The following is a 57,671-nucleotide window of genomic DNA, read 5'->3' on the forward strand; positions in this document are numbered from 1 at the left end:
GGATTTACACACGGCATGACGCCTCTTGAGATGACAAAGGCGTATACAACATTCGGCAACAGCGGAAGCTACTCGCCGAGCCACGCGATTACAAAAGTGACGGATTTAAAAGGAAAAACGATTTATAAATGGAATGACAAAGCGACACAGATATTCAGCGTCCGCACAAACATGCAGCTGAAAAAACTGATGTCTTCCGTTGTCAAAAGCGGGACAGGGAAAAAAGCATATTTCAAAGCGCCTTATATCGGCGGTAAAACGGGAACCTCAAATGATTATCATGATATGTGGTTCGTCGGCCTGACAGATACGTACACAATGGGTGTCTGGGTCGGAAAAGATACACCGAGCAGCGTTGAATACCTTCACAGTATCAGCCCTCAGCTTTCCATCTGGAAAGGAACGCTGCAGGCAGCTTATTAAAGAATCGGAGGGGATCTGCAGTGACATCAAAACAAATTCCAAATCGCGTATTGCTGTTTGACGGTGTGTGCAACTTATGCAACGGTGCCGTTCAATTTATCATAAAGCGTGATCCAAACGGTTTGATTTCATTTGCATCGCTTCAATCGGAAACAGGACAGAGCCTGCTGAAAAAAAGCGTGCTTCCGACTGAGCATTTTGACAGCTTTGTCTTTATTGAAGACGGCCAGGTTTACACTAAGTCAACTGCAGCCATAAAGGTTTTCAAGCATCTGCGGGGCCCATGGCGGCTCTTCGTCTTGTTTTTTGCAGTGCCGAAACCTGTCAGGGATATGCTCTATTCTTTCATTGCCAAAAACCGCTATAAGTGGTTCGGCAAAAAAAATGAATGTATGCTCCCCTCCCCTTCTATAAAAAATAGATTTTTACCATAAACGAAAAAATGGCTAGCTTACACAGGTAAGCTAGCCATTATGCTATTATAAAGCTTGATAAATATGAACAGAATACCGATAACAAATGTAAACCAAAACAGCAGTTCCAACAGAATGAATCCGACCAATGACATGATAGAAAGTGTTGAATAAATCCGGTAAACAACGAACACAAAGTAAGCAAGTGTAACAACTGCAAACCAGATCACAATCCAGATGACATTTTGCAATAGCACAAAGGATAAGATCCCGCCGCCTAAATATATGATAGAGCCCATTCTGACTGTTTTCAGGTTGTTTCCTTCCGGATCATTTGCGAAAAACAGCAGTGACAGCTCAGTCACGGTATTTGCAATTAATTTCAGAGCGGACAGAACCATAAAATATAAAAGTGCAAAGGCCGCAAATAACGCAAGTCTGATTCCTTTCTCTGAGAAGTAATCAAGCATCCCATCGTACATTCCAAATGAAGACAGCATCTTCAATGCATAGAGTGAAGTTGAAATGGATAAAGACGAACTAAAAAGCAGGATCGCAATCAGCGGAAAGTATCCTGTCAAATAAGTATTTTTCATATAAAAAAGTCCCTTTCTGTAATCTACCTCATTTATTATGGAGGACTTAAAACACATTGACAAGATAAATTATTCCATTTTTTCTCCTTTTTACGAATTACGGTCCCAAATCTTCACAAAGCGGCATTTTGAGAGTAAAGTAGTACGCAGGAATCATAAAACGTAAGGAAGTTTTATATGAAAAAAACATTAAAACTGCAAACCAGACTCACCATATTTGTCTGTATCGTCGTGTTAATCGCACTGCTCATCACCTTTTTTACCGTCGGTGCCCAAACCTCTAAAAGGATACGAGATCAGGAAAGAGACACAGCGCTGCAAACGGCTGAAATGGTTGCCGACGCACCGATTACTGCCTCCGCTTTGGAGAGCGAAAAAAACCAGAAGGAACTGCTCAGCTACACACTGGACGTCCAGAAAATTACCGGCACAGAATTTGTCGTTGTCATGGATATGAACGGCATTCGCAGAACCCATCCGGACCACAGCAAAATCGGAAAAAAATTCAGGGGCGGAGATGAAGCCGAAGTATTAAAAGGACATGTCCATATCAGCACCGCCTCAGGCACGCTTGGGAAATCGCAGAGAGCGTTCGTGCCTGTCTACGCCAAGAATGGAAAACAAGTCGGAGCCGTTGCGGTCGGCATCACAGTGAATGAAATTGACGAAGTCATCAGCCACAGCTTACGGCCGCTCTATTTTATTATTTGCGTCAGTATATTCGTCGGCGTCATCGGAGCTGTTATCGTTGCACGTACGGTGAAAAATATCATGTACGGACTTGAACCATATGAAATCGCGACACTTCTTCAAGAACGGAGTGCGATGCTTGAATCAACGAAAGAAGGCATACTCGCTGTCGACGAACACGGCAAAATCAAGCTTGCCAATGCGGAAGCAAAGCGCCTTTTCATTAAAATGGGCATAGAAACAAATCCCGTCGATCAGGATGTCAATGACATCCTGCCGAAGAGCCGTCTGAAAAATGTCATTGAGACCCGAAAGCCTCTTCAAGACAGAGATGTGCGCATTAACGGATTAGAGCTTGTGTTTAATGAAGTGCCCATCCAGCTGAAAGGACAAACCGTCGGAGCGATTGCGACATTCCGGGACAAAACCGAGGTAAAACATTTAGCTGAACAGCTTTCCGGTGTTAAAATGTATGCAAACGCACTGAGAGCGCAGTCTCATGAATTTATGAACAAACTGCATGTGATATTAGGTCTCGTCCAGCTGAAAGAGTATGACGATCTTGGAGATTATATTAAAGATATTGCCATTCAGCAAAAATCAGAAACGAGTGAAATCATAAATGATGTCAAAAGCTCCGTGCTGGCCGGATTTCTGTTGGGAAAACAGAGCTACATACGAGAGCAGGGCGCAAATCTCGATATTGAATGCAGCGGGGTTATTCCAAACGCAGCAGATCCTTCAGTCATTCATGAACTGATTACGATTATCGGAAATCTCATCAACAACGCCTTGGACGCTGTTGCCAATATGCCGAAAAAACAAATCACGATGTCCATGCGTTTTCATGACAAGATATTGGACATCGAAATTACCGATACAGGAGCCGGCATGTCCGAAGAAGACCAAGCCAAGGTATTCGAACAAGGCTATTCAACAAAGGGCAAAAACCGGGGATTCGGCCTTTATTTCACCCAGCAGAGCATGGAGAATTTAAAGGGCCAAATGATTATCACCAGCGAAAAAAATGAAGGAACCACATTCAGTCTTCGCATCCCGTACGAACCGAAGGAGGAAAACCATGATTAATGTACTAATAGTTGAAGATGACCCCATGGTGGGTGAATTAAATAAACGATATTTAAGCCAAATAGAAGGCTTTCAGCTGAAAGGAATCGCCTCTTCCTTTCAAAGCGCTCTGCATATTTTAGGAGAGCATCACATCGATCTCATTTTGCTTGATATTTATATGCCGGGCAAAAACGGGCTTGAGCTGCTGACGGAATTGAGAGCCCAAAATGAAGCGGTTGACGTGATTGTCATCTCTGCGGCAAGCGAGCTGGACGTCATCAAAAAAACACTTCGTTACGGAGCTGTGGATTACTTAATCAAACCGTTTGAATTTGAACGTTTTCAGACTGCCCTTTCTGATTACAGACGAAAACAAAAAGTGTATTCCACCCATCGAAACATGAGCCAAAAAGAATTGGACGCGGAACTGTTTCATAAGAAGGAAGCGACAGAAAAAGTGCACCTGCCAAAAGGGCTGACAAAAAGCACGCTGAAGCTGATTTGGTCCAGCATTCAATCCTTTGAAAACGAGTCCTTTACGACAGAAGACCTGGCAAATCATACTGAAATATCTCAAGTATCCATCCGAAAATACTTAAAATTCCTTGAAGATATACAGGTTCTGAATGTCGAAATGGCGTACGGAACGATCGGAAGACCGGTGTTTCAGTACAATGTCAATACAGGCAACCTTAACGGAATTAAGCAATATTTATAAAAAAACGCACTGTTCATGTCGAGCAGTGCGTTTTTTTCTGTCACATCTCTTGCCAAGGTGCTTGAACCTTTCGCCAATAAGCTATACAAGAATAATAAAGGACTTTTTTGCCTATTTGAGTATATAATTCTAAAAATACTTATTTTTTAAAAAATAATGCGCAATTCTATTTATTTATTTTAAGTAAAATGATAAATTATGAGTGGTTAGTTGATCCCTAGACTAAGTCATAAGTCACACTTCAGAAAGAGATGTCACGGTTTTCCGCCCGGAACACCTTCAACATCCTTCTCTTCCCCGCCTTTCGAAGGAAACACTCACGCCACACTTACTAAGGGAAGATCAGAACTGTCTCAGCTCATTCTAATTGTTATTATCTGAAAATTTTATCGATTCTAATAATTGAGTGAGGCATCCCATCTCATGACTGACCGGATCAGCTCAGGCCAAATTTTACTGGGGGGTTATATTTTGAATAAACGCAAAATCGGATTGGCGATGTCACTTGTAATCGCAGCGGGCACCATTTTAGGAGCATGCGGAAACAGCGAAAAAAGCAGCGGAAACAGTGAGGGCAAAAACAAATTCAGTGTGGCGATGGTCACCGACATTGGCGGGGTGGATGACAAATCCTTTAACCAATCAGCATGGGAAGGCATCCAAGCCTTCGGTAAAGATAATGGTCTGGAAAAAGGAAAAAACGGATACGACTACCTGCAATCTAAATCAGATGCAGATTATACAACAAACTTAAATAAATTAGCGCGTGAGAATTTCAACTTGATCTATGGCGTTGGTTATTTGATGGAAGATTCAATCAGTGAAATCGCCGATCAGCGCAAAAATACAAACTTTGCGATTATTGACGCAGTCGTCGATAAAGACAACGTCGCAAGCATTACGTTTAAAGAGCAGGAAGGCTCATTTCTCGTCGGAGTGGCCGCAGCCTTAACAAGCAAATCAGGAAAAATCGGATTTGTGGGCGGCATGGAATCCGAGTTAATCAAAAAATTCGAAGTCGGCTTCCGTGCAGGGGTTCAGGCCGTAAAACCTGACGCAACTGTCCAGGTGAAGTATGCGGGCGGATTCGATAAAGCGGACGTTGGAAAAGCAACTGCCGAGAGCATGTATAAATCAGGCGTTGATGTAATTTACCACTCCGCAGGCGCCACCGGCACAGGTGTCTTTACAGAAGCCAAGAACCTGAAAAAAGAAGATCCAAAGCGTGATGTTTGGGTGATCGGAGTCGATAAAGATCAATACGCAGAAGGCCAAGTAGAAGGAACAGACGATAATGTCACCCTTACTTCCATGGTCAAAAAGGTTGATACAGCAGTTAAAGATTTAACGAAGAAAGCAAGCGAAGGCAAATTCCCCGGCGGAGAAACGCTGACATACGGACTTGATCAAGACGGAGTCGGCATTTCTTCCTCTAAACAAAACCTATCGGATGATGTAATCAAAGCAGTTGATGAGTGGAAGAAAAAAATCATCGACGGATTAGAAGTGCCGGGAACAGAGAAAGAGCTGAAAAATTTCAAAGCTGAATAAGAATCGCGGGGATAAGGAGAAGAGCCCTTATCCCTTGTTTTTCTTTCAGAGCAAAGCTGCACATGTCCTTGCGGCTTTTCTATTGCCAGTCTCTTATTTAAAAGCATCTTGAAAAAAGGAGCGGTCAATTCTGTGGAATATGTCATTGAAATGCTCAATATACGCAAGGAGTTTCCCGGTATCGTCGCAAATGACAACATTAATCTTCAGGTCAAAAAAGGCGAAATCCACGCGCTGCTCGGTGAAAACGGAGCGGGAAAATCAACTTTGATGAACGTCCTTTTCGGGCTTTATCAGCCAGAAAAGGGAGAAATTCGGGTCCGCGGTGAGAAGGTGCACATCAACAGCCCGAACAAAGCGAATGATCTCGGAATCGGCATGGTGCATCAGCATTTTATGCTTGTCGATACATTTACAGTTGCTGAAAACATTATTCTCGGGAAGGAGCCGAAAAAGCTCGGGCGGATTGACCGAAAACGGGCTGTCCGAGAGGTTCAGGACATTTCCGACCGATACGGACTTCAAATTAATCCCGAGGCAAAAGTAGCTGACATATCCGTCGGCATGCAGCAGCGTGCAGAAATTTTAAAAACCCTCTACCGCGGGGCTGACATTCTGATTTTTGATGAACCGACAGCTGTGCTGACGCCTCATGAAATCAAAGAGCTCATTCAAATCATGAAGAACCTCGTCAATGAGGGAAAATCAATTATTTTAATTACCCATAAACTGAAAGAAATCATGGCGGTTTGTGACCACGTTACCATTATCCGCAAAGGAAAAGGCATCAAATCACTGGATGTCCGGGATACAAATCAAGACGAGCTCGCCAGTCTGATGGTAGGACGCGAGGTATCGTTCAAAACAGAAAAAAAAGCGGCTCAGCCGGGATCTGAAGTGCTGGCGATTGACAGAATCACTGTAAAAGATACTCGCGGAGTAGAAGCTGTAAGGAATTTATCGCTTTCTGTCAATGCCGGAGAAATTGTCGGCATAGCCGGCGTTGACGGAAACGGACAGTCAGAGCTGATTGAAGCGATTACAGGACTCCGAAAAACGGAGTCTGGAACTATTTCCTTAAACGGAAAACAGATACAAAACCTGACGCCGAGAAAAGTAACGGAATCCGGAATCGGGCATATTCCACAGGACCGCCATAAACACGGCCTCGTTTTGGATTTTCCGATCGGTGAGAATATCGTGCTCCAAAGCTATTACAAAAAGCCTTATTCAGCATTCGGTGTTTTACATAAAGGCGAAATGTATAAGAAAGCACGCAGCCTGATCAGCGAGTACGATGTCAGAACCCCCGATGAATATACACACGCGCGGGCATTGTCAGGCGGAAACCAGCAAAAAGCAATTATCGGAAGGGAAATTGACCGAAATCCTGACTTGTTAATCGCCGCCCAGCCGACTCGCGGTCTTGATGTCGGAGCGATTGAATTTGTCCATAAAAAACTCATTGAACAGCGTGATGCCGGAAAAGCCGTTCTTCTTCTATCGTTTGAGCTGGATGAAATCATGAATCTCAGTGACAGAATCGCCGTCATTTTTGAAGGCAGCATCATATCCAGCGTCAATCCGCTGGATACGACTGAGCAAGAGCTCGGCCTCTTGATGGCGGGAAGCACGCAAAAGGAAGCGGGGAAAGCAAATGGTTAAACGACTCTCTCATTTACTCGTGCCGCTCATTGCAATCATGCTCGGCTTGCTGGCTGGCGCACTTATTATGCTTGCGAGCGGATACAGTGTGATCAGCGGCTATTCCGCTTTATGGAATGGAATATTTGGAGAAATTTATTACATCGGGGAAACCGTCCGGCAGATTACACCTTATATTTTATCCGGATTAGCTGTTGCTTTCGCGTTCCGAACCGGGCTTTTCAATATCGGGGTAGAGGGACAGCTTCTAGTGGGCTGGACAGCTGCCGTTTGGGTCGGAACGGTGTTTGACGGACCGGCATATATTCATATGCCGCTTGCACTGATCACAGCGGCTGCAGCAGGCGGTTTATGGGGATTTATTCCCGGCTTTTTAAAAGCACGGTTCTATGTTCATGAGGTCATTGTCACCATTATGATGAATTATATCGCGCTGCATATGACCAATTATTTGATTTCAAAAGTCATGACAGACAATCAGGATAAGACGGAAAAAATTCACGAATCGGCCTCACTGCGCTCGCCGTTTCTTGAGCAGCTTACGGATTATTCAAGGCTTCACTGGGGGATCGTCATCGCCCTTCTCGCAGCTGTTGTTATGTGGTTTATGATTAACAAAACAACGAAAGGCTTTGAGCTTCGGGCAGTCGGATTCAACCAGCACGCGTCCCAGTACGCCGGTATGAGTGTGCGGAAGAATATTATGACCTCCATGCTCATTTCAGGAGCTTTTGCAGGCCTTGCAGGTGCCATGGAAGGTCTGGGAACGTTTGAATACGCAGCTGTCAAAGGCGCATTTACCGGCGTCGGCTTTGACGGTATTGCCGTCGCTCTTCTGGGCGGGAACACTGCGGTCGGTGTTGTGCTTGCGGCAGCTTTGCTTGGCGGCCTCAAAATCGGGGCATTAAATATGCCAATTGAATCAGGCGTACCTTCTGAGGTTGTCGATATTGTGATTGCCATTATCATTCTGTTTGTTGCTTCAAGCTATGCCATTCGTTTTGTCGCGGATAAATTGAAGAAAAAGGGGGCGAACTAAGTGGACTTTCTGCAGATTGTATCAATCATTGTCCCTGCCACACTCGTATACGCAGCCCCGCTTATTTTAACCGCTCTCGGCGGCGTATTTTCCGAGAGATCAGGCGTCGTCAATATCGGCCTTGAAGGCCTCATGATTATCGGAGCATTCACCAGTGTTTTATTCAATTTATTTTTAGGCCCTGAATTGGGAGCCGCAGCACCTTGGCTTTCGCTCATTGCCGCTATGACAGCCGGCGCGCTGTTTTCACTGATTCATGCGGCAGCGGCGATATCGTTTCGCGCTGATCAGACAGTCAGCGGCGTCGCCATTAATATGCTGGCGCTTGGGGCTACTTTATTTATCGTAAAGCTGATTTACGGAAAAGCGCAAACTGACAAAATTCCCGAGCCTTTTTATAAAACAAGTATTCCCGGCTTGAGCGACATCCCCGTATTGGGAAAAATCTTCTTTTCAGATGTCTATTATACGTCTATTCTCGCAATTGTCCTGGCCTTTATTTCGTGGTTTATCTTGTTTAAAACCCCGTTCGGCCTCCGTATTCGTTCCGTCGGAGAACATCCGATGGCGGCCGATACTATGGGGATCAATGTTTACAAAATGCGCTATATCGGCGTGATGATCAGCGGATTGTTCGGCGGCCTCGGGGGCGGCGTATATGCGTCAACGATTGCCCTCGACTTTACGCACTCTACCATTTCCGGGCAAGGCTTTATCGCACTCGCCGCCCTTGTATTCGGAAAATGGCATCCGATTGGCGCACTCGGCGCTGCCCTGTTTTTCGGATTCGCGCAAAGCCTAAGCATTATCGGCTCACTGCTCCCTCTTTTTAAGGACATACCGAATGTATATATGCTGATTGCCCCTTACGTATTAACCATTCTCGCCTTAACCGGCTTTATCGGGCGCGCAGATGCGCCAAAAGCAAATGGTGTGCCTTATATCAAAGGAAAACGGTAACCATATCTCCCTGGGAAGCGGCTTCTCAGGGATTTTTCCTGCTCCAAAATACCCAATTATTTTAGTTGTTTATTAATTATTTAACTTAAAAAAATATTCTTTGTTAGCGCTTTCTTGTAGACTGTAACAAACAATACATGGGGGTGTATGACAATGGGAGCAATTCACAAAACAGAGGAAGTTTTACCTGAGCACAAAGACACACAGGAGAAAAGCCTGTTTAAGAAAATATGGACTTGGGAAATCGGCGTGATTCCTCTCCCATTATATACAGCATTAGCTGTCATTATTATTCTTGCGGCCTATTACAACGAGCTGCCTGCAAACATGCTGGGCGGTTTTGCCATCATTATGATTTTAGGTGTCTTTCTTGGCGATATCGGCCAGCGGATTCCGATTTTAAAGGATATTGGCGGTCCTGCTATTTTATCTTTGTTTGTGCCATCTTTTTTAGTTTTTTATAATGTGTTGAATCCATCATCATTAGATGCTGTAACCAATTTAATGAAAACGTCTAACTTTCTTTATTTCTATATCGCTTGTCTTGTTGTAGGAAGCATTCTTGGAATGAACAGAACTGTTTTAATACAGGGATTCATCAGAATGTTCGTTCCTTTAGTAGCGGGCACAATTGCGGCGGTTGCGGCCGGCGTGCTCGTCGGATTCATCTTCGGCTACAGTGCCTATGATTCCTTTTTCTTTGTCGTTGTGCCGATTATTGCCGGGGGAATAGGGGAAGGAATTTTGCCGCTCTCGATTGCTTATTCGCAAATATTGGGGTCTTCCGCTGATGTGTATGTGTCGCAGCTGGTTCCTGCCGCTATCATTGGAAACGTTTTTGCTATTATCTGTGCTGCTTTAATGAAAAAACTGGGCGAAAAACGTCCTGACCTAAACGGCAATGGGCGTCTCGTCAAATCTAAGAAAGCGAACGATATTTTCAATCAAAAAGAGGCTGAAGCTAAAATTGACTTTAAACTGATGGGAGCCGGAGTCCTGCTCGCTTGTACGTTTTTTATTTTCGGCGGTTTACTGGAGAAATTTATCTTCATACCGGGCGCTATTTTAATGATTATTTCAGCAGCTGCAATCAAATATGCAAATATCCTTCCGAAAAAAATGGAGGATGGCGCATACCAGCTTTATAAGTTTATTTCATCAAGCTTTACATGGCCGCTTATGGTAGGCCTCGGGATTCTCTTTATCCCTTTAGATGACGTGGCGTCTGTGATATCTATTCCGTTTGTCATCATTTGTATTTCAGTTGTCGTTGCCATGATTTCTTCCGGATATTTTGTAGGCAAGCTGATGAACATGTACCCTGTTGAATCCGCAATCGTTACCTGCTGTCACAGCGGTCTCGGCGGAACGGGAGATGTCGCCATTTTGTCCGCTTCAGGAAGAATGGGCCTTATGCCATTCGCCCAAATTTCTACCCGCCTCGGCGGAGCTGGAACTGTCATTTGCGCGACGATTTTACTTCGCTTTTTCACTTCATAATCATAAAAAGAGTTCCGTCTTTGACGGAACTCTTTTTTATTTGTTCACAATCCGCATATACTCCCTGGGCCCAAACGGCCTGTCCTTAGATTCCGCCTCACTCATTTTAGTTGACAGGTGGTGCTCCAATAAATACAGTTCCCAATCATCATTGTCTGCCACACGGGCACGGCCGTCATATTGATTCAGCATGAATGCCCCTGCACATATCGAGCAGAATAAACCTGAGCACATAAGGACCTTTCTCTTCACCATGATCAGCTCCTTACATACAGCTTGATCAGGAGCGATTTTAAATATACAAATGACCTGATTTTTGTTAAACTTATTTTAAGGTCAAAAGAACTTGTAAAATTCATTCGCGGCAGGTTGAAGCATGGCGGCTTCCAAAAAAGTGCGATATAATTTGGACTGGGTCGTTTGACCGTATATTCTAATGATTTATACATAGAACAGGTTTCAATTAAAGAAAAGGAGGTCTTGTCTTTGCAGCTCTTACATTTTGCTATTTTATCGCCTTTTGTATTTGCTTTTATCATTCCCTTTCTGGCAAAATACGCAAAAAGAGTGCATACGGGCTGGTTTGTTCTGATCCTGCCCGTCTTGCTGTTTATATACTTTCTTCCAATGATCAGAATGACTCAGTCGGGAGAAACATTACGATCGGTATTGGAGTGGATTCCTTCATTAGGCATTAACTTTACCGTTTATGTAGACGGTCTCGGACTGCTATTCGCCTTACTGATAACGGGGATCGGCTCGTTGGTCACTCTTTACAGTATTTTTTATTTATCGAAAGAAAAAGAACAGCTTGGGCCTTTTTATGTCTATTTATTAATGTTCATGGGGGCTATGCTCGGTGTTGTTCTTGTTGACAACGTCATGGTCCTCTACATGTTTTGGGAGCTTACCAGCCTTTCGTCCTTTTTGCTGATCGGATATTGGTACAAGCGTGAAAAATCTCGCTACGGCGCCGCAAAATCGCTCTTGATTACGGTAAGCGGCGGACTGTGTATGCTGGGAGGATTCATTCTCCTTTATCTGATCACAGATTCATTCAGTATCAGAGAAATGATCAATCAGGTTCAGTTGATTGCCGGCCATGATCTATTTATTCCGGCGATGATTTTGATTTTACTAGGCGCATTTACAAAGTCCGCCCAGTTTCCTTTTTACATTTGGCTGCCTGACGCCATGGAAGCGCCGACGCCTGTCAGCGCGTATCTCCATTCAGCCACGATGGTCAAAGCGGGAATTTATGTGATTGCAAGATTCAGCCCTATTTTCGCCTTTTCAGCTCAGTGGTTTTGGATTGTTTCTCTCGTCGGGATTTTCACCATGGTTTGGGGTTCATTCCATGCCGTCAAACAAACCGACTTAAAATCCATTTTGGCGTTTTCAACCGTCAGCCAGCTCGGCATGATCATCTCGATGCTTGGTGTCAGCGCTGCAGCCCTGCATTACGGCCATACAGAATATTACACAGTTGCCGCCATGGCTGCCATTTTCCATCTCATCAACCATGCTACCTTTAAAGGAAGCTTGTTTATGGCAGTCGGCATCATTGATCATGAAACAGGCACGCGGGACGTCAGAAAGCTCGGCGGACTGATGGCGATCATGCCGATTACATTTACGATTTCCTTGATTGGCACATTTTCAATGGCTGGTCTCCCGCCGTTTAACGGATTTTTGAGTAAAGAAATGTTTTTCACCAGCATGCTTCGTGTGACACATGTCGATTTGTTCAACGTCCAGACGTGGGGAGCGCTGTTCCCTGTCCTCGCTTGGGCAGGAAGTGTGTTTACATTTATCTACAGCATGAAACTGCTGTTTAAAACATTTAAAGGCAATTATCAGCCTGAAAAACTCGAAAAACAGGCTCATGAAGCGCCGATTGGAATGCTCGTATCACCTGTCATTCTTATTGCGCTCGCTGTCAGTCTCTTCTTTTTCCCGAATATATTGTCCTACAGCTTGATAGAGCCTGCGATGAATTCAATCTATCCGACACTGCTGGACAGCCATGAGAAGTTTCATGTTCATATTTCGCAGTGGCACGGGTTTACAGCCGAAGTTCTGATGACACTGGGCATTATCGCTGTCGGTACGATCGGATACTTGACGATAAACAAGTGGAAAGGGATCTATAAGCTGTTTCCATCGAAACTCACGCTCAATCGGTTATACGAGAAGCTCCTGACCATCATGGAAAAAGGCTCTTATCGAGTGACAAAACAATATATGACCGGATTTTTGCGGGATTATCTTCTGTATATCTTCGCTGGATTTATCATTCTGATGAGCGGGGCTCTCGTTTTGAAAGGCGGATTTTCCTTTACAACTGAGGGTATGGCGAAAATCGGCATATACGAAATGATTCTGACACTTGTCATGATCAGCGCGACAGCGGCGACTGTATTCGCCCGATCCAGACTGACGGCAATTATTTCACTTGGTGTTGTCGGTTATACGCTTGCATTGTTTTTTGTTATTTTCAGAGCGCCCGATTTGGCTTTGACCCAGCTGGTCATTGAGACGATTTCCGTCGCCCTGTTTCTGCTTTGTTTTTATCATTTGCCGAAACTGCGGCTGAAAAAGAAAACGAGAACATTCCGAATGACAAACTTTATCATTGCTTTAGGAGTCGGCATTATTGTCACCCTGCTCGGTATTGCATCCTCAAGCCAGCGGACAAAAGACAGTATCGCCTCCTTCTTTACAAAGCACAGCCACGATCTTGGCGGAGGAGATAATGTCGTCAATGTCATTCTCGTTGATTTCAGGGGCTTTGATACAATGTTTGAAATTACGGTATTAACGATTGCCGCTCTCGGCATTTACAGCATGATTAAAACAAAAGTAAAAGAGGAGGGGAAAAGCGGTGAATGAACAAAAAACAAATGACTTGATTCTTCAAACCGTGACAAAGCTTGTATCATTTATCATTTTGCTTTTCTCTTTCTATTTATTTTTATCGGGGCATAACGCCCCTGGAGGAGGCTTTGTCGGCGGACTGATCACGTCCTCTTCCATCGTTCTATTGCTCTTGGCTTATGATTTAAAAACCGTGCGTTCCATTTTGCCGGTTAATTTCATTTACGTCGCGGGAGCCGGTCTTCTGCTCGCTGTCTTAACAGGAGTTGGCTCCTTTGTCTTCGGGGCGCCCTTCTTAACCCACACATTCGGTTACTTTCATCTGCCGATTTTAGGGAAAACGGAGCTTGCCACGGCGACGCTTTTTGATTTAGGTGTTTATCTTGTTGTCGTAGGCATTACGATGACCATTATTCAAACGATTGGAGAGGAAGAATAATGGAAATCTTAATGGCTGTTACAGCCGGTATTATTTTTATGGCTGCTACGTATTTGCTGCTGTCTAAAAGCCTGCTTCGGGTCATTATCGGAACAGCGCTTTTGAGCCACGGCGTTCATTTAATGCTTTTAACTATGGGAGGATTAAAAGAAGGCGCCGCTCCGATTTTGAGCGAGCATGCCAAGTCATTTGTCGATCCGCTTCCGCAAGCCCTGATTTTGACGGCTATTGTCATTTCATTTGGAGTTACATCCTTCATCCTCGTCATGGCGTTTCGGGCCTATCAGGAATTGAAATCGGACGATATGGATCAAATGAGGGGAAATGATCAACATGAATAATTTTGTTATATTGCCAATTCTGATCCCGCTCCTGTCCGCCATTCTGCTGATTTTCATGAACAAACACATCATGCTCATGCGGATCTTCAGCACTGCGGCATCCGTACTCGGGATTGTGATCAGCGTTTTACTCGTACAGACTGTTTTTACAAACGGCATTCAGACACTGAGTTTGGGCGGCTGGAGAGCCCCCTACGGAATTGTGCTTGTTGCAGATCAATTTGCCAGCCTGCTTGTTCTCACCACAGCAGTCATCGGCTTATTGGTTGTGCTTTATTCTTTCCGTTCTATCGGTGAAAAACGGGAACGTGCCTTTTATTACTCCGGCGTGCAGTTTTTGCTGGCTGGTGTAAGCGGAGCGTTTTTAACAGGCGATTTATTTAATATGTACGTATTTTTCGAGCTTCTGCTTATTGCTTCTTATATGCTGATTGTATTAGGCGGCACAAAAATTCAGCTGCGGGAGTCGCTTAAATACATTGTGTTTAATATCGTGTCATCAGCATTGTTTGTCATCGGCGTCGGCTTTTTATACGCGGTGACCGGCACATTAAACATGGCGGATTTAAGTGTGAGAATCAGCGAATCCGGACAAACTGGGCTGATTACTGTAATCGGTGTCCTGTTACTCATCGTGTTTGGTATGAAGGGCGGGATCTTCCCCCTCTACTTTTGGCTTCCCGGCTCTTATTACGCGCCGCCGGCAGCCATCTCCGCATTGTTCGGCGCATTGCTGACCAAGGTCGGATTATATGCGATCACAAGAGTGTTCACACTGATTTTCATTCATGATACAGCGTTTACCCACCAGCTGATGATATGGCTCGCGGCTCTCACTGTCATCTTCGGTGTCATCGGTTCACTTGCCTATCAGAATGTCATGAAAATCGTGATCTATAATATTATTACCGCTGTCGGCGTTATTTTGTTCGGTGTTGCAGTTCAAACGCCCGCATCCATTCAAGGTGCGATTTACTACCTGATTCACGACATGCTGATTAAAGGCGCATTATTTATGCTAGCAGGCACGCTGATCGCTTTGACAGGCACAGCAAGCCTGCAACGAATGGGCGGGCTGATCAAGCGATACCCCGTTCTTGGATGGATGTTCTTCATGTCGGCTGTATCTCTTGCCGGCATCCCGCCTCTCAGCGGATTTGTAGGCAAATTTAAAATTGCAGAAGGCGGCTTCGCTGAAGGTGAATTTACGATTTCCATGCTGATCCTGCTTTCAAGCCTGCTCGTCCTGTATTCCGTGTTAAGAATCTTTATCCATGCGTTTTGGGGCGAAGAAAAAGAAACACCAAAGCAAAATCTTAGAACAGCTAAAGGGCTTCTATATCCGGCAGCTATTTTTCTCTTCCTGTCTCTTCTCTTCGGATTAGGTACAGAATGGGTGTCACCGTACGTTGATCAAGCGGCCGAGACTTTGCTGAATCCGGAAAAATATATTGAAGCTGTTTTGAAGGAGTAGATCGCATGGCATTTCAAATTTTATTAAATGTGTTTCTCGCTTTTTGCTGGATGTTCCTGAGCAATGACGCAAGCGCTGCCGGATTCATCACAGGCTTTATCCTGGGAATGATCTCTCTCTTCTTCTTCCGGCGCTTCCTTGCTCATCCGTTTTATCTATGGAAAATGTTTTCGATTATCAAACTTTTTTTGATCTTTATAAGGGAATTATACCTTGCCAACGTCAGTGTGCTGAAAACAGTCCTGTCACCAAAACTGGATATCAAACCAGGCATATTCGCATTTAAAACAGAGCTGACAAAGGATTGGGAAATCACCCTGCTTTCACTGCTTATTACATTAACGCCGGGAACATTGGTCATGGATATTTCCGATGACCGGACCATTCTCTATATTCACGCGATGGATATTGAGGATGCGGAAAAAGCGATTTTTGATATTCGTGAGTCATTTGAAAAAGCCATACAGGAGGTGAGCCGCTGATGTTTACGTTAATCCTTCAAATCGCGCTCGGCATTATGGCGGTGTCCACCCTGTTGTATGTCGTTCGTGTCATCAAAGGGCCGACTGTTCCTGACCGGGTTGTGGCTCTGGATGCAATCGGCATTAATCTGATAGCGATGACAGCGCTTGTCTCCATCCTGCTGAATACGAGTATTTTTCTTGATATCATATTATTGCTGGGTATTTTGTCTTTTATCGGAACCATTGCGTTTTCTAAGTTCTTAGAGAAAGGAGAGATTATCGAAAATGATCGTGATCGCTAAAATAGCAGTGGCGATATTTATCCTAATGGGGGCGCTAATCTGTCTTGCGGCTTCCTTCGGGACGCTTCGCCTTCCCGATATGTACACACGCTCTCACGCTGCTTCTAAAGGCTCAACGTTAGGGGTAAATATGATTTTGCTCGGTGTCTTCTTCTTTTTGTGGTTTATAACAGGAGAGATATCAGCAAAAATTCTGCTCGGGATTTTCTTTATCTTTATTACGACGCCGGTCGGGGGACACTTGATCTGCCGAGCTGCGTACAACTCTGGCGTCAAGCTGGATGAAAGAAGTGTACAGGATGACTATAACGGCATCAGAAACTTTGTGATTAAACGAAAAGAGGATTCTTACCTATAAAAATGAGCAGCCGGACAGGCAGAGTTCCGGCTGTTTTTTTATTTTGTGATGACAGCCAGCGTGCATCTGGATATACAGATCAGCCTCTCTTGCTCGTCATAAATGTGAATCTGATACACAATGGTCGTTCTGCCTTTATGAACGGGCTCGGCTACCGCCTTTACCGTTCCTTCCTTGACAGATTTCAGATGATTGGCGTTAATCTCCAAACCGACACAAGCTTGTGTACGAGAATCGATTAGATGCTGGGCACCCACGCTCGCCGCAGTTTCCGCAAGAGCGACTGAAGCGCCTCCATGCAAATAACCAAAGGGCTGGACGGTCCGGTGATCCACCGGCATCACTGCCACGCAGCGTTCCGCTGTGCTTTCTACTATTTCAATTCCCAGCGCGCCAAGCAATGTATGTTTCATATCCATAGTTTTAACTCCCTTATTTAAAGCACACCGTCTGATTTTGCAATCAACACCGCTTCCGTCCTGGAACCGACATTAAGCTTGTTGAAAATCGACGTCAGGCTGTATTCGATGGACCGCTTGCTTAAATGAAGCGCATCTGCAATTTCTTGGTTGGTAAAACCTTTTTCAACTTCTTGAAGAATCAGGCATTCTCTTGGTGTGAGCACATCTTGTTCTTTTTGAGAGGAAGGGGCCGGCTTTGTTTTTTGCTGAGTCATCAGCTGTTTAAAGTAAGCGAAATCGACTAAAATGTCTCCGTTGAGCACGTGATATATGTATTGGGTGATCTTTTCCTTTGATTCGGTTTTGCTGATGGCGCCGTGCAGACCCGCACGAATTGCTTCCTCAAAATAATCCTCGACCTCATAACCGGTATATACGATAATTTTACAATGAGGATTCTCTTGTAAAATCTGTTTAGAAAGCTCCATCCCATTGACATCGCCGCCTAAGTTCAAATCCATTAAGATGAGATCATATGATGAGAAATCATGCTGGTGTATGAACTGTTCGCTGGGTTCAGGACTGAGACAATCAACAGACAAATTCGAATCCGTTTCCAAAATTGTCTTGGTGCCTTCCATGACAGCCGGATGGTCATCAATCACTAGTATCTTTTTCATGTTTTCCTCCCTTTTACTCACTCATTTCCATTTTATAAAAAAGACTTGGCTTCTGCCAAGTCGTTTACGTTATAAAACCATTACAATTCCATTTCAATATCGGCCTTAAAGCCCTTTCCTTCACTTGTTTCGATTCGGAGGCGTCCATCTAAAGCCCTGACTCGCTCCTTAATGCCAGAAAGACCCATACTCATGGAATGTTCGTTATTTTTCTCCAGATCAAATCCGACACCATCATCCTCATAATGAAGAACAATTTTGTTCTGAATACTGATCAGCATGATAAGCACTTCCGTCGCCTGAGAATGTTTCACTGCATTTGATAAAAACTCTTGAATGATCCGGTACAAATTCAGCTGCGAATCCAAATCAAGCGACGCCGTAAATCTGCCGGTATTTAAACGGATATGAAACGGAACCCGCTCCTGCTGCTGCGCTACCAGCTTGGACAGCGCCTTCACCAGTCCCAAATCATACAAAAGCTGCGGCCGCAATTCATGACACGTCTCCCTCGTCATCGAAATCACATCAGACATCTGCTCATTCATCTGTACGAGCTTGTCCTGCACCTCTTCACGGCATGGATCATCATCCTTCTTAAACTCAGCCAAAAACAGCTCACACTGCCGTTTTAATGATATCAAATCCTGAAGAACCGAATCGTGGAGATCGCGGGCGAGATCAGAACGTTGTTTTTCTTCGATGGTGTACATGAGTTTTTTGAGCCAGACGGGGTTAGCATCTTCCCTTTTTAAAGCTTGTAAATGATCCATAAGTTCTTCAATTTGTACAACGTTTTCCATGGATACACTAGTATAAAACGATAATGTTTTCAGCCATGAAACTTCATCTCTTGTCAACCTCGGTGTGTTGATACTAGATAAACAAAGCAATACATAAGAACTTGTACCTTTTTCCCCTACCTTGATCAAAAACCCTTGATTAACCTCAACAATTTTCCCTATTTCTTTAGTGACGTTTTCAAATTCTGTTTTATATAGCTTCCAATTGGGTTCAACACTCTGTTTGTCAAAGTATATAATTTCTCTATCAGAACCAACTTCAAAGGTGTATGCTTTACTTACGGGTAGAACTTCTAGTATTGTTGTTTTTAAGTTCTTAAATACTTGATCTAAAGCTGATACACCTTTAATTAATTGCGTATATTTAAAAATACTGTCTTGATAATTATATTTTTCCGAAAATCGTTTTAACCGAAATTTATAGTCTAATAATTCTTTAATATAAAAGACCGACAGAAAAATTATGAACGTACATAACGTAATTAAGATGACATTAAAATCCGCTCTTTTACTATCGAATACAATTGACAACCAAACTATACCAATTGTCGGAATGATGGACAAGAAACTATAATATCTAATTCTTCCTAAGATAAAGTCAATATCATAAATTTTATTTACAACGAATTGATAAACCAATGCTAATGGGATAATAATTAAGAACGGCGCAGTCACTATTGCTGAATAAATATATTGCCCAAATAAAACTTCCGGCAAGATATATAAGACCGAAAAAGGAAAAAAAGCAACAGTATTCGAAATCAATAATACCTTCAATAAATAGTAATGATCCTTTTTTCTATAAATTATCCCATAATAGATTATACAAAAATAAACAACTGTAATCTCTATTAAGAATGTTACTAAGTTTATATTACTAATATTCGTAGTAATCCCCGATGGAAGATATTTCTCAGTGAACTCTATTATTACATTAATGATTGGTAGCATGTATAACATGTTCACGGTATAACGTGATGAAAATTTGATGCTTAATTCTTTGAAATATTGATATAGAAAATGCAAATACAAGACAGGTACATTTAAAAAGGTAAAAAGATTAATATATCTATTTATTTCATATCCTCTAGTAACGCCTCCAGCACTTAAATATGCTATCGATATAAACAGCAAAAAATTAATCAAAATATAAGCCGAGTACGTATTTTTCACTCGATTGACCCTATAAATATAAAAAGCACATAACAGACTCAAAGCAAAAAATATACAAGGGATAATATAAATGAAAAAGCTATAAGAATTATTTAAAGAGATATACTCCATATTATGTAATTGAATTTCATGATTATCCCTTTTAACTTTTAAATGTTCAGCTTTTGCTAAATAATTTCTTTTAATATTTTCGCTTGTAGGTTTCTTCCCACTTACTTCGAGTATTAAGTCGCCTTCTTTTAATCCCATATATTTTCCATATGTGGATTTTGTCATTTTTTCAACTTTTAACTCATGATTGGCTGTTTCAGAAACATAAGTACCAACTAAAATACCATTCTGAGTGAAATAAACAATATAAGCAAAATATAAGAGACTAAATAATACTAGCACTATAGAAAAATTTCTTTTAAAGTTTTTCAATAGACCACTTCTCTCTGAATTATTGCTCCCAGAAAATACCCTTGCATTTCTTTGAGAGAGTCATTTTTTTATTGAAAATATCTACAATTGAAGGGATTAGTTTATCTGGAATTCCTATTAAGCTTGCCTCTCCATTTTCTAATTTAGTTAAAACTTGAGGATTCTTCATTAAGTAATCAATCATATCTTGTTTCATAGGTATACCTCTCTTTATAACTTTATATTTATGTTTAATTGATTCATGCTTGCTGTGATTTCTTCCTCATAAAACTTAATCAACATAGATACATATTGATTAAGCCCCGCTTCAAATAATAATTCATCAAATTTAGAGCGATCAGCTATAAGACTATGATAACTTGGTTGGGAATTTATTAATTTTAATATCTTTTCAGAAGCCTCATTAAATTTGCGGTTTAAAAATAAATAAATTAAAGTCTTTCTTTTCTTTCTTATGTCGCTACGCTGATCATTAACTAAACCATAATAGTCATTTTCCAATTGCTTTATTATTCCTATTTTATAAGCATAATCCTCAATAGTTTGATTAAACTCTCCATTTGCAAGCATGGCAGCTAAAACGGCAGACATAGCTGTAAGAGAACCTGATTTTTGTTTCATCATTTGAATGCATTCTTCTTCTGTCTCTGGAAAGTTAATTAAATCGTCATGTTGCCCCTGCATAGCATTTAAAGCATATTTTAAAGTGAGCCGCTGATATTCAGCCTTATCGCTAATAGAACAAATGGTTTCTAACCCTAAGGTATAAAGGGTAGTTGCAGCATTTAGAGAGAGAGAAGAATCTATTTCCATCCATTTTTTTTCAAAGTTGTCCTCATCCTCTAAATCATCAAATATATCGAAGGATATGATTAAAAGCTCAATTCCTCCAGCCAACGTTAAAATATGCAAATAACTGTTACCTCTTAATGCTACGTAATGCTTATAAGCCAGGATACCAAAAGAAAAGTGGTTTTTCTCATCGATAAAGTTGATTAAATACTTTTTCAAATCCAAATTTCGAATTTTTTCGTGTACAATCTCCTTCATCTTTTTTTTAATCGAAATTTCATCTAAACACATTTCCTTACTAATATTCTTCACCCTCCCATTCCATTTTACTAAATGGGACATTTAAAGGACAGCAGGTTTTTCGTTTTTTAACAATCATATAATACTTTATCCATTTATTGTACGGGAAGAACGAAAAAAAAGACTTGTTTCCAAGTCTTTTTTACGAAATTTTCATTGCGTATGTGTATTTATCGAGCTGATCAATGCTTTTGTTAATGTTTCGTAATGAATCTGTCGTTTCTTTAATATCAAGTTCGAGTCGGAATAATAATTGTTTTACTTCTTCAAGTTTCTTTTCCATCGTTTCCACACTCCTTTTTTTGAAAGATCAATGAATTGTGTATGGTGAACGAGTCCTAGGTATTTGATCTGTTACTAATAGTGTATCTGGTTTCGGCTTATTTTTCACCGAAAAGTATACAAAAAGATCCTGCGTGACACCGCAAATATCAATAGGTCCTTATACTCAAAGGAATCACAATAAGAACGGGACTATTTTTCTATGGGGAAAAACGGTGATTTCGGATGAAATTGAGAAAGATTCTTAATTTCCTTGATTTTATTGTGTTTATCTGTTTCACAATGTAAGACTATAGTCCCCCTTGCCGCTTTTTCAAAATTCAATATGCGATTCTTGGCGTATCGTGACCGACAAACACCGAAAAGACCGCAACGCAAAGTTGTGGCCTTTTCGCTTAGTCATATCCGGCACCTGAGTGATCTATATATATAGACATATCCCCTTTTTGCGAGGTGCTTCCATGAGATACCCTTATCCTTGGTTTTACATCTATCCGTACGCCATACGCCGTCCGCCCGCTCCTGCCGCCAATACAGAGATCTTTATCCGTTCCGCAAAGGATGCCGCTGGGCTGCTCGCTGATGCTCAGCTTGTGCTTAGGCGCATTGCGGGGTCACAGGAGCTTTCGCGCCGCCTCATGACCGCAGCGGAACAGTCAGATAAACAAACAGTAAAGCGCCTGATCAAACAGACTGGCGTCCGGCATGATGTTGATTCGGTCTTTAATCCCGATGGCATATACATCAGCCTGATCAGCATGCAAAGCCGAATCATCCTGGCGTTGCGGTGGTCAGAAGACCGCAATTACTTTTCGCCCATGAGCTTATGACACCACTCCAAGGCTTCCAAATAACAGTCGTACGCTTCTTCCTTGTCCAATTCTTTTGCTAATTCTCCGCAAGAGTCCCAATTGTTGGTTTCGATTAACTTCACAAGCTCAAGCATTTGGTAATAGTCATTTTGATGACCTAATAACGCTTGACCGACTTCATCTATTAAAGGCAATTCTTGAATAATCTCTTCTATTTCTCTGTGCAAAAGGGTGTCTATGAGAGAAAACATCCCGATCAGCATATACGAGGCCGGCTGCGGGCGCGCTGTTTTTCTTGCCAACAGTTCACATAGCTTTGCTCTCATTAAAGAAATTTTTATGATTTCGTGTTTGCTCGAATTCCCTTTTCTGCTTAAATCCTTAAAGGAAAGAATGTATATCCACCGTTTGATTTCGTTAAACCCAAGAAGCATGATAGCCTGCTTAATGCTGTCGATCTTTTGGGTTAAACGGCTATGAGAAGAGTTTAAGAATTTTAAAATTTGATATGACAGCGATAAATCACGTTCTATGTACTCAGTTACACGCTGGATGTTAGGCTGCTCTTTGCTTAATTCGTTGAGCAATTCATAGTAAGAATAAAAATGGGTCGACAGATCATGGCCGCTGATGATGCGCGGTTCGCTGAAAAAGTAGCCTTGGAATAACTGAAAGCCATCTTGCGCCGCTTGTTCATATTCTTTGCGTGTTTCTACTTTCTCAGCTAAAAAAATCAGGCCGCAATAGCTGTAGGTTTGCAAAATGTTTCGGCGTTCCATTCGGGTGGTTTTAAGAAAATCAACTTTCAATATATCAATATAGCTCATGAGCTTTTCCAATAATTTTTCATTTTTCGGGTTAATCGCGTAAAAATCATCGAGTGCCAGCGTATACCCCATTTTTTTCAGCTCTCTGCACCTTGAGACGAGAGCCGGAGTGATCGGTATATCTTCAAGGATTTCAATCACTAGCTGTTTTGGATTGAAGGAGGTGGGGAGATCCGAAAACATCAGGCTTTCAGTGAAATTGACAAAACAGCGTTTTCCTTCCGTCAGCTTCTCGATTCCGATGTTTAAAAAGCTGTTAATCACCAAATCTGTTGTAGCCTGATCGCCGTCTGCAGCGGAATACACATTCTCTTCGCTCTCTCTATATAAAAGTTCATAAGCGACAACCTGTTCTTTTCTGTTAAATATAGGCTGTCTTGCAACAAACACCCTCATTGACTTATCCTCCTTACAAAACACGCGGCTTTCCACCCTAAGTATATCAAAAAATTTGACGAAATTTGTCTAAACATGAAAAATATTATTCCCACAAAAAAACTGGCCTCTTCGCGAACGAAAGGCCAGTTTGCTTTATTCTTCGAGCTCTTCTTCAAGTCTGCTTTTCACTTCATGGATCCGCTGCATTTTGTTGCTCCAGCAGTCCTCGCTTAAATCAACCGGGTATTCTTCAGGTTTGCTGATTCTCTTATATTCCTCCCACAGAAGGCTGAGGTTGTCTTGTACATATTGCTGAATGTCAGAAATCTCAGGGTTCTGGTAGCATAGGATGCCTTTTTCAAAAATCAGTTCGTGAAGATCCTTCGCATAGAAATTCGTGACGAATTTGCTGATGAAGGTATGAACCGGGTGAAACATTCTCAGCCGCTTCTGGTCATTCACCTGCTCGTCATAAAGCGCAATGTAATCTCCTTCAGAATGATGATTTAACTGATTAATAATCCGGTACACTTTCTTTCTGCCAGGTGTCGTCACTTTGTCAGGGTTGGATGAAATTTTGATCGTGTCGACCATTTCTCCGTTTTCTTCGATGGAGACGAGCTTATAAACCGCGCCGAGAGCCGGCTGGTCATAGGCTGTAATCAACTTCGTGCCGACACCCCAGACATCTATGCGGGCTCCCTGAGCCTTTAAATTCATAATGGTATGCTCATCCAGGTCGCTTGACGCAATGACTTTCGCGTCTGTAAACCCTGCTTCATCAAGCATTTTCCGGGCTTTTTTTGACAGGTAAGCCAAATCGCCGCTATCCAGGCGGATGCCAATGAAGTTGATGCGGTCTCCGAATTCCTTGGCAACTTTAATCGCATTCGGCATGCCTGAACGAAGCGTATCATACGTGTCGACTAAGAAGACGCAATCCTTATGCGTTTCCGCGTATTTTTTGAACGCTGTATATTCATCGCGGTAGGCCTGCACAAGGGCATGGGCATGTGTGCCTGATACCGGGATATTAAAGCGCTTTCCAGCTCTTACATTGCTTGTCGCGCTGAAGCCGCCGATTAACGCTGCTCTCGCTCCCCACATAGCCGCATCCATTTCATGCGCCCGTCTTGTTCCGAATTCAAGTGCAATTTCATCGCCAATGACGCCCTTGATGCGCGCTGCTTTTGTCGCGATTAATGTTTGGTAATTCACAATGTTAAGCAAAGCTGTTTCAATAAGCTGCGCTTCTACAAGGGGAGCTTCCACCCTCATAATCGGCTCATTGTTAAAAACCAGCTCTCCTTCTTTCATGGAATAAAGAGAACCTGTAAAAGATAAACCGCTCAAATAATCAATAAAATCTTCATGGTAGCCAAGCTCATCTCGTAAATAAGTCAGGTCACTATCGGTAAACTTGAAGTTTTCCAGATATTCAATGGCTTTTTCCAAGCCCGCAAAAACCGCATAGCCATTCTCAAACGGAAGCTTTCTGAAAAAAAGCTCAAAAATCGCTTTCTTTTCATGAATGCCGTCTCTCCAGTAAGTTTCCGCCATATTGATTTGATAAAGGTCTGTATGTAATGACAGGCTGTCATCTTTAAAACCGTACTCTAACACTGTTTTTCCCCTTCCTTACTCTGCCACTTGCGCTCCGATGCTATTTGCAAAATGGGAAAGAGCCCACGTATGACCCTCCTGATTAAAGCTGGCAACAGCCTGTTTATGCACAACAATCCGGAAACCTTTGTTGTATGCATCAACCGCTGTATGCAAGACACAGATATCTGTGCAGACGCCGGCTAAATGCAGCTCGTCAATCTGCCGCTCTCTGAGTTTCAGTTCTAAATCAGTACCCGCAAAAGCAGAATATCTCGTTTTTTCCATGTAATATACATTATGATCATGTGCATGTTTCTGATATAGAGGCAAAAGCTTTCCGTACAGGTCTTTTCCTTCCGTACCCTTAATATTATGCGGCGGGAACAGACGGGTTTCAGGGTGATACTGATCCCCTTCATTGTGAGAATCTACTGCAAATACGACGTAATCACCGTTTGTGATAAAGTGTTCTGTCAAATTGACGATCGCCTCTTCAATCATTCTGCCGGGCTCCCCGCAGGTCAATTTTCCATCACTCGCCACAAAATCATTCGTATAATCAATACAAATAAGTGCTTTTTTCATAGCCGGCCTCCCCGCCATCAGTATGAGAACATTATATCTTATCTCCCGTTGTAAGGGAATTGCCATGAATAAAAAGACAAACGGTCCGTTTGTCTCTAAGATTTCAGCACCGACCGGTTAAAAATGTCGTCCTGAATATATATAGATTCATGATTTACCGCACTGTCCGCTGCAATGACAAGGCCTAAAGGCGTATGAAACTGAAGGTCAGATACGACTTTAAAAGGCACTCCGTTTTGGTTCGCCATTTTTACATAAGGTGAATAAGACTGATACTGAAGCTCTCCATTGATAAGAAGAGATATATTTTTATTGCGTTTAAACGCTTGCTCCGCTTCGTCATACGGTTTGCTTCTGAGCACCTGCCCTTTCGTCAGTGCCAAAAGCACTCTTTCCCGCAATGAGCCTAAAAACAAATGGCGCTCGTCAGGTTTTGTTTCCAGCGGCCCGTACATTCCTTGCTGCAAATAGAGATCCAGCGTTTCATCACTCAAAAGCTCGTCCTCCCGTCTTGTTTGTCTTCATTATCGCCTGATCCTGCGGGGGCTAAACTTTCAAGGGCTGTTACATTTCCGTTACCCAGTGAATGATTTTTTTTGCCAGCTCACCAGCAGGCTCGTCCGCTGTATGCCGGCGCAAAGAAGCCTCCAGCCGTTCAGGCAGCGATGTTTTTTCTTCCTCGTATGAAATAATCGTGCTCCACTCCAGCTGCGGAACGGCTACTAGCGTATGCAGCTCTTTTCTGTTTTCATGCAGATATACATCAGTGATCATTCCTGTTTGTGTGCTGATATTTGCTTTTCTGATTTTCATAACATGACCTCGCTAACTAAAAGACTATCCATATTATACAATAAAAAAGCAACAGCCTCTCTAGAAAAGGCTGTTACCAGTTAAACGAAACGGTATCATCAATGATATCGGCATCGTTTAAAATTGTTTTACTATATTCGTTATTGATCTTCACAAAATCCCCCAGCTGAAATGTGCCAGACCCAGCACCTGTGTGATCGACGCTTTTCGGCGCAATCGCAAACACATCTCCAAAGCTGGCCGCAGCATCACCTGATATAGACATAATATATATCGGCCCTACAATCGCAGGCATTTCCCCACCTCCGCACTGATTTACAGCATCATATGCGGAAAGGAGCCAATGGTGCCCGCCTATTCAGCGGGACGTTCGTTTTCTTCAAGGCGTGACCGCTGGCGCAGCTTGATCAGCCGCACGATATTCAGGAAAAACGCTTTGACTACCGCATACACCGGCACAGCTAAAATCATGCCGAGAATGCCGCCGAAGCTTCCTGCTCCAATCAACAGCAAAATGATGGTAAGCGGGTGCGTATTCAAACGTTTTCCGATAACGAGCGGAGAAAGCAGATTTCCGTCGAGCTGCTGAACGATCACAACCACAATGATCGCAAAAAGCGCTTTGGCCGGTGAATCCATAAAGCCGATAATAACAGCCGGCGCAGCGCCGAGAAAAGGCCCGACATAAGGAATGATATTTGTAATGGCCATGACAATTCCAAGAATCAGCGCATATGGCAGCCCGGTAATCAAGTATCCGATAAAGCACGCTGTCCCTACAAAAAGACAGATTAACAGCTGTCCCTGAAAATACGCAGCGAGTGTGTCGGATAAATCTTTAAAGATCTTTAGACCTTCTGTCCGGTAAGAAGCCGGAAGAATTTTGACTGCCAGGTGCGGAAAGCGGTGTCCATCCTTCAGCATATAAAAGAGGATAAACGGAACAGTGATAATGACAAGTGTGATATTTGTCACGACACCAAACACCGCCGATAAACTGGATGTAATATTTTGCGGCAGGTTTTGGAGAAAGCTTGTCAGAGACTGTTCAATTTTTGATATGGATACATAATCCTGTGTCATCATCCAGGTAAACCACTGAGAGTGAGATAAATCTTTTGTTAATGCCTGAATCTGTTTTATATATTCAGGAAGATTGTTAAACAGCCCGGTTACCTGCGATGTAATGACAGGCCCGACTGCCGCAGAAACAAAGGCTAGCAAACCGATAAATGCTAAATAGATGAGCAGAATCGATAATGTCCGCGGCATTTTTTTCTCAAGCAGTCGGACGACCGGATTAAAAATAAAATACAGAATTCCGGCGATCAGCATCGGGAAAAACAATGTCGAGATAAACACGATAAACGGCTGAAACACAAATGAAACTTTTGTTGCTACGAAAATAATCAGCAAAACAAATAAAATTTGCAATGTCCAAAAATGGACTTTTGATTTCAACAAGCTTGTTCCTCCTAGTTTTTCTTTGTCTATCAGATAAAAGACTTGCACCCCATCATTGTAACAAAAATGAACTGATATCAGAACTCTTAATCAGCGAACGGACTGTTGATTATGCAGGCTGTGACATACGGCAGGGACGCCGCACTGATTTATGTACTTGTGGACTAGCTTAACGTTTAGAATTTATCCTGCTTGATGTGAATCAAAACGATAGAATGACCGAGAGGCAGCGGCGCTGTGCTCCGTTTGCCGGGAAGCCCCGTTTATATGTAAAGGTTGCGGGCGGGTATCACTTCGGTTGTTGTTTACGCTTTATTTCAGATAACCGCTTATGACGGGGCGTTTTTACAGCGCTTAACTGAAAAATAGGACGTCCCGGTGTACGCCTATTTTTCAAGCGCAAGCACTGTTACACCCGTTCACTGTAATCTGGCGTGACGGAAATCATGTGCTGGATACTGATTAAAAAAACAGAATTTCGGGCTGCTTCAATGATGATGTGGTCCGGTTTTACATCAATCAGTCTGCCTCTGACCGTGTCTCGTACTGTCTGGATAATGAATTTTGAGCCAATGAGCTTTTTGATGGTCTGATAGACATAAGGATCGACTAATGAGACCAGTTGAGGACTACCTTTGTTGGCCATACTTCAATCCCCTTTATATGTTTTATCTCAGCTTATGCCACGGTTAAGGATAATGACACAGGCTTACCGGATAACACCAGGGGATGCGGAGACGATTGGGGAGTGTGATTCACGCGGGTGTAAGGAAATGGTGATGAAACGGAGACAGCGAAGAAAGCGGACGCTGTTCCGAATACAGGCGGGACCTATACAGGCTTTTTTATAGAAGACTGGGCTTGGTCGATTAATCGGTCCAGTTTTTCTATTTTTTTCAGTGCGGTTGCTTCGTCAATTTGTCGGTAATGATGGTGGCCGCCAGGTTCTTCATCAAGTTCGTCCGCTTTTTTGACAATCTGCTGCAGCGTATTTTTATCGAGTTCACCTTCAGGCAGATAGGAATCGGTATGAAGCAAAATGGCAAGGGCAATCTCCTTCGCCGCTTTCGGTTCTTCACCAAGACGAATCAAGAGCTTATGCGCCCGTTCCGCCCCTTTAATGGCATGGATGTCATTTCTTCTGTATTTCTCATAATCCCATTTTCCGTCTGTATACCATTCATAATGTCCGATGTCATGCAGCAATGCCGCTTTTGCGGCTAAATCAGGGCTGATATCAGCCTTTACAGACAGCCTGTATGCATGATAGGCGCAGGCAATCGCATGAGCCACGCCGGAACGCTGTAAATATTTTTGTGCAATTGGATGGGTAAAGACATCCATTAATGTAACCTTTCTCATGGAAACCCCTCCTTTAGATATTTTTAGAATCCTAACATAATTTGCAGAGAAACTCAATTCTTATGTCATATCATTTTTGTTTACTTTTCATGTTTGTTATACCCTAAAAGCAGAGTTTCAGTCAGTATATGCAGCCGAACTCCGGAATGCTTAAGCTATCGCCTTTTTATATAAAAAAAGAGCAGATTCACTCTGCTCTACAAAAACTCTTTAATATCATATATGCGCCCGTTTTCCGCGCCTTTCTCTAATAAAGAAAGCAGCGTGCCGGCAATAAAGGCCGGACTGCGAAGGCTTCCTGTTTCATTCAATTTCCGGAACCGCTCGATATCGTGGAAATCCTTTTTCGATGATGAACGGATGACGGCCTGCATGTCAGTGTCCATGACACCCGGTGAGAAAGAAATCATGTTCACCGGCCGTTCTTCGTCTTCCTGTTCAAATCCGAACGTTCTCGTAAACATATCAAGCCCGGCTTTTGAGCTGCAATACGCGCTCCACCCCTTGTATGGGTTTTTGGCCGCGCCAGAGGTAATATTGACGATTGTTTTTCTTCCGCTGAAAGCGGCAAACTGTTTGGTAAACAGCTGGCTCAAGAGCACGGGCGCTGTCAGATTAAGCTGATAATGGCGCTGCAGCTCTTCAAGAGACGCTTCTCCAGCGCGTTTGATCGGCGTTACCATTCCAGCATTATTGATCAGTGTGATGGCTGAATAATCAGCCGGATTGATGGATGAAAGCACTGTTTTGAATTGCTGCTCAGCCTCTGTGAGATTGATCAGGTCGATCTGGTGCTGTGTCAGTTTCTCATGAGAAACATCTGTTGTTGTTCTGGACAGGGCATGTACTTCATGGCCTTTTTCCAGAGCCTGTAATGCAATGGCTTTCCCTAGTCCTTTTGACGCTCCGGTGATGATATAAAGTTCCATTGGAAACCTCCTCCTTCCGTTCTTATTGTACGGACCGCTTTTATGCAAAACAAGCGCGGGCGCTTATGCCTTTTTATTTTCCTGCACGATAACCTTTGGTATGAGAAAAACAATGCCTGCGATCCCGAGCAGAATCAGCACGATATAGATGATCGGAAGCAGGAGTGAAGATGAACCTTTTTCTTTCATTTCCGTTGATGACGCTTTTGTGATCGGTTTCTCGGCAAATGTAATCCCCAGCTGTTTAGATTGAGCCGCGATGGTGTTGGAGCCCTCGGCATCTGTTGATGTAAACAAATCCTTTATCAGCTCGGCGTCCCGATCCTTCGGCTTATCAAAGGTAATATCCTTTTGCTCCTCAGGCAGTTCTGTTTTCTCCTCATAGGAAGAATCTTCATGCAAATAATTCGTATCGATTTCAATGTCTTTCTTTTCATATTGGTTTGGCGCGACATCCGTATTTTCTTCGGTTTCGGCAGCAGCGGCAGAGGGTATGAAAAGGGAAAAGGAGAGCATACATATCATGATCCCCTTTTCCAAGCTGCGATTACGCTTCATACGTTTCATCGCTTTCCGCTGTTTTTTCTGCTATCAAGCGAATGACAAGCGGCAGAGCCGCTGCAATCAACGTAATGATCAGCAGAACCGATATTCCCATTGTAAACAAATGCCCTGTTCCGTACTGGATGTCGATGTATACCTTAGACACCGGATCTTCAAATGTGAAGTTCGGCATAATTAAATCAATAAGCGGCGCAACATAGAATAAAATCATTGCCGCTGAAGCAACCCATCCAGGAATTGATCCGAATCGGAATGCCGCCCGGATAAAGGCAGAGCTTGCGACCAGCAATAAAATCGTAAATACAGACCACTTAATCGTCTGATCGTCCGGCAGTGAATAAATATTCAAACCGAACAAGCTGATCATCAAGCCGACAAGGATATTCAGAATTCCGAAAAGCGCTCCTTTGACGAGCAGCGGCGCATTCTGATAATACGAGCTGAAATATCCGATTAACAGACTGCTGATCAAAATAATAACCAGGATGACAACCGGCGGCACCGTCTGAATTTTTTCTTCCGGAACCTGACCGCTGATTTTGAGCGGATTTGCCAAGTAATCATATACATAGCCGTTGTTTTGGCCATCTACTAATGTATTGCCCAGAATGCCGTATACGTCACTGCGTACAAGCTTCGTGGAAGCAACATTTTTACCCCAGTTGTTGTTTAATGTGTCAGCTTTCGTCTGCACATCATTTACGCTTTGCTGCATGTTGGTTGTGTAATCAATAATGCCTGACTGGCGTTCAGATAATGAACCCATCACGTCTGACATTTGCAGCACTTCCTGGCCGACCGTATCTTGCACGCTCAGTGCCATTGTGCCTGACAGGCCATCATTATTGAACGTTGCAGATTCCTGCGCCGCGCCGGTTACAAGCTGTTCTGAAGCTTTTGACGCACTCTCAGAGATTTTCGTCAGTTCGTCGAGAACACCGGCTTGAGAATCACGGATATAGCTGCCGTAGTTGTCTGCAAACTCGGTCATGCCGTTGATGAAATTGTCGATGTCTTCATCGGTTTGCATCGTGTTGTTTTTGAGATCTTCCCAGCTTGCTGATTCTTCCGGTTTGATGGCTAGGACTGATTTGACGTTGCCCTGCTGGCCGTCAATGGCATTGGTTTTTGCAGTGCTGTCAACCGTTCCGGATAATACAGAGTCATACACAGATAAATATTTATAGTATCTCATTAAAGCGGAGATGCTTTCTGTATTGATTTCTCCTGGAAATTGAAGCTGATCTTTATTTTCAAGCTCGCGAATCGCACTGTAAATCCCTTCAAACTCCCGCTTCCGTTTCGCTTCGAGATTTTCAAGTTTACCTTCGAGCTTTTTCACTTTGTCTTTCAGGTCATCAATTTCATCATTCAGACCATCCATTTGCTCTTTTAGTTCCTCTAACTTCTTTTTCAGTTCTTCATTATGGGCAGTTTCTTTTTCTTTGAGCTCTTCTTCAATTTGCTTGATTCGCTCAGACGCCTTGCTGAGCTGTTCTTTCGCTTTTGCGATATCAGAAATGTCGTCATTTCCTGGTTGATCTTCATTTCCGGGCTCTGTTGTGTCTCCGTCGCTTCCGGTTCCGTCTTCATTTGCCAGCTGGATAAATTGAAGGGCAGAGTCAGATGAAGCAGTCTGTTCGGCAGATGTGCCCGTTTCGGTTTGTCCGCTGTCCGACTCACCATGGGAGGCATCTCCGTTCTGCTCCTGACCGTCTGTTCCCTGCTGCTGGTCTTGATTCTGATTATTGCCGTCCGTTTGTCCGTCTTTCCCGGTATCACTGCTGTTATCATTGTTTCCGGTGTCTCCCTGTGTATCATCAGGATTTGGGCTGCTTCCATCATCAGGATGATCCGGGTTTTCAGGGGACGGGTTCTCTGGCGCCGGCTCCTCTTTTTCAGGCTCCTTCAAATTGTCTGAAATGTCCTGAATGTCAGCGGCAATGCTTTTCAATTCTTCACGCTGTTTTTCAAGATCGATTTTCAGTTCTTCAGGGTTTTCTTCGTTCGGGTCTTTATCTTCATCATCTGAACCATCATCTCCATCAGGCTGCGGGTCACCTTTCGCAACAGTGAGCGCCTCGCGCGCTTCAACAAGCAGTCCGTATACTTGGTTTAATGCAGCCTGTCTTGATGCGGCCTGATACTGATCGATTAAATTGCTTTGTATATTTGCCATGCCAAGTTCCTGCTGGGGCACTTGGCCTTCCCTGATTTGCTGGGCGCCTGCCAGAACTGTGCTGGTTTGTCCAAGCTGTGTTTTCACTTGGCTGATTCCTGTTGACAGGCCGCTCATCTGCTCGCTGAACTGATTGGCCTTTTGCTGTGCTGAAATGGCATCCAATCCTGTCTGGATTTGCTGCTGAGTTGAATCCTGAGCTGCCAATAGCAGCTTTTTTTGATTTTCTTGATATTCTTTGTATCGTTCCACTGTATCAACGAAGTCCTTCAGCGTGTTTTTTGCTTCCTCCGCTGTCGAAGCTTTTTCTTTTGTCGTGCCTTGGGCTTCATTCATTGATTTCTTCAGCTCATCGATTAGGTCTTTCTGGCGTTTGATCTCACCTGCCAAATCGTTAGAGCTTGGTTTGTAGAAATTGTACATGACATTTTGGAATTCAGATTCTTTATTGACGATCTTGTCAAACTCTCCTCTGATATTGTCCACTTTTTGTGAGACAAAGTTCCAATATAAGGCCGACATTTTTTTGTTCATTGTTTTCTGGGCATCTTCAAGCTCACGCTGCACTTTTTCTTTGTTGACCGCATTCAGGTTATCTTGAATGCTGAACTCAAGCGTGGCTTTTTGAGGACGCTCTTTGTCATAGCTCAAAATGTTTTTTGAGAAATCTGAGGGAATGTAGACGATCGCATCGTATTTTTTCGATTTCAGGCCTGTTTCGGCTGCACTTCGGTTCACGACCGTCCAAGAATAATCAGGACGTTCCCCCAGAACGGCAGCTACTTCCTTACCGAACTGGGCGGATTGATCATCTTCATCGCCCGCTTTCACCTCATCACTCAATACGCCTGTGTCTTCATTCACCACTGCGATTTGCCGCGTGGAATTGGCTGCTTTTTTCGCCGGATCTTCCCCGATGAACCGGAAAAACAAAACCGGCAGCAGCAAAATAATGATGACGGCTGATATTAACTTGATCAAGTTTTTTCGTTGTTCTGTCATCTAGCACTCTCCCTTTCAGCAGAACATAAAGGAATTTGAACTTTTTGCTCCTTCCCGTTTTCCACAACATATCCGAAGCCCGGCTGAATCTCCGGCTCCTGTCTTTGGTACGGAAGAGGAATGACATTTTGTTCAGATTTTTTCATCAGCAGGATAGCGTGTCTGATTTGCTTCATCTCAGTCGTCAGGGAATCATAGCCTTTGGAGAACTCACTGTGATTGCCTGCCGGAATAAAGCTGAAGCCAAGATGCGCGTAAGATTTCATAAAGTTCGCCAAGCGGTCTTGAATTCTCGTATCGATCGTCTGCTGGAATCTCGTAATTCCGTCAATCATCAGAACCACTTGAGAGAATCGCAGGCTTTGTGCGTCTCCCTGGCGAACGGCTTCTACATACATTGCTTCTCTTGTTTTAAAAATGTCTTCTGCTGTTTCAATCCACTGCTCAATATCATCTTTTGTTTCCATGTATGCGACATCTGTTTCTTTTGCATATTTGGATAAACCGCGGTCGATCGAGTCAAACAAACCGATCATTTCCGTTTCATCATCAAGCAGATGCTCAAGCATCACTTTTAAGACGTTTGTTTTTCCTCGCTGTGTCTGCCCTAATATCAGACAATGCTTGTGCTTAGCCAAGTCAAAGTACACCGGGCTGACGGTTTCTTCATGAAGCCCGATCGGGACAGATAAAGGCTTGCGTTCCAGCTTGAAGCGGAGAGAAAACTCTCTCGTCGACAGGCTTTCCGGCAGCATCGGAATCGGAGCCGGCTGCTGAAGTGAAGCATAGCGATCCTGAAGAACCTGCACTTCTGCTTTCAGCTCGTTGAACATGCCGATATCATCCTCTGCTTCAACAGGCAGGAACATTTGGGCGAAATAAAGCTCTTCTTTTTGAATGATCACGCGCCCCGGGATCGGCTCAAGGCTGAACTTCGGCCGTCCGTAAATGGAATATCCCTCAGATTGATCCATCAGATAATGGACAACCTTTGTTTTCAGGTTGTTCAAGAGCGACTGGCGGACAGCATTTACGCGCGTTGCCGTCAGCATAAAGTAAATCCCCAAGCTTTGTCCGTCTCTGGAAAGCTGGACAAATTCCGATTCAAGCTCATGCATCTCATCCTTGACGATATCAAAGTTGTCGATTGTGATGAAAATGAATGGAAGCTCTTCTTCGCTCAGCGCATTGTACATTTTGATATGGCTGATTTCTTTTTCACGGAACAGACGTTTTCGGCGGTCGATTTCCTCTTTGATCCGGATCATGAACTTTTCAATTTTTCTCGACTGATCCATCAGGAAGTAATCCGCCGTGTGCGGCAGCTTCGCTAATGGCAGGAGCGTTCCGTTCCCGAAATCAAAGATATAGACATGAAGCTCTTCAGGCGTGTAGACGTCTGCAAAACTCATCAGGAATGTTGCCGCTGCAATCGATTTTCCATAGCCTGAGGAGCCGAAAATGCCGATATTTCCGTCTTCCATCATTTTATAAGCAATCGGCGCCTGTCTTTGCAGATCAGGTTCATCAACATAAGCAAAGTGGAAATGGTCCTTTTCTTCTGATGGGAAAAGAGTGCGCGGGATACGTTCCGCAAGCGGCGGCAGCCAAGGGCTCGGCAGCTTCTCGATTCCCATTTCCTCTTGAATGCGTTCGATTTCGTCAACCACTGCTTCGATTTCTGACTGAACCTCTTTTTTCGCCATTTCTTCCGTGTCGACCTCAGAAAGCGGGATCAGGCCGGTATCCGTGACAATCGCGATTTCATCCTCTGTTCCGTAAACTTCCTCTAAGTAAGGGGCCCCGCTCCAGGCGGATTGGAACAGCTCGTACACTTCATTGTTTCCGACCTGCAAATAACCGCGTCCGGTAACCGTGATGTTCGCGGCATCGCTGTTTTTCAAAATCTCTTTACTATCGGTGGCATCCTGAACTTTAAGCGCTACTTTAAAGCGCGAGTTACTCCAGATTTGGTCGTCGATGATACCGCCCGGCTTCTGTGTCGCCAAAATCAAATGTACGCCAAGGCTTCGGCCGATACGTGCGGCACTGACAAGCTCTCTGATAAAATCAGGCTCTTCGCTTTTCAGCTCTGCAAATTCATCTGAAATTAAGAATAAGTGCGGCATTGCTACTTCTGCTTTCCCCTGCTTGTACAGCTTTGTATAGTCATTGATGTGATTGACTTGATATTGATCAAACAGACGCTGCCTTTTTTTCAGCTCGCTTTTAATCGAAGCGAGCGCGCGCATACTGAAGTTTTGGCTGCCTTCAATATTGGTGATCGTGCCAAGCAGGTGGGGAATATTGCGGAACGGCTGCGCCATTCCTCCGCCTTTATAGTCAATTAATAAGAAAGCCGCTTCATGCGGGTGAAAATGCACCGCAAGTGACAAGATGTAGGTCTGGAGAAATTCACTTTTCCCCGAACCTGTCGTCCCCGCAAGCAAACCGTGCGGACCGTGGGCTTTTTCGTGAAGGTTCAGATGCACAATGTCATCCTTCCCTTTATAGCCGATCGGCACCGACAGCGACTTTGACGATTCACTCGTCAGCCACCTTTGCTGGATTCCGATTTCTTTTACTTCCTTCGCATGGAAAAGCTCCAGGAACGAGACCATTTCCGGAATGGAGTTCGTAATGCCCACCTGGTGATTCAGCGTGCGAAGCGTGCGTGAAAACCGTTCGTTGTCCTCGCGCTGATGATGATCGAGCCGGAACGGAATTCTTACTGCTTTTTTCTTTTGTATTAAAATGTCGCCTTCATTTTCGTTGATATAGCGGACAAGGGTCGTAATGTTTTCTGATAAACTTTCCTTTGTTTCCGCGGCGACAATTGTAGAGATGCCCAGCTGCTCATGCTGCCCTTCTAAATATTCAAGAATGACGTGCTCTGAAATCAGCTGCTGATTCGTTATGACAAATACAAAATGCGGTTTAAACTGCAGTTTTTCTTTGTCCTCTTCGAGATCGCGCTCTCTGATCAATTCATAAAGTGAGGACAGGAGCTGGTCACGCGTTTGTTCATTATAAATAAAGCCTTTCGCATAAATATGGGGCATTTGAAATTGCGGAAGCCACTTCATCCACTCCCAGTCTTTATACTCCTCTTCATGAAAAATAAAGACGAAGCGCAAATCGTGATAGCTGTTGAAAAACGAAAGCTGGCCGATCAGCTGGTGAATCTCATTCTTAACAATCTGCGATTTCCCGACAAGGCCCATCGGCCCCTCCGCCAAATCGACCGTAACCGGCGCATTGCGAATGTCCTTATAGACACGCTGCATGTGCTGCGATTTCTCCATAAGGTCATCAATATCACGGTTCGCCAAGTCTCCGCCGCTCATATTGATTTCATAGCTTGCAGGAACTGTTCCGGTCCCGAGCCGAACCTGAAGATAATCCTTGCTTTCGAGCGATTTTTCCCAAATTCGGTCACTGATTTCACTTGTTAAGTACTTCATTTGTTCAAAGGAAGGAAAATGAAAGTCAAGAACCTGCTTTTGCTTTTCAGCAAGCGCCTGAAGCTCTTTTCTCTTATTATCTAAGTAAAGCTTATACACGCGCTCCCGCTTTTCCTCGCGTTTTTTCCGCTGGTTTTTATCCCGGAAATATTGAACGGTCGAGGTAATAAGGGTCATCATAAACATTGCCAGTGATACGAGTATAAATATGCCTCGCGGCTGGATGATCGCGACAACCCCCATCACGATCAGCATCACAAGCGGAGGCAGGATGACGAGCCATAGCCCTCTATTGGTTTGATCGCTCTCCTGAGAGGGGAAACTGAAGGACACACGGTCATCTGGCAAATCGTACACCATTCGCGGCGTTCTTCTGTACTGCGGATATTTCTTCTGCATTTCTGTGCTTGGTTTGACCGTTTTGGTTAACACTGTTTCAAGCGGTGTGTAATGAACAATTTCTAAGAGGTCTTGTTCAGTTACTCTCATTTGCGTAAAGTTCCAGAATATTTCATCCCCCGGCTTGAGCGGTGCAGCACCTAGTACCTTCTCTCCATTCAAGAACACATTCCCGCTTTTTGGGAGAATCGACCATTTCTCGCCGATATGCAGTAATGAAAATGTGCTTTGCTCCGCAAAAGCACAATCATTCGGGTTCAGATAGATATCTGCATCTGTCTTTTCTGAGGAACATGTCATTTCGTCTCTGTTTCCTGTAAAATAAACGGATTTTTCAGGCTTGCCGGCAATTAAAAACAGACGTATCTCCTGCTGATCCGTTTGAAGAGAAAATGATGTATCAGTTTCAAGACTGCCCAGGCAATCATTTCCCAGGAAAACATCGTACTGGCCGCCGGATTCCTTTCTTTGAAGAGAAATTACTCCGTTCTCAAACGGAATGGTGCCGATCGTTATGGAATCCTTCACCTCAGGCCCTATGGTCACCGGCTGGGACGCCGGGAGATCAGACAGTTTTAGTTTTTGGACGTTTTGCTGATAGAAAACCCATAATAGACTCAAATGGCGAACCCCCTAACGGCCGAAATACGGCGTGCGATGACCTGAACTTCATGTTTCACTTTATTTGTCATCTTTTTTCTCATCTTTCTTTTCTTTCTCTTTTTTCTCTTGTTCTTCTTTTTTCGCTTTTTCCTCGGCTGCGGCTTTTTCTTCTGCCGCTTTCTCTTCAGCTTGCTGCTTTTCTTTATCTGATTGTTCTTCAGCGGCTTGGCTGGCTGTATCAGTTTCTGCCGAGTCTGTTATCGCTTCTTCTTTTTGTTCTTTCATTTGTTTGGTAATTTGGTCGATCTCGCTTTGTACCGTATCCAATTCTTTTTGCTTTTCATCATCTTTCATACTGTCATCTGCTAATATCTCAGCCTTATATCGAATCAGCCCCAGCCCGATGTACGGGTTATACTCCAGCTTTCTTCCGATACTAACGGCTTCTTTATTCTCGCCTCTCCCTATGTCTATCCAATAAAGAAAGTGCTGTGGATCTGATTGCAGCGTGACCAGATTATTTTCAATTTGTTTCTTTTGAGTGTCGCCTAATTTTTCAACCTCAACATAAGACATTGCAAGCTGATACTGCACTGATTCAGGCAGGCTTTCCGCATCATATTTAGCCAGCGTGTTGATGACCCCGCTGTACTGCTTGTTCAAGAAAGAGCGGTTGCTTTCCACAATCGCCTGATGCTTCGGCTGCGCGAAAAATAAAGCGTACATCGAATAAATCAGAGCCGGCACAAGCAACACAATGAGTCCCAGGCCGATATATCTTTGGATGTTCCATTTCTTTTTCGGGATATGTATGTATGTTTTTGCTTTGGCTTCGAGCTCATCGATATGTGTCTGAATCAGCTCGAGCAGTTCATCATAGGACTTCGCGTCCAATATCGCTTTTGCCTCCGGAGAGAATGTCAGCGTCTCATTGAATTTCAAATAGTCCTCAAATGCAAAAGCGCCGTCGACTGCCAAAGCCGCTGCGGCTTTCAGCTCCTGCCAGACTCTTTCCTCATCATGCTCGTAAGGCGGAATGCTTTCTTTTACGCCGTAATGAAGAAAATATGGGGTCAGTCCTTTATCGAATACAATGTTTTCCGGGGCCACAATCAAATGCAGCCTTGATAACTTGTGCTGCTGTACAGCCTGAACAAGCTGATAGACAAACTGCCATTTGCTTTTTTTATCTTTAGCTTTTATCAAGCGAAATTCTTTATAGGAGGGAGGAGGTTGGATTGTGATGATCACTTCGTCTTCCGTCACATCGATCTCTTTATGAAAAGATGGATTTACATCCTTGATGACGTTCGCTTCGAGACCGTCCAGAAGCTTTATTTTTTCCCGTTGAAAGGTAAATGTATAACCGTCTTCCGTTTTCTGAGAAGCAGCTTCTAATTGGTTTTCTAAATATGATGTTTGTTCACCTGACATTCAACCAGATCCTTTCATAATATTTCAAGCCGGTCTCCGCTTGTAATGCCGCAATCAGATAGCTTGCATTCTCCGGAAAACACCGTATCCTTATTGACCACTCTGATCCAGTGCCCTTCGCGCGGAGGTATGGAAACGCTTTGGGCCTGCCAAGCGATGTCAATGACTTTTTTCACCGGGTGGTAATCTGACAATCTGAGATCAAAGACACTTCCGTTATAATGTTTCAAATCTATCGTAATATCAATATACATGTTCATTCACCCTTACATAGAAAGAGCGCCGTCTTCTGGTGAATCAGGCGCTCCTTCCCTTTCATACTGTTATCCGCGGATTTGATTTGCGATGTCTTGGTCAGTAGACTCAAGAGTATTTGCTGTTTGATCAAGCTGCTGGTTTACATCTTGAAGCAAATCTGACATTTTGATAAATGAAGGTTTGAGCTGCTCGTATTGATCTGCGAACGCTTCGCTAGAAGCACCTTCCCACATGCTTTTTAAATCAGAGATCATTCGGTTTAAACGATCAACCTGATTTAATACTTCTTGGCTTTCAACGCCATATTGCTTCGCCATCGCTCTTAGCTCTTCGGGTGTGACACGAATTAATCCTGCCATATTCCTCATTACCTCCTGTGCCATCAGCCTAAATATGGGCTAATTCACTTATTTTTAGAACGTAATTATTATAAAAACAGTTTTTCGGTACAGTCAAACAAATATGTTTTAATTTTACAAAATGAGTCCAATGGTTTACCTCTCACCTCTTAAAAATTACATATTTTGTTAAACAAATAGGTTTATTTTCTCAATCCACTCCGCCTTCTTCAAATAATCCAAAAGGCCCAAACGATTCTCTAACTCCCAAAAAAAACCTTTCAGAAAATTTGATGCTACAGCACCATCTCTGAAAGGTTCAGTTTTTCAGAAATATTCATCAGCCTGTTCCCCGCCAAGACAGAACATGTATCTCATTATATTTAAAAAGTGTTTTTTGACTTTGTTCACTTCTATTATACTGTCATTCTTTGTTGTTGATTTTCACAAACAAGAACAATCATAATAAAAGCAAGACGATTTGATGTCAAAGAGAGCAAAGAATAAAAGGATGGAAAAGTAGGGATAATGATGACCATGCCAAAGGATCCGTTTAAATACAGTTTTGACAGACTGGAAGATGTGGCTGATCATATCAGTGAAGTGCTGCAATGTCCGATCACCATTGAAGATGTGAACCACAAACTGCTAGCCTACAGCACCCACAGCGATTGTACTGATCCTGCACGGACGTCTACGATCATTGGCAGAAGAGTGCCGGAGAAGGTTATTAATAAATTGTGGAAAGACGGGACGATTCCCGCACTGCTAAAAACGGACCAGCCGATCAGAGTGAAGGAAATTGACGAAGTCGGACTAAGCAACCGCGTCGCGATTTCGATTTGGAAGAACAACCAGGTGCTGGGTTTTATTTGGGCGCTTGAAATTCAAAAAACACTGTCGGATGATGATCTGCTGACATTAAAAATGGCGGCTAATGCAGTCAGAAACAAGCTGCTTAAGCTCCAAATCCGAAAAACGAAAAATGAGGAGCGCAGCCAAGAATTTTTCTGGAAAATGCTGACCGGACACATCTATCAAGAACAGGACATGACGGATGGGTTTAACAAGCTTGGAATGGTCGTTCCCTCTGAATTTTCCGTGATGATCATCCGGGTAAACGGCGAGCTGACCGAAAAAACAGAACAGCAGCTTCATTATCTGCAGGAAACGACCCAGCAAGTTCATGCTCTGCTGACAACCGTTGATTCCAATGAACTTATCATTTTAACCGCGCCAAAAACGGATCGTCCTTTTCAAGATTTAAAACAGTTCGCTTTCAGCACGCAAAGGCAGCTGAGGGAACGTTATAAAATAGAGGATGCTTCTATTGCAATTGGCGGAATATACAACTCCATTTCGTTTGTCTGCCGTTCATACCAGGAAGCATTGTCCGTATTAAAAGCAAAAGAACGATTTGCTGAAGAAACCAAGCATCTTTTCAGTTTTTCAGAATTAGGCATTTATCAATACTTGGACGTGTTAGATGAGAAACGGAAGAAAACGGGATATTTCAACTACTCCCTTTCAAAACTCGAGCAGTACGACCGGGATCACCAGTCCAATATGGTCGAAACGCTCGAACGTTTTATTGAAGCCGACAGCAATGTGAATACCGCTTCTAAGGTCTTGAATATTCACGTTAATACATTGAATTACCGGCTGAAGCGAATCAGCCAGATCGCTGAGATCGATTTAAAAAATGTGAATCAAAAGTTTACTATATATTTGGATATCAAACTTCGAAACAAGGGTTTGTGAAATTTCACAAACCCTTGTTTTTTTATTTTCTTTTTCAAACAAAGAATTTTCCAAAAAATCAAGCTACACTAAACATATCACATATACGGGGGGAAATAGATATGATCATAGGGGTTCCTAAAGAGATAAAAAACAATGAAAACCGTGTCGCATTGACGCCTGGGGGCGTTTCACAGCTCGTTTCAAACGGTCACCGCGTGCTGGTTGAATCAGGCGCAGGCCTTGGAAGCGGCTTTGAAAATGAAGCTTATGAGTCAGCAGGAGCGGAAATCATTGCTGATCCGAAACAGGTCTGGGACGCTGAAATGGTCATGAAGGTCAAAGAACCGCTTCCGGAAGAATATGCATACTTCCGGAAAGGGCTTGTGCTGTTTACTTACCTCCACTTAGCGGCTGAACCGGAGCTTGCACAGGCACTGAAGGATAAAGGCGTCACAGCGATCGCGTATGAAACGGTAAGTGAGGGACGGACATTGCCTCTGCTTACACCGATGTCCGAGGTGGCAGGCAGAATGGCAGCGCAAATCGGAGCGCAGTTCCTAGAGAAACCGAAAGGCGGAAAAGGAATCCTCCTTGCCGGAGTGCCTGGCGTTGCCCGCGGAAAGGTAACCATTATCGGAGGAGGCGCGGTCGGAACCAACGCGGCGAAAATGGCTGTCGGCCTGGGTGCGGATGTGACAATCATCGACTTAAACGCGGATCGCCTGCGTCAGCTTGATGATATATTCGGCCATCAAATTAAAACGTTAATTTCTAACCCGGTCAATATCGCCGACTCGGTAGCCGAAGCGGACCTTCTCATTTGCGCCGTGTTAATCCCTGGTGCTAAAGCTCCAACGCTTGTCACAGAGGAAATGGTGAAACAAATGAAGCCTGGTTCAGTGATTGTGGACGTTGCAATTGACCAAGGCGGCATCGTCGAAACTGTCGATCACATTACGACACACGATCAGCCGACATATGAAAAACACGGCGTCGTTCACTATGCAGTTGCGAACATGCCGGGCGCTGTGCCTCGCACATCAACAATTGCGTTAACGAACGTCACGGTTCCATACGCGCTGCAAATCGCAAACAAAGGGGTAGCAAAAGCACTCGCAGACAATGCGGCACTAAGAGCGGGATTAAACACAGCAAACGGCCACGTGACCTATGAGGCGGTTGCCAAAGATTTAGGATACGAATACGTCCCTGCCGAAAAAGCCTTACAGGATGAATCATCTGTGGCGGGCGCTTAATTCATATTGAGCTTGCAGAAAAATTTCTGCAGGCTTTTTTTATCTTTGAAAAAGGAAAATGGAAATGATGTCTCGAATTAAAACGAAGAACTTGATCATAAAGGAGGATTCATATGGCTGTTCAGCAATATGGCGTGTTAAAAGGCGTTGTCTTAGATATGAAGCGGGAAACAGATGATGACAGTCCTCATTTCCAAGTGAAGATGCTCGGTGAAGAGAATACGTATTACAGGTGCGCCATCAATGTCATGTCCAGTTCCGAGGAATCAGAAGTATTGTATTTAGCTGATGATCAGTTTGATTCGAGCTCAATTACCATTCTTCCGAACATGCCGTATGGATATACGAAGATCAATGACGAAAACCGTGAAATAGCCCTGGATTATGTGCGGGGCAATCTTTTTGATTCACGGGAAATGAAGCCTTTGCCTCATGAAATCACGGGGCCTGATAATGATTTAAATGACTTTATTGAAACGTATATGAAGAAAGCGAAAGAAGAGAAAGCGCCGGTTTATATATTTGGATCAAAATTTGGACCTGAACAGGCGGCAGATAAAATATTCGGCTTTACCCCGACAAACGGTATGCACAATATCCACATGAATCAAGGCAATGCGCTGGATACCCGCTGGAAAAAAGACAACGGCTCTTGGCACGACGGAGGTATTCTGATTCAATTTGCCGATCAGTGGGCGGCTGTGTTTTTGGCGTTCTTATCCCAGTCATGGTGTACGGATGAAAACGGGAACCCTGTCAGAGATTGCGATCATACCCAAACGTCTGCGTAAGATAGAAAAAGAGACTGCCTGCCGCAGTCTCTTTTTTTTACCGTCAATGCATTTAGACATTTTCGACAGGCTTTAGGCTGTTCGGCCTCATATCGCTCCAATGCGATTGGATGTAGTCCAGACAAGCCTCACGCCCTTTTTGTTCATGAACGACTGTCCAGCCGCTCGGCACATCGATAAAGCCGGGCCATAAGGAATATTGGCCCTCTTCATTGATGAGAACAAGGTATATGCCATCCGCATTTTCAAAAGGATTTGCCATTGCTTTTCCTCCTTTATTGATTCATTTCTTCCAATTTAGCCGACAGAACCCGGCCGATAACTGCGAGCGGTTCCGGCTGACAGAGATCTTTATGGCGGCAGTCAATGTCGATTTGTTCAATTTGTCCGTCAATATAAGGCTTCCACGAATCAGGTTCAATTGGGTCAAACCATTCAGGAATGATGGTTGATCTGAAAAACAGAACATTTCCACGGAAGGTTTTCGGTGCATATGAGCCTAAAATGCCGACAGAATTGACGTACGTATTCTTTAGATTCAAAATGACCGATTCGTCCAGACTGGCAAGTGCGCTTCCATCTCGCCGCAGAATCTCAATGGCTGTTTCAAAATCAAGCGGTTTGTCTCCTAAGCTGTCTGGGTCGTACCCGCCTAACGCGAGAAGGGCAATAAGCGCTTCCTCATCATCCGGTGCCTCTTTTATAGGAAGGAAGTGGTTTGGGTAGGCGTCCAGCATCACCAATAGAGAAACGTCTTCCCCTTGCTTTTGCAGCTGTGTTGCCATTGCTTGAACGACATTTCCGCCTAAGGACCAGCCAAGCAAATGGTACGGCCCTTTCGGCTGGATCGTCCGAATCTGTTCTATATAGTCGGCAGCCATGTCATCGAGTGTTTTCGGAAGCGCCTCCTGCTGTCCAATTCCCCGTGCTTGCAGTCCATAGATGGGATAGTCCGTTCCTAAAGATGTCATCAGCCCTGCATAACACCAGCTAAGTCCGCCCGCCGGATGTACGCAAAACAACGGAAGTCGGTCCCCGCTTGTTCGGAGCGGCAGCAAAACATCAAGTGCGCTTTGGCTTGATCCCATCTCCAGTCTTTCGGCAAGCCCTGCCACAGTCGGCGCTTCAAATAGATTGCCGATGCTGAGTTCAACCCCGAGCGCTTCACGTATGCGGCTCATCAGCTGAACTGCGAGCAGGGAATGTCCGCCCAAATCGAAGAAACGGTCATCAATACCGACACGCGGCAAATGAAGCACTTCCATAAACAAGTCACAAAGGATTTCTTCTTGCGGGGTTCTCGGCCCGCGACCTGTCACCGCAGCAGCAAAATCTGGAGCAGGCAGCGCTTTACGGTCAAGCTTTCCATTCGGCGTCAGCGGCAATTCTTTCATCGTCACAAAGGCTGAAGGCACCATGTAATCTGGCAGTCTCTCAGCAGCATACCTGCGCAGTTCCGCCGTATCAAACGTTTCTTCCGAGGAAGGTATGACATAAGCTGCCAAACGTTTATCTCCCGGCTGGTCCTCACGAACGATCACTGCCGCATCTTCCAGCTGTGAATGCTGAACAAGCGCAGCTTCAATTTCTCCCAGTTCAATCCGGAAGCCCCGAATTTTCACTTGATGATCGGCACGGCCGACATAATCGAGAGAACCGTCAGCACGCCTGCGGGCTACATCTCCCGTGCGGTACATCCGTGTGCCCGGAGGCCCGAACGGGTCAGCGATGAAGCGTTCCGCCGTTAAACCGGGCCGTCCTAAATAGCCTCGGGCCAATCCGGCTCCTGACACATACAGTTCTCCAGCCACACCCGGCGGAACCGGCTGTAAACGCTCATCAAGCACATACACCCCAAGATCGGGAATTCCGCAGCCGATCAGGCTGTTTGCTCGTAAAGCTGCAATATTCCGGTCCAATTCGATATAGCTGACGTGCACGGTTGTTTCAGTAATACCATACATATTGATCAGTTTCGGCGCCTGTTCAGGGTGGCGATGATACCAATCCTCTAAACGGCTGAGTTCAAGCGCTTCTCCGCCAAAAACAACATATCGAAGGCTGAGCGCCTGTCCGAGATCAGGCTGCTCCCTTTCCGCCTGCATAAACTGATAGAACGCTGATGGTGTCTGGTTCAAAACGGTCACACCCTCTTTTACCAGCAGACGCAGAAACGCTTCCGGAGATCTGCTGATGTCATGAGGCACGATAACAAGGCGGCCGCCGTGCAGCAAAGGTCCCCAAATCTCCCAAACAGAAAAGTCAAACGCGTAGGAATGGAACATTGTCCACACATCGTCTGAACCGAAATGGAACCAGTGATCGGTCGCTCCAAATAACCTCGTCACATTTTGGTGAGGAATCATGACGCCTTTTGGAACGCCTGTTGAACCGGATGTATAAATAACATAAGCCGTGCTGAAAGGTGACAGCGGGCGAATCCTGTCCGTATTATCCGGATTCAAAGGACTGTATGTTTTTAGTTTTTCGCGTAATTCCGGATTATCCAGCACAATGTTCTGCACATTTTCTGCAGGCGGGATTTGATTTTCCGCCTGTGAGCTCGTGATGATAAACGCAGGCCGCGCATCGCTCAGCATAAAAGCGATTCGGTCAGCCGGATAGTCCGGATCAAGCGGCAAGTATGCAGCTCCCGCTTTTAGTACCGCTAACAGGCTAACAGTCATATCCAATGAGCGAGGCAAAGCTAATGCCACAAATTGCTCCGGTCCGACGCCTTTGCTGATCAGCAGCCTGGCAAGCCGGTTCGCCCTTTCATTCAGCTCCATATAGCTCATCGCTTTATCTTCATAAACGACAGCAATGGAATCAGGGCTCAGCGCAGCTTGCTTCTCAAACAGCTCCGGAAGACACGCTTGCGGAATCTTTTCAGATACACTTTGCCAATCCGTTACCGTGATGCTGCGTTCCTCTGGTGCCAGAATATCCAGTCTTCCGATTTTCTGATCAGGATCAGCCTCGGCAGCCTCAAGCAGCCGCAGAAGGCGCTCAGCAAGAGCTTGAACAGTTTCCCGTTTAAATAGATCGGTGCTGTACTCAAGCAGCCCTTCCAGTCCATTTGGTGTCCCGTCATCAAGACGGCTTTCACTGATTTCTAATGTTAAATCAAATTTGGCAGATCCTACGCTGTGAATGTGCAGGCTGCTTTCTGTACCAGGCAGGCTCAGCTCTGCGTCAGGTGTGTTCTGGAACGCGAGCATGACTTGGAATAATGGATGCGTGGCCCGGGAGCGAGCAGGATTGAGCACCTCTACAAGTCTTTCAAACGGCAGATCCTGATTTTCATAGGCTGCCAGATTCACTTCCCGCACTCTGTCAAGAAGCTCACGGAAACTCGGATCACCAGAGGTGTCTGTTCTGAGCACCAATGTATTGATAAACAGTCCCACAAGATCACTAAGCGCATCGTCATTCCGCCCCGCAATCGGGCTTCCAATTGGAATATCAGTTCCAGCTCCGAGCCTTGTCAGCAAGGCGGCAAGTCCTGATTGAAGCACCATAAACAGACTTACTCTATTGGCACGGGCCAGCTCCAGCAATCGGCTGTGAAGCTCTGAGCCTATATGGAAATGGATTGTATCCCCTTGATGACTCGGCTCAGCAGGTCGTGAATAATCGGCTGGCAGCTCGAGCTGATCGGGCAGATCTTTCAGTCTATCTTTCCAGAAAGCAAGCTGACCGGCAATCAAACTGTCTGGATCATGCTCGCTTCCTAGCAGACTTTGCTGCCAGAGCGCATAATCCGCATACTGCACAGCAAGCGGTGTCCATTCGGGAGCTCTCCCGTGACAGCGCGCGGTATAAGCAGCAGCCAGATCACGAGTCAGAGGAGTCAATGACCATCCGTCTCCGACAATATGGTGCACGAGCAGCAGCAGCACGTACTCGTCGGGACCGATAACAAAAAGCTCGGCCCGGAAAGCAGGCTCAGCTGCAAGGTCAAAGCTGTAGCGAGCAGCATCGGCAAGCCTCTCAGAAAGCTCCTCTTTCTTCATTTCTGTAACATATAAATCAGGACGGGCTTGATCGGCGTCCAAAATGCGCTGATAAGATGTCCCCTGTGATTCAGGGAAAGTGGTCCGAAGGCTTTCATGGCGGCTGATGAGATCATATAGGGCCGCTTGCAGCGCTTCTTGGTTCAGTTCACCTGAAAGACGGACGGCAACCGGGATATTATATGTAGGACTTGGCCCTTCCAGACAATGGAGGAACCATAGCCGGCGCTGTGCAAAAGAAAGCGGAATGTTCTCGGGACGTTCAGCTTTTTGCAAAGCGGGACGGACACTCTGCGCCTGATCAAGATGTGCAGCAAGTCCGGCAACTGTCGGTTCGTCAAAGAGCTTGGCGATGCCCAGCTCGGCTCCCATCGTCTCACGAATCCGGCTCATCAAACGGGCAGCAAGGAGAGAATGGCCGCCCAGCTCGAAGAAACTGTCATCGATGCCTATACGTGCAAGACCTAGAACCTCCGCAAACAGATCACACAGTATCTCTTCTTGAGGCGTTCGCGGTCCCCGATCAGTGACAGACGCCCCAAAATCAGGTGCCGGCAATGCTTTCCGGTCAAGCTTGCCGTTAGGTGTTAATGGCAGTTCATCGATCTCCACAAATGCCGCTGGCACCATATAATCAGGCAGACTGGCACCGACATAACGGCGAAGCTCAGCAATATCTAGAGCTGAAGAAACGACCAGATACGCCACCAATCGTTTATCTCCCGGCTGGTCCTCTCGAACGACAACCGCAGCCTGTTTCGTTTGCGGATGTTTAGCAAGCACGGCATCAATTTCTCCAAGCTCAATGCGGAAACCGCGAATCTTGATTTGATGATCGGCCCGCCCGATGTAATCCAGAGACCCATCCGCACGCCAGCGGGCCTGATCTCCGGTTCGGTACATTCGTGTGCCCGGGGGTCCGTACGGGTCAGCAACAAAGCGCTCCGCCGTTAAATCAGGGCGCCCTAAATATCCGCGGGCCAACCCGGTTCCCGCAATATAGAGCTCTCCAACAATGCCTGGCGGAACGGGCTGCAAACTATTATCGAGCACATATACCTGCGTATTCCAAATCGGCTTTCCGATCGGAGGCACACCCTGTACTCCTTTTTCGAGAAAAGCTGCCGCAGACCAAATGGTTGTTTCAGTAGGACCGTATAAATTAGTCACTGGACAATCAAGCGCCTGCAAGGCCTCCAAAAGCCCGCTCGGAAGCGCCTCTCCCCCGACAAGCACCCTGAGCTCCCGAAGTTTCTCAGGCTCGTTTGTGACCAACGCATGCCACAGGGTCGGCGTTGCCTGCATAATCGTTATATCAAAATATTCAATCATTTTAGCTAATGCCTGCGGCTCACGAGTTGTTTCTTTTTGAGCAACAACAATACTCGCTCCGCTGATAAGCGGGAGGAATAATTCTAAAGCAGAAATATCAAAAGCGACAGTCGTCACAGCCAGCAGCCTGTCTTGTTCATTGAGAGAAAATGTCTCCTGCATAGACAGCAGAAAATTACTTAAACTTTTCAGCGTGACAACAACACCCTTTGGCCTCCCTGTTGATCCTGATGTATAAATAATATACGCCGGATGAGCAAGAGATACATGTACATTTGGATTGTCGGCAGAATAACGCTTCACAATCTCTTTTGTCACAGGCAGATCCAGCACAAGCTGCGGTGCCCTTAGATCGTCAGGCAGAGTGTCTGCAATTTCCTCAGTCGTTATAATGCATGATGGCTTTGCATCCTTCAGCATGTATGAAACTCTGTCGGCAGGAAACTCCGGATCAAGCGGAAGATAAGCAGCACCAGTCTTTAGTACGGCGAGCATTGCAACTATCATTTCGGAAGACCGCGGCAGGGCCAAGGCGACAAACTGCTCCGGGCCAAGCCCTTTTTCTATCAAAAGATGCGCGAGGCGGTTTGCTTGTTCATTCAGCTCTTGATAGCTTAATTGACTGTGATCGCAAATCAGGGCGATACGTTCAGGGGAACGGTCAGCCTGTTCCTGAAACATATCCGGAAGGCTGAACAGCCGCTCGGATTTTGCTGTCTCATTCCATTCGCTTATGACCCGTGCTTTTTCTGCAGGCAAAAGAAATTCCATTTGCCCAATCAGCATGTCCTCACCGGCTGACGCCGTTTGTAAAAGCTGTAAGATCCGCTGCTGATGGACCTTTATTTCTGACTCACTGTATACTTCAGGATTGGCGTCCACATCAATTCGCAGCCCGCTTCCGTCTGTTCTGTCATAGACATTTATCGACAAATCATCAACAGGACCGGCTGACAGATTGTGCGTCGTCCCCCGGGCTCCGGCAAAGTCGAGACCGTAATCAAAAGGCATAAGATTAATTTGCGGGCCAAATAATCTATGATTTTCTCCTATTAGTTTCAGGTCCCGCCGCAGTTCCTCATGGCGGTATTTATGATGCTGCCGGATACTGCGGATTTCCCGGGAAATTTGCAGCACAAGCTCAGAAAAGCTCATCGAAGGACTCACAGACAGCCTCAGCGGGAGAAGATTCATCACCATAGCCGGAACATTCAAGGATGCCGATCCCATCCGTCCCATCATAGGCAGTCCGAGCACAACATCCTCAGAGCCGGTCATACGGTGCACATAAGCAGCTGATGCCGCAATCACGACTTCATGCCAGCTTCCGGCGTAATAGCGCGCCGCCTCTTTCAGCGCGTTTACATCTGATGGCGGCAAATAAGCAATCTGGCGCAGAAAGCTTTTTGAGGTTCTCGGCGCACGTTCTGCTAAACTGACAACTTCAGGCCTGTCCGCAAAACGATTCAGCCAGAATTGCCGATCCTCTTCATATGTTTCAGACGAGCGGTACGCTGCGTCCTCCTCCAAAATATCCTGCAAAGAGCCGAAGGAACGATCATCAGCGGACCGCCCTCCTGCAAGTGCAGTATAAGCATGTGCAACCCGCTGGGCGATCAGAGAAAACCCAAAGCCGTCGATCGCAATATGGTGAATGCGCTGATACCAAAAGAAACGCTGAGGCCCGGCTTTAAACAAAGCTTCGCGGAACAATGGGTCATGCTGTAAATCGACCGGCTTTGCCAAATCAGCTTTCATCCAGTGTAAAGCTGTCTTTTCCGGATCAGGCTCAGAGCTGACGTCAATGACTTGGAGCTGTACATCCGGTGATGGATTTATCATCTGCCAAGGCCCGTCCATATCTTCACCAAAGCGGACATGAAGTGATTCCGCTTCTTTTATCACGTGCCGTAAAGCTTCTTCAAAATGAGAAATGTTGATTGGGCCGTTGATTTCTATATATTCGGCTGTATTGTAGATTGGATTGTCCGGATCAAGCTGCTGAGCAAACCAAATACCGGTTTGCGCTCCGGTTAAAGAGTATTGAAGATCTTTTGTATCAGGCATCCGTTTTTTTACCTCCTTTTATAAATAGTCCGTGTTTGGCAGCACTCTCTCAATGCGGATTGAAAGCAATTTCTGCCATTCTTCTATTGTCGGCCGTTCAGCCAGTTCGACGAATGTCACCTCGGCTCCTTCACGGCGCCATTGTTCAACTAATGTCATGATCCTTACAGAATCAAGTCCCCTATTCAGTAAGTCTTCATTATCTGCAATATCATCAGGCGATTCTTGAAGAAGCTCAGCAATTTGTGTTCGGATACTCTCGCAGGTAAATACATGTTTTTCAGCTTTTTCTGATGGCTTTTGAGCCGCAGAAGGCGTATGTTTCAGCTGATCAAGCAAGCTGTCGGTCATCAGCGTAAACGCGCAGCGCCCAGCCGCATAATCAAGCGCCATTTTATGCTTGTCCCGAGAAAAGTCCGCAACTGCATCAGCAACAAAAAATGCTTCGATATCCTCCATAAACGCTTCACATGCTGTAACGAGACAGCCAATATGAGCATAAATCCCGGAGATGATCAGCTGATCGCGCCCCTGTTCACGCATGATCTCAAGCAGATTCGTTCTCTTAAATGCGCTGTATCTCCATTTTGTCAATACGAGATCATCGTCTTCCGGTGCAAGCTCGGCCACAATTTTTTCCTCGTAAGGACCGCTGCTTAATCCAGGTCCCCAAAAATCAGTCAGCAATGCACGGTCCTCCGGATTTTGACTGCCTGGCTGCGCTGTGTAGACAACAGGTATCCCGAGCTGAACACATTGATCCTTCAGCTTGCGTATATTTGCTGAAAGCTCTGTTACCGGAGACGCTCCTGCTGTAAACGCGTCGACAAAATAGTTCTGCATATCGTGTATTAAGAAGACTGCCCGATTTGGATCAGGCACCCATGATACTTTGTTTGTTGGCATATCAGACGCTGTCGGCATTTGATACGGCTGAATGGCAGGAATAGCCATTTGAACACTCCCTTTCAAATCGTTTCTATTTTTTCGAACCTGCAAGAAGTTTTTCGGCGATCGCTTCGCGAAGCGCCTTTTTGCTTACCTTTCCTACCCCTGTCTGCGGGAAGGACTCAACAAATTCGATCCGGTCTGGAATTTTATATGCTGCAAGCCCGCGTTCTCTTAGAAAAGCTTTGAGCTCTGCGGCTTTCGGCGCTTGATCCCGGGGAATAATGAAAACACATGATCTTTCACCAAGAAATTGGTCAGGCATTGAGACCATTGCCGCATCATGCACAGCCGGATGCGCCAGAAGATGATTTTCAACCTCTTCAGCCGCCACTTTTTCTCCGCCGCGGTTGATTTGATCCTTTGCCCGTCCTTCCACGACAACATAACCGTCGGGTGTCAGTCTCACTAGATCGCCAGTGCGGTAAAAACCGTCCTCGGTAAACGAAGCCGCATTGTGCTCATCAGCCTTATAGTATCCCCGGATCGTATACGGTCCCCGTGTCAGCAGGTGCCCCGTTTCACCAAGTTTCACGTCACGGTTCTGATCATCCCACACACGTATTTCATCATAAGAAGACATCGGCTTACCTTGGGTATTAACAATTACTTCCTCTGGGTCATCAAGCCTTGTATAATTAACGAGCCCTTCCGCCATTCCGAAGACCTGCTGCAAGGTGCAGCCGAATACAGATTTCACTTTGCGCGCGGCTTCAGCGCTGAATTTCGCGCCGCCTACCTGCAGCACTTGAAGGCTTGATAAATCGGCATCTCGTGAGGCAGCAGCGTCCATCCATACCATTGCAAGCGGCGGGACAAGAGCTGTTATTGTCACCTGTTCCCGTTCAATCAAAGGGAACGAGTCATCCGGACTCGGAGAAGGAGATAAAACCACTTTTCCTCCAGCGTATAATACGCCTAGCACCCCGGGTGAGCTCAGCGGGTAATTGTGCGCCATCGGCAATGCGGCCAAGTACACAGTGCTGTGATCAAGCCAGCAAACCTCCGCACTCATCCGCAGGCTGTATATATAATCATCGTGGGTTCGCGGTATCAGTTTCGATAAGCCGGTGCTTCCGCCAGAAAGCTGGAGAAACGCCACATCCGAAGATTTTACTTCAGGCAGCTCGCCAGGTTCTGTATGCAATGCCTCAAGCGGCTGGAATTCCTCCGCCTCACCTGCGACAATGATGTGTTTCAAGGACGGCAGCTTGCTGTGAACCTGTCTGGCAAGTGTGCGGTAGTCAAATCCCGAATGAGAATCGGGGATGATATAAGCCTCCGCTTCAGCAAACTCGCAAAAATATGTAATCTCACTGCTTCGATGAGAGGGCAGTGCAAAGACCGGGAGCGCTCCCAGCCGAAAAAGCGCAAAGATGACTTCGAAAAACTCCGCGATATTCGGCAGCTGCACCACTACACGATCCATTTGTTTAATACCGAGCTTCTGCAATCCGGCTGCCAGACGGTCAGCCCTTGTGTCAAGCTCTTGATAGCTCCAATGGGTGTCCCCGCATGTAATCGCGATACGATCGCCATGTTTGGCAGCCCTGTCTCTTAACATGTCTCCAAAAGTCTCACCGGCCCAGCAGCCGTTCTCCCGGTACTTTTCCGCAAACTCCTTGGGCCAAGGCGTAAATCCATTCAGCATGCTGTTTCCCTCCTGCATTTATTTCTGATCATATGTGATTGACACCCATTGCGCGAAGCATTGTCCGAAACTTTGCGGATGTCTCCTGGAGCTCGTCCTCTGCTTTTGATCCAGATACAACACCGGCACCTGCAAAAAGACGAAGTGAACGTTCTTCAGCCTCTGCACAGCGAATCGTAACGATCCATTCGCCATCGCCTGCATCGTCACACCAGCCTACCATGCCGGTGAAGAAACCGCGGTCAAAAGGTTCAATTTCCCGGATGGCTTCTCTTGCAAGGTCAGTCGGTGTTCCGCAGACTGCCGGCGTAGGATGAAGCGCGGCGGCTAGTTCCAGCGCGGTTACAGTCGGATCGGAAAGCTCTCCTTTAATGACACTGGACAAATGCCACATCGTCTCAGTTTGGATCAGCGAAGGCTTTTCCGGAACGTCCAGCGTCCGGCAAAAAGGCCGCAGCCCGGCAGCAACCGCATCAGCCACAACAGCATGCTCATGAAGATCCTTTGCGGAGGAAAGCAATTCATCGGCCCGGCGCTGATCCTCAACAGGATCATCACTGCGAGGTCTAGAGCCCGCTAACGGATTGGATACCACCTGAGTCCCCATTCTCGAAACGAGAAGCTCCGGACTTGCTCCGAGTAATGTCCGATGGGAAGATGAATCATCTTGGCCGGATACATCGGCTGCAAAAGTATAACCGTGTGTATTATGCCGCGCTAGATGGTGAAGCAGTTCACCCGTTTGTATCGCTTCAGTTGATGTCAGATGCAGCGATCTGGACAGGACAATTTTGCTGAGTGTGCCGTCAGCAATGCTTGCCAATCCTTGTTCTACACCTTTTTTATAGTCCTCCGGTGCAGGAACAGGCTGTATTTGATATGTATGTTCCCGCTGCTGTTCGATGTTGGCATGATTAAATTGAAGCGGTCCCGACCACCGTACCTCCTCCGGAACGACGAGCCGGGGCGATTTCAAATGATCAAATGGAACAGCTCCCACAACAACCGGACGGCTTTGCCCTGATTGCTTCGCTTTGTTAAGCGCCTCAGCAATGCGGCCGGGTAAGGTTTCTAATTGGTTTTGGCCGTCTGCATCCGGCACGGTTTCACTTATTCCTTTTCCAAGCAGCACACGGTGAGGGGAAGCCAGGAAAAAAGTGCCCGGCTGATAATCATGAAGCAAATGCTCCGCCTTTGTTTCAGATATAACGTTTTGTTCCAACATCTTCATAAACCTCCTTTGAGTTAAGTTATACGCCTAAGGTCGCGCCGCCATCTACACATAAATTGTGCATCGTAATATGGCCTGCCTGCTCAGAAACCAAAAAGAGCACGGCATCCGCAATATCCGAAGGCTGGGCCAGTTTTTTGAGCGGAATTCCCGTTTTAAATGTATCAAGCGATCCTTTGATAACTTGCTCTGCTCCATTTTCATCAGCCCATAAGGACCACTGCATGTCTGTTTCCGTTGACCCGGGAGAAACAATATTGCAGCGAATGTTGTATTCTGCAAGCTCAAGGCCAAGGCACTTTGTAAACATCACGGCCGCTGCCTTTGATGAGGCGTATGCCGCCATAGACGTCCTTGGCACACCGGCTGCATTTGATCCTACTGTTACAATCGAACCGGATCTGCGGTTCATCATATATTTGCTGACTGAGCGCGACGCGTTAAAAACACCAGTCGAATTCACTGAGAAAGTGGCCTCCCATTCCTCATCACTGAGAGAATGAATCAGCCCTGGCCGAAGCACACCCGCTACGTTCACCAATATGTCAATTGGGCCCATGTCACGTTCGATTTGAGCCGTGATATCGTCAATCGCCGCACTGTCTCTCACATCCGCCGGAAAGGCTTCGGCATGACACCCCTCAGCTTTGAGGCTGTTCACGACTTTTTCAAGCTTTTCTGGATTGTAATCAACCGCAGCAATGTGCGCCCCCTGACCGGCAAGCGTCCGCGCAACAGCTTCACCTATTCCTTGGGCGGCCCCTGTAATCAATGCGATCTTGCCTTCTATACCTCTTACATTCATTTCATCATTTCCTTTCTTCGCTTGTAACGCCAAAAATGACATTTTGCGAAAAAGACTGCTTCACCTTACCATTAATCGTAACCTATTGATAATGATTATCATTATCAATTATAAAAATAATCATATCCTTATGTCATTCGACAGTCAAATATAATTTTTGTGACAAATATGGGAGCTGAGACAATTCTCAGCTCATTGAAATGTGCGGACCGTCAGGGTGAAGCGCGAAACGCAATGCCCTGCTGACCAAAACAGGAAGAACCGAAATATGTCCTTCTCCTGAAAACTCACAAAATTCTGTCCGTACGCCTTGTTCAGCCAAAGCAGACAGCCGCTCGTAAAGCTCCTTCGCGTTATCGTTCATTCGGCATTTATGATGCTTTTCCAATTCTCCTGCCGCAAGCAGAAGATTGACAGGCTGACCGTTTTTCTTTAAACAGGAAGCGAAACGCTCAGTTTCCTTTTCAATAAATGGTTTATTCCAATGAATGGACGGACTGCCCGCGATATACGTTTGGAATGCATCCGGTTTCGTTAAGAGCACCTGCAAAACGAAGAGCCCGCCAAGAGAGTGGCCAAAAACCGTTTGTCTGTTTCTGTCAATCTCATAATCTTGTTCAATCTTCGGTTTGAGATCCTCTTCAATAAACCTTAAAAAGTCCCCCGCTCCGCCATGCTCCGGCCATTCTTTGCCGTCAGGCCTTACCGGCAGCTCCGAGTAAGACGTAGGCATTGTAAAATCCCGGTGGCGCGCAGAAGAAAACGGTTCTGTTGTGTCATAGCCAATACCGACAATCACAGCGGGAATCACCCCTGTTTTCTCAGGACGGCGCCCCTGCACTCGAACAGCTTCCGACATTGTACCGAAGATCGAATTGGCATCGAGCAGATAAATAACCGGATAACCAGAAGGCGGCGGCTCTGTGCTCGGTTTTGAGATAAAGATCTGATAGCCGCGGCTGCCATTGCGTGAAGACATTTTACGCACTTCCGTTCCCGGAATGGTAAATGCGTTGTAGGTCCCGCCTTTAGCCCCATCTGTTTTTTTCATGCAGTACGACATTCCTCTCCTTAAAACTG

Annotated in this window: 51 protein-coding genes (1 of these 51 only partly in view); 20 read left to right on the forward strand and 31 right to left on the reverse strand. The window is 45.1% G+C overall.

All coding sequences use genetic code 11. The annotated features are described in order from the left end of the window. Positions 1–423: the 3' end of a transglycosylase domain-containing protein gene (locus LNN34_RS16095; RefSeq protein ID WP_202657731.1), read on the forward strand. The gene continues 1,452 nt to the left of window position 1, outside the view; only the last 423 of its 1,875 coding nucleotides appear in the window; its start codon lies off the left edge, out of view; it ends in the stop codon at positions 421–423. Between the two features lie 20 nt (positions 424–443). Continuing rightward, the gene (locus LNN34_RS16100; RefSeq protein ID WP_229043813.1) at positions 444–857 is read left to right on the forward strand and encodes a thiol-disulfide oxidoreductase DCC family protein; all 414 of its coding nucleotides are present in this window, start codon (positions 444–446) and stop codon (positions 855–857) included. Between the two features lie 17 nt (positions 858–874). Here the strand turns inward: LNN34_RS16100 and LNN34_RS16105 are convergent, their stop codons facing one another. Beyond that, entirely contained in the window at positions 875–1,432 is a 558-nt protein-coding gene (locus LNN34_RS16105; RefSeq protein ID WP_024122663.1) for a YufK family protein, read from the reverse strand. A gap of 177 nt (positions 1,433–1,609) precedes the next feature. On the opposite strand from LNN34_RS16105, the gene maeL reads away from it, so the two are divergent. From maeL to maeN, 7 genes are all read left to right on the forward strand, one after another. Continuing rightward, positions 1,610–3,211 carry a two-component system sensor histidine kinase MaeL gene (gene maeL, locus LNN34_RS16110; protein WP_202657734.1) on the forward strand — a complete coding sequence of 534 codons (1,602 nt, stop codon included), beginning with the start codon at positions 1,610–1,612 and terminating at the stop codon, positions 3,209–3,211. Continuing rightward, positions 3,204–3,911 carry a two-component system response regulator MaeM gene (gene maeM, locus LNN34_RS16115; RefSeq protein ID WP_024122665.1) on the forward strand — a complete coding sequence of 236 codons (708 nt, stop codon included), beginning with the start codon at positions 3,204–3,206 and terminating at the stop codon, positions 3,909–3,911. Before maeL ends, maeM begins: the two co-directional genes overlap by 8 nt. A 471-nt stretch (positions 3,912–4,382) precedes the next feature. Next, entirely contained in the window at positions 4,383–5,462 is a 1,080-nt protein-coding gene (gene nupN, locus LNN34_RS16120; protein ID WP_202657735.1) for a guanosine ABC transporter substrate-binding protein NupN, read from the forward strand. 132 nt (positions 5,463–5,594) lie between these two features. Next, positions 5,595–7,127, forward strand: coding sequence for an ABC transporter ATP-binding protein (locus tag LNN34_RS16125; RefSeq protein WP_202657736.1), 1,533 nt, complete (start codon positions 5,595–5,597; stop codon positions 7,125–7,127). After that, positions 7,120–8,166 (forward strand): ABC transporter permease, encoded by a 1,047-nt coding sequence (locus LNN34_RS16130; RefSeq protein ID WP_059292648.1) that lies wholly within the window; start codon positions 7,120–7,122, stop codon positions 8,164–8,166. Before LNN34_RS16125 ends, LNN34_RS16130 begins: the two co-directional genes overlap by 8 nt. Continuing rightward, positions 8,167–9,126, forward strand: a complete 960-nt coding sequence (gene nupQ / locus LNN34_RS16135) for a guanosine ABC transporter permease NupQ (RefSeq protein ID WP_202657737.1) — start codon at positions 8,167–8,169, stop codon at positions 9,124–9,126. Between the two features lie 153 nt (positions 9,127–9,279). After that, the gene (maeN, locus tag LNN34_RS16140) at positions 9,280–10,626 is read left to right on the forward strand and encodes a sodium/malate symporter MaeN (RefSeq protein ID WP_024122670.1); all 1,347 of its coding nucleotides are present in this window, start codon (positions 9,280–9,282) and stop codon (positions 10,624–10,626) included. Positions 10,627–10,662: 36 nt separating this feature from the next. Here maeN and LNN34_RS16145 read toward each other — a convergent pair whose 3' ends face one another. After that, positions 10,663–10,878: a hypothetical protein gene (locus LNN34_RS16145; RefSeq protein WP_099043587.1), complete on the reverse strand. Its 216-nt coding sequence runs from the start codon at positions 10,876–10,878 to the stop codon at positions 10,663–10,665. A gap of 234 nt (positions 10,879–11,112) precedes the next feature. Here LNN34_RS16145 and LNN34_RS16150 point away from each other — a divergent pair, with 234 nt between their 5' ends. From LNN34_RS16150 to mnhG, 7 genes are read left to right on the forward strand one after another with little or no spacing between them, the layout of a single operon-like run. Next, positions 11,113–13,518, forward strand: coding sequence for a Na+/H+ antiporter subunit A (locus LNN34_RS16150; RefSeq protein ID WP_069486984.1), 2,406 nt, complete (start codon positions 11,113–11,115; stop codon positions 13,516–13,518). Further along, positions 13,511–13,942, forward strand: a complete 432-nt coding sequence (locus LNN34_RS16155) for a Na(+)/H(+) antiporter subunit B (RefSeq protein ID WP_024122673.1) — start codon at positions 13,511–13,513, stop codon at positions 13,940–13,942. The genes LNN34_RS16150 and LNN34_RS16155 overlap by 8 nt, the downstream gene beginning before the upstream one ends. After that, the gene (locus tag LNN34_RS16160) at positions 13,942–14,283 is read left to right on the forward strand and encodes a Na(+)/H(+) antiporter subunit C (RefSeq protein WP_044158938.1); all 342 of its coding nucleotides are present in this window, start codon (positions 13,942–13,944) and stop codon (positions 14,281–14,283) included. Before LNN34_RS16155 ends, LNN34_RS16160 begins: the two co-directional genes overlap by 1 nt. Continuing rightward, entirely contained in the window at positions 14,276–15,757 is a 1,482-nt protein-coding gene (locus LNN34_RS16165) for a Na+/H+ antiporter subunit D (protein WP_069486983.1), read from the forward strand. The genes LNN34_RS16160 and LNN34_RS16165 overlap by 8 nt, the downstream gene beginning before the upstream one ends. Positions 15,758–15,762: 5 nt before the next feature. Next, positions 15,763–16,239: a Na+/H+ antiporter subunit E gene (locus tag LNN34_RS16170; RefSeq protein ID WP_044158941.1), complete on the forward strand. Its 477-nt coding sequence runs from the start codon at positions 15,763–15,765 to the stop codon at positions 16,237–16,239. Beyond that, positions 16,239–16,523, forward strand: coding sequence for a Na(+)/H(+) antiporter subunit F1 (locus tag LNN34_RS16175; protein ID WP_024122677.1), 285 nt, complete (start codon positions 16,239–16,241; stop codon positions 16,521–16,523). Before LNN34_RS16170 ends, LNN34_RS16175 begins: the two co-directional genes overlap by 1 nt. Next, complete coding sequence (mnhG, locus tag LNN34_RS16180; RefSeq protein ID WP_059292644.1) at positions 16,507–16,881, forward strand: monovalent cation/H(+) antiporter subunit G; 375 nt, start codon at positions 16,507–16,509, stop codon at positions 16,879–16,881. Before LNN34_RS16175 ends, mnhG begins: the two co-directional genes overlap by 17 nt. Positions 16,882–16,919: 38 nt before the next feature. Here mnhG and LNN34_RS16185 read toward each other — a convergent pair whose 3' ends face one another. The 6 genes from LNN34_RS16185 to degQ form a co-directional block, all read right to left on the reverse strand. Further along, positions 16,920–17,300: a hotdog fold thioesterase gene (locus tag LNN34_RS16185; RefSeq protein WP_044158943.1), complete on the reverse strand. Its 381-nt coding sequence runs from the start codon at positions 17,298–17,300 to the stop codon at positions 16,920–16,922. Between the two features lie 17 nt (positions 17,301–17,317). Further along, positions 17,318–17,962 carry a two-component system response regulator ComA gene (gene comA, locus LNN34_RS16190; protein ID WP_024122680.1) on the reverse strand — a complete coding sequence of 215 codons (645 nt, stop codon included), beginning with the start codon at positions 17,960–17,962 and terminating at the stop codon, positions 17,318–17,320. Between the two features lie 80 nt (positions 17,963–18,042). Beyond that, positions 18,043–20,361, reverse strand: coding sequence for a sensor histidine kinase (locus tag LNN34_RS16195; RefSeq protein WP_069486981.1), 2,319 nt, complete (start codon positions 20,359–20,361; stop codon positions 18,043–18,045). A gap of 19 nt (positions 20,362–20,380) precedes the next feature. After that, positions 20,381–20,557 (reverse strand): competence pheromone ComX, encoded by a 177-nt coding sequence (gene comX / locus LNN34_RS16200; protein ID WP_041906074.1) that lies wholly within the window; start codon positions 20,555–20,557, stop codon positions 20,381–20,383. 14 nt (positions 20,558–20,571) lie between these two features. Then, positions 20,572–21,465, reverse strand: a complete 894-nt coding sequence (locus LNN34_RS16205) for a polyprenyl synthetase family protein (RefSeq protein ID WP_306481639.1) — start codon at positions 21,463–21,465, stop codon at positions 20,572–20,574. Between the two features lie 130 nt (positions 21,466–21,595). Further along, positions 21,596–21,736, reverse strand: coding sequence for a degradation enzyme regulation protein DegQ (degQ, locus tag LNN34_RS16210; RefSeq protein ID WP_024122683.1), 141 nt, complete (start codon positions 21,734–21,736; stop codon positions 21,596–21,598). Positions 21,737–22,196: 460 nt separating this feature from the next. On the opposite strand from degQ, the gene LNN34_RS16215 reads away from it, so the two are divergent. Then, a complete protein-coding gene (locus LNN34_RS16215; protein WP_044158947.1) occupies positions 22,197–22,565 on the forward strand; it encodes a hypothetical protein in 369 nt (122 codons plus the stop codon). Here LNN34_RS16215 and LNN34_RS16220 read toward each other — a convergent pair. The 16 genes from LNN34_RS16220 to LNN34_RS16295 form a co-directional block, all read right to left on the reverse strand. Continuing rightward, the gene (locus LNN34_RS16220; protein ID WP_059334756.1) at positions 22,541–23,770 is read right to left on the reverse strand and encodes an EAL and HDOD domain-containing protein; all 1,230 of its coding nucleotides are present in this window, start codon (positions 23,768–23,770) and stop codon (positions 22,541–22,543) included. The genes LNN34_RS16215 and LNN34_RS16220 overlap by 25 nt on opposite strands. A gap of 135 nt (positions 23,771–23,905) precedes the next feature. Then, positions 23,906–25,375, reverse strand: a complete 1,470-nt coding sequence (locus tag LNN34_RS16225) for a nicotinate phosphoribosyltransferase (protein ID WP_024122686.1) — start codon at positions 25,373–25,375, stop codon at positions 23,906–23,908. 15 nt (positions 25,376–25,390) lie between these two features. Next, complete coding sequence (locus tag LNN34_RS16230) at positions 25,391–25,942, reverse strand: cysteine hydrolase family protein (RefSeq protein ID WP_044158950.1); 552 nt, start codon at positions 25,940–25,942, stop codon at positions 25,391–25,393. 95 nt (positions 25,943–26,037) lie between these two features. Further along, positions 26,038–26,436, reverse strand: coding sequence for a YueI family protein (locus LNN34_RS16235; protein ID WP_059334761.1), 399 nt, complete (start codon positions 26,434–26,436; stop codon positions 26,038–26,040). Positions 26,437–26,506: 70 nt separating this feature from the next. After that, a complete protein-coding gene (locus LNN34_RS16240) occupies positions 26,507–26,755 on the reverse strand; it encodes a YueH family protein (RefSeq protein ID WP_069486980.1) in 249 nt (82 codons plus the stop codon). Between the two features lie 73 nt (positions 26,756–26,828). Continuing rightward, positions 26,829–27,050 (reverse strand): spore germination protein, encoded by a 222-nt coding sequence (locus LNN34_RS16245; protein WP_069486979.1) that lies wholly within the window; start codon positions 27,048–27,050, stop codon positions 26,829–26,831. Between the two features lie 59 nt (positions 27,051–27,109). Continuing rightward, positions 27,110–28,219, reverse strand: coding sequence for an AI-2E family transporter (locus LNN34_RS16250; RefSeq protein WP_059292639.1), 1,110 nt, complete (start codon positions 28,217–28,219; stop codon positions 27,110–27,112). 409 nt (positions 28,220–28,628) lie between these two features. Next, positions 28,629–28,865, reverse strand: a complete 237-nt coding sequence (locus LNN34_RS16255; RefSeq protein WP_069486978.1) for a YuzF family protein — start codon at positions 28,863–28,865, stop codon at positions 28,629–28,631. Between the two features lie 185 nt (positions 28,866–29,050). Then, the gene (locus LNN34_RS16260; protein WP_044158955.1) at positions 29,051–29,581 is read right to left on the reverse strand and encodes an HD domain-containing protein; all 531 of its coding nucleotides are present in this window, start codon (positions 29,579–29,581) and stop codon (positions 29,051–29,053) included. A 197-nt stretch (positions 29,582–29,778) separates the two neighbouring features. After that, entirely contained in the window at positions 29,779–30,510 is a 732-nt protein-coding gene (locus tag LNN34_RS16265) for a (S)-benzoin forming benzil reductase (protein WP_059292637.1), read from the reverse strand. 63 nt (positions 30,511–30,573) lie between these two features. After that, positions 30,574–31,026, reverse strand: a complete 453-nt coding sequence (gene essA / locus LNN34_RS16270) for a type VII secretion protein EssA (RefSeq protein WP_082687825.1) — start codon at positions 31,024–31,026, stop codon at positions 30,574–30,576. A gap of 31 nt (positions 31,027–31,057) precedes the next feature. Beyond that, positions 31,058–34,255: a type VII secretion protein EsaA gene (esaA, locus tag LNN34_RS16275; RefSeq protein WP_229043815.1), complete on the reverse strand. Its 3,198-nt coding sequence runs from the start codon at positions 34,253–34,255 to the stop codon at positions 31,058–31,060. Beyond that, the gene (gene essC, locus LNN34_RS16280) at positions 34,252–38,739 is read right to left on the reverse strand and encodes a type VII secretion protein EssC (RefSeq protein ID WP_229043817.1); all 4,488 of its coding nucleotides are present in this window, start codon (positions 38,737–38,739) and stop codon (positions 34,252–34,254) included. The genes esaA and essC overlap by 4 nt, the downstream gene beginning before the upstream one ends. Before the next feature lie 60 nt (positions 38,740–38,799). Further along, complete coding sequence (essB, locus tag LNN34_RS16285) at positions 38,800–40,155, reverse strand: type VII secretion protein EssB (protein WP_044158962.1); 1,356 nt, start codon at positions 40,153–40,155, stop codon at positions 38,800–38,802. A 14-nt stretch (positions 40,156–40,169) separates the two neighbouring features. After that, entirely contained in the window at positions 40,170–40,409 is a 240-nt protein-coding gene (gene yukD / locus LNN34_RS16290) for an ESX secretion system protein YukD (RefSeq protein ID WP_010331710.1), read from the reverse strand. 69 nt (positions 40,410–40,478) lie between these two features. After that, positions 40,479–40,772, reverse strand: coding sequence for a WXG100 family type VII secretion target (locus LNN34_RS16295; RefSeq protein ID WP_003220661.1), 294 nt, complete (start codon positions 40,770–40,772; stop codon positions 40,479–40,481). A 516-nt stretch (positions 40,773–41,288) separates the two neighbouring features. On the opposite strand from LNN34_RS16295, the gene LNN34_RS16300 reads away from it, so the two are divergent. The 3 genes from LNN34_RS16300 to LNN34_RS16310 all read left to right on the forward strand — a co-directional run bounded on the left by LNN34_RS16300 (position 41,289) and on the right by LNN34_RS16310 (position 44,541). Beyond that, on the forward strand, positions 41,289–42,512 hold the full coding sequence (locus LNN34_RS16300; RefSeq protein ID WP_069487013.1) for a PucR family transcriptional regulator: 1,224 nt from the start codon (positions 41,289–41,291) through the stop codon (positions 42,510–42,512). Between the two features lie 101 nt (positions 42,513–42,613). Beyond that, the gene (gene ald / locus LNN34_RS16305; RefSeq protein WP_229043819.1) at positions 42,614–43,750 is read left to right on the forward strand and encodes an alanine dehydrogenase; all 1,137 of its coding nucleotides are present in this window, start codon (positions 42,614–42,616) and stop codon (positions 43,748–43,750) included. Between the two features lie 113 nt (positions 43,751–43,863). Further along, positions 43,864–44,541 carry a YukJ family protein gene (locus tag LNN34_RS16310; RefSeq protein WP_044158966.1) on the forward strand — a complete coding sequence of 226 codons (678 nt, stop codon included), beginning with the start codon at positions 43,864–43,866 and terminating at the stop codon, positions 44,539–44,541. Between the two features lie 52 nt (positions 44,542–44,593). Here the strand turns inward: LNN34_RS16310 and LNN34_RS16315 are convergent, their stop codons facing one another. The 7 genes from LNN34_RS16315 to besA all read right to left on the reverse strand — a co-directional run bounded on the left by LNN34_RS16315 (position 44,594) and on the right by besA (position 57,642). After that, complete coding sequence (locus LNN34_RS16315; protein ID WP_044158967.1) at positions 44,594–44,803, reverse strand: MbtH family protein; 210 nt, start codon at positions 44,801–44,803, stop codon at positions 44,594–44,596. 13 nt (positions 44,804–44,816) lie between these two features. Then, entirely contained in the window at positions 44,817–51,956 is a 7,140-nt protein-coding gene (locus LNN34_RS16320; protein ID WP_229043821.1) for a non-ribosomal peptide synthetase, read from the reverse strand. Between the two features lie 18 nt (positions 51,957–51,974). Beyond that, positions 51,975–52,910 carry an isochorismatase gene (locus tag LNN34_RS16325; RefSeq protein ID WP_101864125.1) on the reverse strand — a complete coding sequence of 312 codons (936 nt, stop codon included), beginning with the start codon at positions 52,908–52,910 and terminating at the stop codon, positions 51,975–51,977. Positions 52,911–52,935: 25 nt separating this feature from the next. Next, positions 52,936–54,555, reverse strand: a complete 1,620-nt coding sequence (locus LNN34_RS16330; protein ID WP_069486974.1) for a (2,3-dihydroxybenzoyl)adenylate synthase — start codon at positions 54,553–54,555, stop codon at positions 52,936–52,938. A 28-nt stretch (positions 54,556–54,583) separates the two neighbouring features. Continuing rightward, complete coding sequence (gene dhbC / locus LNN34_RS16335) at positions 54,584–55,780, reverse strand: isochorismate synthase DhbC (protein WP_044158972.1); 1,197 nt, start codon at positions 55,778–55,780, stop codon at positions 54,584–54,586. Positions 55,781–55,805: 25 nt separating this feature from the next. Further along, positions 55,806–56,591: a 2,3-dihydro-2,3-dihydroxybenzoate dehydrogenase gene (locus tag LNN34_RS16340; RefSeq protein ID WP_059292706.1), complete on the reverse strand. Its 786-nt coding sequence runs from the start codon at positions 56,589–56,591 to the stop codon at positions 55,806–55,808. 187 nt (positions 56,592–56,778) lie between these two features. Further along, on the reverse strand, positions 56,779–57,642 hold the full coding sequence (besA, locus tag LNN34_RS16345) for a ferri-bacillibactin esterase BesA (protein ID WP_044158973.1): 864 nt from the start codon (positions 57,640–57,642) through the stop codon (positions 56,779–56,781). Positions 57,643–57,671: the final 29 nt, after the last annotated feature.

The sequence above is a fragment of the Bacillus sp. AF23 genome, assembly GCF_020861455.1.
Lineage (GTDB): Bacteria > Bacillota > Bacilli > Bacillales > Bacillaceae > Bacillus > Bacillus halotolerans.

What these genes read in the sequence shown, in the direction of transcription:
- LNN34_RS16105 (WP_024122663.1), bottom strand. Translation starts at nt 1,432, where the DNA reads ATGAAAAATACTTATTTGACAGGATACTTTCCGCTGATTGCGATCCTG.
- maeL (WP_202657734.1), top strand. Translation starts at nt 1,610, where the DNA reads ATGAAAAAAACATTAAAACTGCAAACCAGACTCACCATATTTGTCTGT.
- maeM (WP_024122665.1), top strand. Translation starts at nt 3,204, where the DNA reads ATGATTAATGTACTAATAGTTGAAGATGACCCCATGGTGGGTGAATTA.
- LNN34_RS16130 (WP_059292648.1), top strand. Translation starts at nt 7,120, where the DNA reads ATGGTTAAACGACTCTCTCATTTACTCGTGCCGCTCATTGCAATCATG.
- maeN (WP_024122670.1), top strand. Translation starts at nt 9,280, where the DNA reads ATGGGAGCAATTCACAAAACAGAGGAAGTTTTACCTGAGCACAAAGAC.
- LNN34_RS16160 (WP_044158938.1), top strand. Translation starts at nt 13,942, where the DNA reads ATGGAAATCTTAATGGCTGTTACAGCCGGTATTATTTTTATGGCTGCT.
- LNN34_RS16165 (WP_069486983.1), top strand. Translation starts at nt 14,276, where the DNA reads ATGAATAATTTTGTTATATTGCCAATTCTGATCCCGCTCCTGTCCGCC.
- LNN34_RS16170 (WP_044158941.1), top strand. Translation starts at nt 15,763, where the DNA reads ATGGCATTTCAAATTTTATTAAATGTGTTTCTCGCTTTTTGCTGGATG.
- LNN34_RS16175 (WP_024122677.1), top strand. Translation starts at nt 16,239, where the DNA reads ATGTTTACGTTAATCCTTCAAATCGCGCTCGGCATTATGGCGGTGTCC.
- mnhG (WP_059292644.1), top strand. Translation starts at nt 16,507, where the DNA reads ATGATCGTGATCGCTAAAATAGCAGTGGCGATATTTATCCTAATGGGG.
- LNN34_RS16185 (WP_044158943.1), bottom strand. Translation starts at nt 17,300, where the DNA reads ATGGATATGAAACATACATTGCTTGGCGCGCTGGGAATTGAAATAGTA.
- comA (WP_024122680.1), bottom strand. Translation starts at nt 17,962, where the DNA reads ATGAAAAAGATACTAGTGATTGATGACCATCCGGCTGTCATGGAAGGC.
- comX (WP_041906074.1), bottom strand. Translation starts at nt 20,557, where the DNA reads ATGAAACAAGATATGATTGATTACTTAATGAAGAATCCTCAAGTTTTA.
- degQ (WP_024122683.1), bottom strand. Translation starts at nt 21,736, where the DNA reads ATGGAAAAGAAACTTGAAGAAGTAAAACAATTATTATTCCGACTCGAA.
- LNN34_RS16215 (WP_044158947.1), top strand. Translation starts at nt 22,197, where the DNA reads ATGAGATACCCTTATCCTTGGTTTTACATCTATCCGTACGCCATACGC.
- LNN34_RS16220 (WP_059334756.1), bottom strand. Translation starts at nt 23,770, where the DNA reads ATGAGGGTGTTTGTTGCAAGACAGCCTATATTTAACAGAAAAGAACAG.
- LNN34_RS16230 (WP_044158950.1), bottom strand. Translation starts at nt 25,942, where the DNA reads ATGAAAAAAGCACTTATTTGTATTGATTATACGAATGATTTTGTGGCG.
- LNN34_RS16240 (WP_069486980.1), bottom strand. Translation starts at nt 26,755, where the DNA reads ATGAAAATCAGAAAAGCAAATATCAGCACACAAACAGGAATGATCACT.
- LNN34_RS16245 (WP_069486979.1), bottom strand. Translation starts at nt 27,050, where the DNA reads ATGCCTGCGATTGTAGGGCCGATATATATTATGTCTATATCAGGTGAT.
- LNN34_RS16255 (WP_069486978.1), bottom strand. Translation starts at nt 28,865, where the DNA reads ATGGCCAACAAAGGTAGTCCTCAACTGGTCTCATTAGTCGATCCTTAT.
- LNN34_RS16260 (WP_044158955.1), bottom strand. Translation starts at nt 29,581, where the DNA reads ATGAGAAAGGTTACATTAATGGATGTCTTTACCCATCCAATTGCACAA.
- LNN34_RS16265 (WP_059292637.1), bottom strand. Translation starts at nt 30,510, where the DNA reads ATGGAACTTTATATCATCACCGGAGCGTCAAAAGGACTAGGGAAAGCC.
- essA (WP_082687825.1), bottom strand. Translation starts at nt 31,026, where the DNA reads ATGCTCTCCTTTTCCCTTTTCATACCCTCTGCCGCTGCTGCCGAAACC.
- esaA (WP_229043815.1), bottom strand. Translation starts at nt 34,255, where the DNA reads ATGACAGAACAACGAAAAAACTTGATCAAGTTAATATCAGCCGTCATC.
- essB (WP_044158962.1), bottom strand. Translation starts at nt 40,155, where the DNA reads ATGTCAGGTGAACAAACATCATATTTAGAAAACCAATTAGAAGCTGCT.
- yukD (WP_010331710.1), bottom strand. Translation starts at nt 40,409, where the DNA reads ATGTATATTGATATTACGATAGATTTGAAACATTATAACGGAAGTGTC.
- LNN34_RS16295 (WP_003220661.1), bottom strand. Translation starts at nt 40,772, where the DNA reads ATGGCAGGATTAATTCGTGTCACACCCGAAGAGCTAAGAGCGATGGCG.
- LNN34_RS16300 (WP_069487013.1), top strand. Translation starts at nt 41,289, where the DNA reads ATGCCAAAGGATCCGTTTAAATACAGTTTTGACAGACTGGAAGATGTG.
- ald (WP_229043819.1), top strand. Translation starts at nt 42,614, where the DNA reads ATGATCATAGGGGTTCCTAAAGAGATAAAAAACAATGAAAACCGTGTC.
- LNN34_RS16310 (WP_044158966.1), top strand. Translation starts at nt 43,864, where the DNA reads ATGGCTGTTCAGCAATATGGCGTGTTAAAAGGCGTTGTCTTAGATATG.
- LNN34_RS16315 (WP_044158967.1), bottom strand. Translation starts at nt 44,803, where the DNA reads ATGGCAAATCCTTTTGAAAATGCGGATGGCATATACCTTGTTCTCATC.
- LNN34_RS16320 (WP_229043821.1), bottom strand. Translation starts at nt 51,956, where the DNA reads ATGCCTGATACAAAAGATCTTCAATACTCTTTAACCGGAGCGCAAACC.
- LNN34_RS16325 (WP_101864125.1), bottom strand. Translation starts at nt 52,910, where the DNA reads ATGGCTATTCCTGCCATTCAGCCGTATCAAATGCCGACAGCGTCTGAT.
- LNN34_RS16330 (WP_069486974.1), bottom strand. Translation starts at nt 54,555, where the DNA reads ATGCTGAATGGATTTACGCCTTGGCCCAAGGAGTTTGCGGAAAAGTAC.
- dhbC (WP_044158972.1), bottom strand. Translation starts at nt 55,780, where the DNA reads ATGTTGGAACAAAACGTTATATCTGAAACAAAGGCGGAGCATTTGCTT.
- LNN34_RS16340 (WP_059292706.1), bottom strand. Translation starts at nt 56,591, where the DNA reads ATGAATGTAAGAGGTATAGAAGGCAAGATCGCATTGATTACAGGGGCC.
- besA (WP_044158973.1), bottom strand. Translation starts at nt 57,642, where the DNA reads ATGAAAAAAACAGATGGGGCTAAAGGCGGGACCTACAACGCATTTACC.